Below are 50,027 nucleotides of genomic sequence, written 5' to 3'. Positions count from 1 at the left end.
TCGTAAAGATAAAATCCGTGCAGAACTTGGTTCCACACAGAACCGCCTTAGCGCTACCATTGAAAACGTGTCTATTCAGAAAGAAAACCTTCAGGCTTCTGAGTCCCGTATCTCCGACGTGGACGTAGCAACAGAAATGACTGAGTTCAACAGAACACAGATCATGACGAACGCTGCTGTTTCCATGCTCGCTCAGGCAAACTCACTGCCAAAGATGGCTCAGAAACTCCTTGACGCTCGCTAGAATAGATCACCCCTAATATACTCATAAGAGCTGGGGAACATTCTCCAGCTCTTTTTTCAACGCATCCGCACAACGCAATTGGCTCGCAACATTTTGCCATTGCTATAGATAGTTTTGTAGAACACGGAGGTTATACAATATGTCTTTGGCCATTAACCACAATATGCTGGCAATTAATGCTAGATACAGTCTCGATCAAAGCTATAAAAATATGGAGACGTCTACCGGTAGACTTTCTTCCGGTCTTCGCATCAACACCTCTGCGGATGATGCCGCTGGACTTGCTATTCGAGAAATTATGCGTGCGGATATTTCGACTATCCATCAGGGAATCCGTAATGCTAACGATGGCATTTCCATGATTCAGACTGCCGATGGCGCACTTGGACTTATTGATACCCAGCTGATTCGCATGAAAGAATTAGCGCAACAGGCTTCTACCGGAACATACAACGCTAGTCAGCGTGAATTTATCAACCAAGAGTATCAAAAGCTTGCAGCAGAAATCACTCGAATTTCAGAAGGCACAGAGTTCAACAACCTATTCCCGCTCAAGGGATATCAGCATAATTTTACTGTTCATAACGCAGCGCCAGTAACAGCTGGTACTGCAACAGTTGATACTGCAACAAAAACAGTAGATTCTATCGGCATTGGCGACACTATCGCTTTCGCCAATAAGAATAAAAACGGCTTCACAGTAACCACCACCGCAACATTTTCTGAAGCAGGCTCTGGCACAGCCGCGCCGGTAAAAGCGACATACGTTTACAATGAAGACGGTACAACATCAGTTACCCCAGAAAAACCTTCGGCTGGCGCAAAGACGTTAGTCAGCTCAGAAACATACAGTCTCAGTAAACAGTATGAGCCAAGTGAAGCTACAAGCGTTAGCTACGAAATTTCAAAAGACGGTGGAAAAAGCTGGGAATATCTTCCTGCTACAGGAAAAATTCAGACAAAAGCTGGTGAGCAGCTGCGTGTAACTGCATCATACCCTCGAGGACAAGTCACCGAAACATTTGTTGACCCTAGCAGCACAGATCCTGCACACTCCGGTGATGATGGAAACATTGTATTCGAGTTTGATTCTGATACCCATACTGTCAGCTACAAAACCGTACCTAAGCACACCGTCACTCCTCCTGCAACACTTACAGAAGAGCAGGTAAATGAAAACACTGCACAAGCAAAAAAAGATCTTGAATTAGCGCAGTTCAACATCAAAACAGATTCTGCTCTCAGTGTTAACTTTGCATTTGGTACTCAGAACGACTTCGGGGACAACTATTCAATTCATATCGGCAAAGTTTCAGCCCGCTCTCTTAACATCGGTGTAGAAACTGGCGACAACTTGCTGACAAAAGAAGGTGCCCTTGAATCTTTAGGAAGATTGAAAGAGGCAATGCTGAAGATTGAAAACATTCATGCGCATATTGGTGCGACTCAAAACCGCCTTTCTGCTTCAATCGACAATATTTCTATTCAACGTGAAAATGCACAAGCATCAGAATCTCGCATTTCCGATGTTGATGTTGCCAACGAAATGATGCTGTTCACAAGCAGACAGTTGCAAGCCAATGCAGCTATGGCAATGCTGGTTCAGGCAAACTCCTTGCCGGAAACCGCACGCAGATTACTTCAAGGCTCGTAACCTCTGCTGCTATACAATAAAAAAAGCCGGAGAAATTCTCCGGCTTTTTTTATTAGTTTTGTCCCGTCCTTAAATAAGCTCACAACAAAAAAATTTATTATGAAAAAGTAAGCAAGGACAAGAACTAAACGTATCAACGGGCTTAGTTAGGCTTCAAAGCGCTCCAATGCAATGCTTGCAGCGTATTGTTCAGCCCTTTTTACACTAGGACCTTCAGCAATAACAACTGTGCCATCCGGTAACCCAAGCTCCACCTCAAAAACTTTGGCGTGTTCAGGACCTTTACTACTCTTGAGAGTATAGGAAGGACGGTCTTTAAATTTCTTTTGCGTAAGTTCCTGCAAACGGCTTTTGTAGTCTTTTGCTTTTGTTGTTTCAGGCTCATTTGGCCACTTACTTTCAAAGACGTTATCAATATAAGCAAGCGCACTATCGTAGCCGCCATCAAGGAAAACTGCACCGAGCACCGCTTCAAAAGCATCACTCAATAAAGAGTGCCTGTCACGACCACCTTGTGCTTCTTCACCTTTTCCAAGCTTCAAATATTTGTCCAACTGCATTTCAATAGCTAGAGCAGCAAGAGAAGGCTTGCTCACCAACTTTGCACGCATACGGGTTAACACACCCTCTCTGGCTTTAGGAAACTTGGCAAATAGCCGTTCAGAAACGCAGATTTCAAGAACTGCATCTCCTAAAAATTCTAATCGTTCGTTATGTTCTATCGCCCCGCCATGTTCATTTGCAAAAGAACTATGCGTGAGAGCTGTTTCAAGCAAAGAAATTTGAGTAAATGTATAACGAATATGTTCTTGCAATCTTTCGAGCATACTATCCTTCTCGCACACAATGGTGCTTTTCTGCCAACAACCGCCTGAGTAAAAAAGACATGACTGCCTTTTGTACCCAAGTCTTGTCAACAGCATACTGTGACCGTATAAGTTTGCATTGGCGGTTATCTTTTTTTTGGCTGCATGTAAATACAGATGCCGCTTATTATGTCGATTATACCGAAAACTGTTTTGAAAAACACAGTTATACACTATACACTACACATACGCCGTTTTCACTCAATTAGATAAGCACCAAACACCCATACCTACTTTTCTCATAACCTGAAAACAATGAATATCTTTCTTGATTTTCTCTGGTATAATACGCAGAGTGGTTAGCGCACATCAGCTTACACAGCGGTATAGTATTCATTATACATTTTTAGTTTGCCTTCTATTCACGGCGGACTACTTTTTATGATATTGTTTTGACATCTGTGGTAGAATTTTTTGCAAATTTGCAACCTGCTAACACAGAGTTATTATATAGTTTTTTCGACAGGAGGACGCAATGGCTGCAGGAATCTACATTGGCTCTACTTCCGGATACTCCGGTAAAAACATGGTTGTTATGGGTATTGGCCTGCGTCTTCAAAAAGAAGGGTTTGATGTAGGCTACATGAAACCGGTTGGAGCAGTACCGGAAGAGCGCGATGGCATTCTCGGAGATCAGGATGCTTTCTTTGTTCAAGATATTCTTGGACAGGACGCGCCGCCCGAATTTGTCAGCCCAGTTGTTGTAACGCAAGACTTTAAAGTACGTGCCTTCAGCGGACAGTATGACGACCTTATGCCATCCATTAAGCATGGGTACGAACAGCTTGCTAAAGGCAAAGATGCCATGGTTGTTGCCGGTTCCGGCTCTATGTATTCAGGTCGTTACTGTAACATCGACGGCATGCGTGTTGCTAAAGAACTTGGCTTACAAATTGTTGTCATTGACCGCCTCGATAAAGAACTGAACTACGACTACCTTGTAGTACTTAAGGATGTTCTTGGGGACAGCCTTGCAGGTGTTATCTTGAATGACATTCCTTCCAGCTTTATGAATGAAGTAGAAGGACTCATTAAGCCATTCCTTGAGCGCAATGACATTAAAGTTCTGGGAGTCATTCCTAAAGACCCGCTCATGGGAGCCATCAGGGTTAGCGACCTTGCAGAACGGCTCGGCGGAAAAGTTATCTCCTGTGCTTCAAAGTCCGAAAAAGTTGTAGAAAACTTCCTTATCGGCACAATGCAGGTTGAAAACTTTATGACTCATTTCCGTAAGAATAAAAATTCTGCCGTTATTGTTGGTGGTGACCGTTCCGACGTACAACTTGTTGCCCTTGAAGGTAACTGCCCGTGCCTTGTGTTAACCGGTAACCTTTACCCTAATGACATTATTCTTACCCGTTCTGAAGTGTTAAATATTCCTATTGTTGTAGTGCGCGATGACACCTACACCGTAGCAAAGAAAATGGAAGCTATTCTTTCCAGACACAAGCTACGTGATGTTATAAAAATTCGTCAGGGTGCTCAGCTCGTCAGCTCCTCAATCGACTTTGAATACATCAAAGAACGCATGGGGCTAGTTAACAAGTAGTGATTACATAAGGCTGAGAAAAACTTGCTTACCAAAGTTTTTCTCAGCCTTTTTACTATAGCAATTGCTTAAACGACGCATTTCGGCTTCTCACATTCACGTTGTTGGTTCTCTCAAACTCATCCGCACACATTAACGCTCTTCACACAAAAATTCCATGCCTACAGACAAACACTACCAAGGCGTACTGCCATTTCGCACGGCTTTTCCATATCTTTGTCTCATTGCGCTTCTTTTCTATTTCAACTGCGTAGAACGCGCACTTCTTTCGCCGTTGCTCGTATCGATTCAGCAAGAATTTAACTTTTCCAACACTGTAACCACCAGTCTCCTTGTAGTCAGATCCGTTGGATTAAGTATCAGCTTGCTGGCAAACAGTTTTCTCGCCGTACATTGCAAACACAAGCACATTGTTACAGCATCCGTTTTTTTAGCTGGCACCAGCTTCACTATGTTGTCCATGACTACAACATATCTGCAATTACAGCTTGGCTTACTTCTATTCGGACTTTCTGCCGGATTATATTTCCCATCCGGCATGGCAACACTAAGTTCTCTGGTAGACAAAAAAAACCTGAGCAAGGCATTATCTATCCATGAGCTAGCCCCTAACCTTTCGTTTATTTCCGCGCCGTTTATTGTCGAATTAATGCTTTCTTTCACCGACTGGCGAGGAACAATGCAATGTGTAGGGGTAGCATCCATGCTGCTGGCAGTTTTTTTTGCATTCATGGGCAAGGGTGGGCACGGCAATGGCGCTGCACCGCGATTCTCCACACTCAAACGCCTTGCAACAAAGCGCAACACCCTAATATTTTTTGTGTTAGTAGGCATAGGACTGACACTTGAAACAGCTCCGTACTATGTGCTGCCACTCTTTTTAGTAAACCAACAGCACATGACTAGCGCCGAAGCCAATAGCCTACTGGCTATATCCAGACTGGCAACGCCTTTTATGGCACTCAGTGCAGGGTATATCTCATCCAAAACCGGCGCCAGACCTCTACTCCTTGCGGGGTTGTTTCTCAGTGCAATATGTCTTGCTCTTATGGCAACAACTCAGGGAACTCTCCTTACAACGGCAATAATTGCGCAACCACTATTTCCAGCTATGCTGTTCCCTGTAATCTTCAAGGTCTTTTCCGATTTTTTTCCAGCAGAAGAACAATCGCTTGTGCTGGCTGTTACTATGCCGTTTGTCGGCATCATCGGCTCAGGTATTATGCCGAATTTTTTGGGATACTGCGGAGATGTATTCTCCTTCCAAATCGGCTTTGCCATTTTCAGCATACTGACTGTTGCAAGCATGACCGTTCTTTTTATTACGCCATCTAAAGATTAGCACGCTGAACACCTTGACAGTTGCAGAACGAATACCTACCTAAAGCCGGAACTTACTTTAAGGAGCAGAACATGGCTTATGAAATTAAATTAGTTAAACTGGTGAGCGGAGACATGCTCATTGGCAAAGCAAACGTTGAAGATAATATGCTTACTGACGTGGCTGTTTTGCAGACTGTCCCTACTCAGCAAGGCGTTCAGATGATGCTCCTGCCTTTCGGTTACCCGTTTGAGCAAGATTTCGACGCTAAAATTTCTACCGAACACGTAATTTACGAATACAAAGAGTGTCCGGAAGATCTTAAAACAAAATACTTAGAAGCTACTTCCAACCTTACCGTTTCTACCGGTGGTCTTGGCAACCTTGACCTTCAGGGTGGCGCAGGCGGTAATGTTACTGACATCTCCCAGCTTCTGAAAAAATAATATTTTTTATTTTACTAGTTTTTATGAGAGGCGGCAGGTATGCCGCCTCTTCCCTATTTTGCACAACATAACTTTTTACGGAACCTCAGTCCGGTAGTTGACGCCAGTAATTTTTGGTGAGCTACCGTCGTGAAAAAAATATGAGGAAGCTTTTCCTGTCGTATTTTTCCAACCGACTGAAACCTCTGTATAAGGATACTCCATGCGTGAATTGCTGCAACTGGTTCCAAAGCCAAGCCGCTACCTCGGCACTGAAGAAGGAACCATTCATAAACAAGGTAAGGACATTTCTATCCATATCGCCCTTGCGTTTCCGGACATGTACGAAGTGGGCATGTCTTACCTTGGTCAAAAAATTCTTTACGGAATTCTTAACGAACGCGAAAACTGGTGGGCAGAACGTGTTTTCACCCCTTGTGTAGAGACTGCACAGGTACTGCGCGACCATAATGCATCGCTTGCAACGCTGGAGTCCGATACCCCGCTTGGCAAACTCGACATGGTAGGGTTCCACGTAACCCACGAGCTTTGCTACACCAACATTCTGTACATGCTGGATTTAAGCGGCATTCCATACCGCACCGCTGACCGCGGAAACTCTCTGGATACCCCTATCATCATGGCTGGTGGCGGATGTACGTTATCCGCTGAGCCACTTGCACCATTTATGGATCTTATGACTCTCGGTGAAGGCGAGTCCATGATGGTAGAGCTTCTTGACACCCTTGAGCAGTGTAAAAAAGAAAATACCTCACGCCATGAGTTCCTTCTCCGCGCAGCAAAAATTCCGGGCGTATACGTACCTTCTTTCTTTAAGCAGAAAGAAGACAATGCAACATTAGTTCCTACTGAAGACATTACAGCACGTCCTACCCGTCGTGTTGTGCCAGATATGAACGATGCAGAGTTTCCAACCAGCCAGCCAATTCCTTTTGGTGCAGTGCACAGCCGTCTCGCCCTTGAGATTGCACGCGGTTGTACCCGTGGATGCCGTTTTTGTCAGGCAGGTATGACCTACCGCCCTGCACGCGAGCGCTCCGTTACCAATGTTGAAAAGATTGTACAGGAAAGCCTCACAACCACAGGGTATGATGACCTTTCTTTCCTTTCGTTATCAACAGGCGACTTCTCTGCTCTTAAAGAGCTGTTCATGAATACGGTTGACCGTTGCTCACAGGAACAAGTTTCAGTTTCACTGCCATCGCTACGTGTAGGCTCCATTGATGATGACATCATGGAAAAAATGGCATCTATCCGCCGCACTGGTGCAACTCTCGCACCGGAAGCTGGCAGCCAGCGTATGCGAGATGTGATTAACAAAGGCATCACTGAAGAAGCCATTATCACCCATGTACGTAAACTGTTCCAGCATGGCTGGCAGCAGGTAAAACTGTACTTTATGATCGGTCTGCCGACTGAAACCTACGAAGACCTTGATGCCATCGTTGAGCTTTGCCGCAAAGTACGCGGTGCAGCAGGCAAACGAATTCAGGTTACCGCAGGCATTTCACCATTTGTTCCTAAACCGAACACACCGTTCCAGTGGGAACCACAAATTTCATATGACGAAATCCGCAACCGCATTCAGTACCTGCGCGACAAGTTCAAGCAGGAAAAAAATATGCGTATGCGCTGGCACGAGCCAGAATCCAGCATGCTGGAAGGCATTTTCTCCCGTGGTGACCGTCGCCTTGCTGATGTTGTAGAAACTGCCTACAACAAGGGTGCTGTATTCAGCAGCTGGGTAGAACATTTTTCTATCGATCCGTACCTTGAAGCTGTTGAAGAGCACGGCCTCACCGTTGATGAATACACTGGCAGCCGCGATGTTGACGCTGCTCTGCCATGGGATCACCTCAACAACGGCGTAACAAAAGAATTTCTTCTTCGTGAATTACAACGCGCAAAAGAAGAAAAAGTTACAGATGACTGTCGCTACGGAGCATGTCGGGTCTGCGGTGCATGTGATAAAGGGGCAAAAGAATCCAAACTTGAGCGCCTCACCGAAGACACCAAATATAAAAATGTTCTTAACAACGAAGCGCGAGATCAGCAGGCACATGAAATTGAGCTTGATGAGAAAGGTCGTATCGTTATCAAGTCCGCTGTGTCTAATAAGCCGCCGAAACTTGCCGAGCATCTTACCGTAAAAGCAGCGCACTTGCGAATTTGGTACAGTAAAGAAGATACTTCAGTATTTCTTTCACAGTTAGAACTTCAGTCTATTTTCGAGCGTATTTTTCGCCGTGTAGAACTGCCGCTCACCTTCTCGCAGGGCTTCCATCCATTGCCGCTTATCTCCTTTGGTCGTGCTTTACCAATTGGGGTTGCAAGTAAAAAAGAATGGGTAAACATATTCATCCGCGAACCATTCACACCGGAAGAAGTTTTCAAAAAGCTTATTTCTGCGTTTCCATCCGGCATGCATCCAGTTGCTGTTGAACGTCTTTCTATGGCGAAAAAGCAGGCACAACCATATGCAGAAACATTCAAAGTAGAATATGCAGGTAATGAAGAGCGCAAAGCAGACTTTATTCAAGCTTTTAAAGACATGCTCGAAGAAGAGTCTATCATGTGGACGCGTACCACCAAAAAAGGCGAACGCACTATGGACGTCCGCCCTGTCTTTGCAAAGGTTATCTTTAACGAAGACGACATTACCATCACTCTTGACTGGACAGACATTTATGTCTCACCAGTTAATATTGTTAAAGCAATTACACCGGGCTTTGACGTTCTCGACTTCAAGATGACTAAGCTTGAGCAACACATGCCCTAATCGCTTAAAACAATAGGTAGAAGTGTTGTGATATCCAAGCCGCTTCTCCAGCAATTGCAAAACATCATGCCGCCCACTGCTTCTAAAGCATTGGGCGGCATTTTTATTATTTTTTTCTAATAGACCTATCCATTAGTGCGGTATCGACTGCACCTTTAACAACTCTTGATCTAATGAATCTAATTTGTACTTTGTAAAGTCTCGCAAAAGAATAAGTATTTCTTTAGACTCGTCTTACCATTACTAACGTTAGTTACAGCACATCGACTTCAGCATTACGAATGCCCCACTACAGAAAAAGGGGAACCATTCCTGCCACCTTCTGGTAGTTCTGCCAAAAATTTTAACTGAGCGGCATGCTGCTGAAACTCAGAAAGTCCCGGCACATCGTATCCAGCAGCAGAAAGTCTCAACGCTGCTTCATACGCTTTTATACCAAGTCCTAATCCAGCAGAAACAAGTCTAACCGTGTCTTGTCCGTTCGACATATTGTTTCTCCTCATAAACAGTTATGTTTCATAGTAAGCAATTGGAGAATATGCGGCACGTTTCGAACCATGCACAGAAAAGGAACGGTACAGCCCTATTCAATCCTTTCATCCGGTCACACCAATGCACTTCCCCACCACAAGCTTATATAGCTAGGTTTCTATACAGAAACAAAAAAACGTCAAGCGGAACGCCAAGATATGACAAAATTAAAATATAAAAAGCGCTACCAGCCAATATTCATCAAACTTTGTTTCCATGTGTATACAAAATAAATAGAACAACTGATATCATAGCAGCGCCGGTTTTAGGCCAAAGAAACACAAAAATCCCCTGCCTAAAAAGACAAGGGATTCTTAATCCTAGCTGGTGTAGAGCACAGCTAGTTAGATCAGATGCGCACTGAACCTTTAAATCCATGCGAATTGTGCACCATCTATTCGCATACATTGTTGAACTCTTAATATCCCAATTTGGGATATTAGTAAATACAGCATACCTTAAATTCTTTCAAGATTACGCAAAGGATTCAGCATGAAATCAATCTATTTGAAAGAATATAAGGCTATCATCGACGCACTAGTCGCAGAGCGAAAAAAAGCAGGAATAACGCAAACAGAGCTTGCACATAAATTGGGAAAACCTCAGTCCTTTATTTCCAAGACAGAAAATAAAGAGCGGCGGCTCGACATTGTAGAGTTCTTCCATATTTGCAGAGCAATCGAGAAAAATGGCGTTGAAATCCTGCAAGCAGCAGGAATTTGCTAACCATGCGAACACGTTTTGCATCAACCGCAGAAAATGCACCGCGTTTCACCTCTCCTCACTCAACCCCCTAATTTTTATACCATCCCCATAGAGTTACTCTATCAAAATTTATTCTTTCAGTGCCTCCAGTTAATAGCACTTCTCGTTTTTTCATTTGACAAGCTTGTTAATGACATATCAGTATCATTTTTTTCAAAATAATCTTTAATCGGATTTCTTTGCATGAAAGAACAGCGCCCACTGCTTCCACTTTTTGGATTACTGGTTTTAACTATAGTTACGTTTGTCGTCACCCTTGTCTTTTTCCAATTCAAGTGGCTGGTTTTATTCCACTTCGTTTCACTTACTATTATTGTTGCTACAACCTACTATAAAGAAAAACGGGAACACGCGCTTAACCTTGTCCACTTAAGCAGCATTGTGGCAGGTATCATCTCTTTTGGCGTTTTTCTATGGAGCGCTGCCTGCTTTTTATTTGAACTGGAAACACTTTCCACCGCTGCCAAATGGCAAACAATGGGCACACTCGCCGCTAGTGGTATTACTGGCATGGCTGCGTTTGCAACCTTCGGCTCGCTGCTACGTATGTTTCAGACAAAAAAAGAAAGTAAAGACAACGAGTAGCGCATAAGCACACAGCCCACCCACTACAAATATCATTATCTCCACACCACCATGCTGCAAAAAGTGGTGGCAGCATACAGGATCGTGTCAAAGCAGCAGTTAGACCTTTTCTACATAGGCTTTGCTGGCAATAACAAGCCAATGCACAAGACATTTTTTATTGATTGAAGAGCGTAGCAGCCTTACAATCACCAAAAACAGTAAAGGAGACTTTCATGAAATACGTTCAAGTTTCTGATGAAATGTGTGCTCAAAAAGAAGACCAGCCATACCCAACAAAAGTAATCTGCGAAGCCTGCTTTACCCTTATTATGAGCGACCCAAACCAAAAACTCATTACAGCTGACGCTTCAGGCACACCTGCCCCAGATGCTGAATGTGAATTCAGAATTGCTCACAATTGCGAATCACTCTAGCAGCACCACAAAAAAACAAAAGCAACGCGAAGTCACTCCCGTTGCTTTTTTATTTAGGCTTTGTTGCCTGCATGTAATACATGTCTACAAATAATGCTTAGCCACTGTTACGATATCTCACCCTGCGCTTTGTGACTTTAACTCTTCCAAAAGGCGTATGTTCCCAATAGAAGCCTGTAATATTCGGACAATCAATGTAAATTGATTCACAATTATCTTGCGAATACACCAGCTTCCCATTTTTTTCATACGAGAAATACGCTGCCAGCCATATTCGATAATTACCGAGTGTAAATTCAACGCAGTTCGTTAATCCGCCAACATAACTTGCTTCTTTAGTCCCTGCTCGATCCATATAGCCTATGGAAGCAACCACACTGAGTTGATGCTTCATGTCTTTCCAAAAGGAATTATTGCAAGCAAACTCTTTTCTATCCCCCTGCGACAGATAAAATCCCTTTCGTTCATCCACCTCACTGTAGTGCCCATACGGATGAGTGTGAAAATCACCCAAATATTGATAACTCGGCCAAAATGAACGAACAATATCTCTTTTTAAACAAGCGGCATCTTTATTATACAATACACTGTCATTTTCTTGTTTTGATGATGTATCCGTATTTATAAATTCTACATGAAATATTTTTTGACCTTCACCAACTTCAACAACATGCCCAAAGAGATGTCCAAAGACTTCCAACCAACGCTGCTTATTTGCTTTCGGCTTATTTTTATGAACAATTGTATAAGCTTCGAGCGAGTTTAAAATAAGATTAATCAATGCAGGCTCAGAAAATCGAACTCCATATTCAATGTCATCATTATCTATCATCGTCACATCCACCTTCTATAAATGCACAAAAGCACAGACAGTTTGAGACATTCACCTAATGCGTATAGCTAATTAGATAGACAAGTTCTTTGGGCGCGACAAGCCAAAGTAATACTGATGATTATAACCACATTACGACAAGGATTTCTTCATCAACACTACCAGTTTTAGTTCAGTTTTTTTAACATATTACGAGGCTGGATTCTTTTTTGGCTTAGGACCTGGGGCTATATCACGGGCAGGAGGAATTAGCGGTTCTGGTATTCCAGCTTGAAGAAGCTGTTTATAGCGGTGTGTGGGCACTCTAGGAGCATGCAGTAAATTAAATGCTGTAGAACGAGTTGCTCCAATAGATTTTCCAATCGACGCGTAGCTGAGCCTCTTTCGTTTCATATAAAGTTCAAGCTTTTCAGTGCGCGTTAAATCATCTATAAGTTCCGGTATTAGGTCACGTTGTTTCATTAATTTACCCTCGCCAAATGAATTAATAAGTTCGGCAAAACATAGGTAAATATATTTTTAATTTAGGTCAATTTATTTTGAAAAAAAGAGACTGTTTTTTTCACACAAGACGATTTCGCTTTACGCTTAAAAAAAATCATGAAAGCCAAAAATCTTACCGGTTATGTTCTTGCAGAACGTGCAGGTATTACAAAGCAAACCTTTTCAGGATACTTAAATAAAGGTCGTACTCCTGTATGTTCCGTAATCGCAGAGTGGGTCGTCGAAATCGGAATAAATGCCAACTGGATTTTAACTGGAGTCGGCGAAATGTTTCTTGATGAAGGATCGAAAACAACACCTGCTGCCACGCTACAAACAGAGGGAACAATCGATCCCATTGCACAACGTATGGAAACAGCAGCTCGACTCCTTAGAGAGGCAGACGCCTCACCGGAGCTCATACAGCAAGCAATATTGGCAATCATAGAGTCAGAAAAACACGCAGAAAATCAGAGTAAAAATCCCCCGTTCCCACCGTCTCCTGACTGCTAGCTGCCATGAGCGCATAGCTTCTTACTCTTTTCCGCCAGGATGTGCTTTATCGTAGACTTCAACAAGCTTTGCGATTGTGAGGTGGGTATACCGTTGTGTTGTAGTAAGCCGTGCATGCCCCAACAACTCCTGCACGCTTCGCATGTCAGCTCCGGCTTCAAGTAGGTGTGTTGCAAAAGAATGACGCAGGCTATGCGGCGAAACAGATTGTGGCAATCCCACTCGTTTACATAAATCTTCGATAAGGCGTGCCGCCTGCCTTCGATTAAGCCTTCCGCCTCGTGCCCCAAGAAACAATGCAGTTTCCTGACCGCTGGCATCAAGCTTATCGCGTACAGACATCCATGCGTTCATAGCATCCTTTGCGGTATCAGAAAGAGGCACAACGCGCTCTTTATTCCCTTTACCCATAACACGCACAACACCGGAGTTAGCGTTAACATCATAAATATCGAGCCGTAGGGCTTCAGAAATACGAAGTCCAGAACCATACAAAAGCTCAGCAAGTGCAAGGTCGCGCAGCAACTGCTCTTCCCCGTATGCGCGTTTACGGGTAGATTCGGCAGCTAACTGTTTTTTCTTATTAAGTACTTCAAAAGTCTGATCTACGTTGAGCGCTGTTGGCGCTTTTTGCGGGGCTTTAGGGTTTCGAACCCCCTCAGTGGGGATGTGGTTAACCAACTTACGCTTTGCCATATATTTAAAAAAGCCACGTAATGCTGAGAGCTTGCGCCCCATTGAGGTCTTGCCTATTTCAACCCGATGCAGTTCTGCCAAAAAACCGCGAATATGCTCTCGTCGAATATTTTCTGGAGCATCAAGAGTATTCTTTGTTCGATGCAGGTATGTTTCAAATTGAAATAAATCGCGTGCGTATGCTTCAACCGTTGCGCTTGAGTACCCTTTTTCAATACTCAAATGCCCTATGTACATTTCTGCCATATCTGGCAATTCCGGCAGGTCACCGTCAAACGCGCTATCTGCTATCATTTTTTTCTCCATCTAAACCGAAAAGACACTACGAGGCAGCCTATTCTAAAAAAAGTACTTCACTATATTTTAGTGTACTTCATCCCCGGTAACTGACGCACCAGACCGGAAACCTCTAGCATTAACAACGCGGTACTAATCTGAGAAGCAGAAACATGGAGCATTCGGCTTAACACATCAATATGCACAGACTCTTCTCCTGCTAAAAGCAGTACTATTTGCTCTTCTAACGGTAAGGAAGAATCAACTACTTTTTCTTCAAGCGGCAAAATATCTGCATATACGCGCACAGATGGTGCAACTGGCGCACTCTCTTGCATTATTGTATGCCCCAACTGTCGGGATTCGGTACTGCTTATAGCCTCTGCCAAAAGCGAACTTCCTGCACTCTCTCCAGTACATCCAACCGAACAATCTGCATTCGGAGCCGTACCGCTCAAATGAGCCGTTATTGGAATCTCTATGACTTCTGGAATAGCTTGAAGCTGTTCTTCGATGCTTAACTCGCGCTCAACAGCGTCTGTAAAAGATTCCGGATTACCCTGCTCTTCTTCGCTACTAAAACCTTCAGAGTGAAGCTCTATTTCGGAAATAAGAGCTGATGCTTCACAGCTTTTATCTCCCTCACACTGTCGGGAAGAATTCGGCAGACCCAAGCTCTCTATTTCATTGCTTCCACCGTCTGAAGTGCACAAGACAGCTTCAGCGTTTGATGCTTGCGAAACAGAAGACACCTCCCCTACTGATACAACAGTTTCAGAGACTTTTTCAGCAGCAAGGACTGGCACAGGTTCAACAGCAGAAGGCTGAGCGGAAGAAGCAACTACCCCGATGTCCTTGGTTCTGTTCAAGCCATCAAGGGAGATTCCCAATAGCGGAGCGATAGACACCAGAATGTCATCACATGAAAACACAGCAGTCGCTCCCTGCCGTATTAAATCATGACAACCGGATGAGGTTCGGGACTGCATTCTACCCGGAACAGCAAAGACTTCACGCCCCTGCTCCAACGCATGGCGGGCAGTAATGAGACTGCCACTTTTAGGGGTAGCCTCCACCACGAGCACGCCTAACGATAATCCGCTAATAATTCTATTCCTCAGGGGGAAGTTGCGTCCTTCTGGAGGCATATTCGGTGGGAACTCAGTAACTATGATTCCGTTTTCTGCTACATCAAAAAACAGATCTCGGTTTTCCGGAGGATATACATGCGAAATGCCGGTTCCTAGTACTGCAACCGTGCTTCCCCATGCTGTCAGTGCGTTTGTGTGAGCAACAGAATCAATACCACGAGCAAGCCCAGAGACAGTCGTCACTCCTGATGCAGATAACGTCTTACTGAGAATCTTGGTTGTTTCTATCCCTTCCTGTGAACATCGACGAGACCCGACAACGCCTATTGAGGGATTCTTTAACAAGGAAGCATCACCCTTATAGTACAAAAACAAAGGTGGGTCTGGAATCTCTCGCAGCAAATCAGGGTAGGCAGAGTCAGACCACAGCAACACATCACAGGCAACCTGTGCAGCGTGATCCCATTCTTTCCGAGCTGTTTCGCGCCATCCATTGCCTAGGACAGCCTGTACTACTCTTGCTGAAACAGAAGCGCGGGAAGACCATCCTTTAATGTCTTTCATCGCCGCACTGGCAGAACCATATTCCACCAGCAGCCGTTTAGCTGTCCTGAACCCTATGCCTTTAGTATACCTAAGTGCCAACGATGCCCAAAAATCTTCGCGTCTTTCTTCTGATAGCGAAGTAAGACAACTTACAGGAGTTTCTTTCATAGAAATCTATTAGATACCGGAGAGCATTTTACGAGCAAGGCGCGCTTCATTGGATTTAGGGTACTTTTCTACAACCTTAAGGAGATAACGACGCGCTTCAGAAATTTTAAGCAATCGTTTGGAGGTATAGCCCATTTTTAACATGGCTGCTTTCGCCTTGTTGCTTTTAGGATACCTGCGCAAAACGTCACGAAACAAATCCTGCGCAACGTTGTATTCTTTCTGTGAGTAGTAGGACTCTCCAATCCAGTAAACAGCGTTAGGTGCAAGGCGGTCATGAGGGAATTCTGTTAGAAATTCTTCAAGTCGTTCACGCCCTTCAACGTGTCGCCCAATTTCCAGCAACTCCAACCCATGCTTATACATAGAAACCGAGCCTTTTTTCTTTAGCACTGGCTTCACAACTCTGGCTACAACAGGGGTACTTTTTGCAACAGGTGATTGCGCTTTAGATGGTGTACTTGATTCATGATGCGTTTCAACAACTGGTTTCGCTTTACCTTGACGCCCAGAGGTTGCTGCACTTTTTGATGCAGCAGGAATAAACATGGCAATAGCCGCCTGTTCGTCTGCATTTTTTTCTGAGGCATCCACAACATACGCTTTATCAGAAGCTGTTTTTTGCGGAGTTGGAACGTCTGTCCCCATTGCCGGAACAGCTGTTTCTTTCGCTACAATTTGCTCATCAGTACTAGCTTTTTCCGTTGCAGCGTCAGATATAGATGCAGGACTCATTGCATGTTGTTCTGCTACAGGAAGATCAAGCTTCTTCTCCAGCGTTGCAATTCTTGAAGAAAGCACTAATTCACGCGACTCTGCTTCTTCTCTGAAATTCTGAAAACGCTTCTCCAAGTTTTCCATACGCCACTTCGTACTGGCAATATCCGTATTCATGGCAGCAGTACTACAACCGCTACATACTAACATTACTAGAAATATTAACAAACGACCAAACATCACCACTCCTCTGCACCCCAAATTACGACCCGCAAATTTCTAATATACACAACAGGCTTGTTGCATCTACTACCCAACTATCATGGGCAGCATACCTGTATTCTGCTCTCAACTGAAGTTATTTTTTAAGGAAACAACAGTTGTTACGGCATCATTCGTGCATACTGATTGGTCTGGAAAACTTGCTTTTCATAGCTAAATGGTGCAAGAAACTGTTGCTCGGCACACAAGCCGTGCAAATGCATCCAAAGGAGTTCCTGTAGCATGAATTGGCTACTCAACGACCCTCAGTATATTGGACTGAGACTTGCGGCATTTCTCGTTATCTTAACATTGTTCGCAATACCGTCCCTTCCACTGATCTCTGCTTTCAGCCAGAGCCTCGCAAAATCTCACAAAAAGAGCTTTTACGATAAATTCGGCAAGCAGCTTACACGTATGTGCCTCATTTTCGGTGGCATTGCATTGGCAACCCTAGGTTTAGGCGTTGCCCGTTACTTGACAATTGATACAACGATGCTGCAAGGCCCGTATCAGTTACCTATCATCGTTACGGCTGGCGTTACCGTACTCGCCGCTGTGTTTGTTACGGTGTACTTCAAAGCTTGGAAAGCAATGCGCAAACAAAAAAGTGCGCATATTGCCCTTGGATTCTTCAGTTCATTTTTACTGTTTGCTGCAATCTGCTGCATAGCGATCTTAGCAAGCAGCTTAATGAACGCTCATCCTCTTCCATCTCTTGGTAATGCCACTGATATTTTTTGGGCTCTCTTTCTTACAGCTTACTCACCAACATTTATTACGTTTCTTACTATCGGGTTCGCCATGGGCTTTTGCCTTTGCGGTGCATTCTCACAGATGTACCTGCTTGCCCGTAGAGACAAGGACGACTTTGGTCGCGACTACTACAAATTCGCGATGCCATATGCAGCCAAGTGGGCTATCTTCGGTGCTGTGCTTCAAATAGTTGCTACAGTGACAAGATTAAATATATGGATTCTTTTCCAAATCATCAAAACAGGTACACCTGAAGCACTTATTCAGAACCCATTGGTATTAACTTGGGCTTCTGCTCTAGGCTTGCCTATTCTGGCATGTATCCTTTGGGCGCTCACGGCTGCCAGTGCAACACCTATGCGTAGAAAAGTGAGCGTATATTGTGCAGGTACACTTATACTTGTTGCTGATGTTTGCCTAATTACGCTAACCTACTTAGATTTTTTAGCGCTGTTTATGTAATCTGCAATACGCTTACATCAACTACAATACGTTTTTAAAGAGTCCGGCATCAATTACATGCCGGACTCTTTTTTTATAATGACATAACGCTCATCCATGAACAATTTTGTGCAAAAGTCGTTGACAAGCTATATCAAACTGTTCAACTATTCTTCATATTGAATGAATATTGGAGCCCCGCCAATATTGAATTATAAAACGGTATGCAACCGGAGAGAAAAGGATTCTGGAATGGATTTTAAACTTGATTTACTCCCTGAGGAAGAACGGAATCACGAGTGTTTATTAGAACTTGAAACACTCTCATTCGGTCAAATGCGCAGTGATCACATGTTCGTTATTGAATACGAAGATGGTGAGTGGAAAGACGGACGCATTGTTCCTTATCAGGATTTTTCCATAGCACCTGGCGCAATGGTTCTTCATTACGGTCAGGCTATTTTTGAAGGCGCTAAAGCATTCCAACGCGATAATGAAATTTACACATGGCGCTTTGACCAGAATGCAGCACGTCTTAACGAATCTGCACGTATCCTTTGCATGCCTGAAATCCCAGTTGATCTTCAGGTAGAAGCACTCAACCGCCTGCTTGACGTTGAACGTAACTGGTGTCCGGCTATTGACGAAGCATCATTGTACATTCGTCCTTTCATGTTCGCCACTCAGGACTCACTTGGCGTACACCCTAGTGCTAAGTACACATACTGCATTATTCTTTCACCAAGTGGTCCATACTACTCTGGTGGCTTTAGTAATACTGTTAGCTTGCTTGTCACAGAAAAGTTCCACCGTGCAACACCGGGCGGCACAGGCGCTGCTAAAGCATGTGGCAACTACGCGGCATCACTTCGCGCTCAAGAGTTTGCAAAGTCTAAAAATTGTGCTCAAGTACTGTACCTTGATACAACCAATACTTTCCTTGAAGAAGTTGGTGCAATGAACCACTTCCACATTATGAAAGACGGCTCAATCATCATTCCGGAATTTACCGACACCATTCTGAAATCAATCACCTCACAGTCAATTCTGGAATTATTCCCGAATGCTCGTCAGGAACGCATTAATATTAATGACTTCCTTGAGCAGATTGAAAAAGGTGAAATTATCGAAGCTGGTGGATTTGGTACAGCAGCTGTAATTACTCCTGTTGGTAAATACGTGACCGACGACGGTAAAGAATACGTTGTAGGCAACGGTGAAATTGGTGAACACACTCGCGCTATTTATGAAAAATATGTAAGCATGCAGCGTGGTGATGCTGAAGCCCCTGAAGGCTGGCTTGTGCAGGTTCCTCGCTACTAATACTATTTTCTATGCAATAAAAAAGGCGTCCAAATGGACGCCTTTTTTATTGCAACAACATAGAGCTCATTTTTGTAATTTTTTAACAGCTGAATGCCGAAAACAAGTAACAAGATGATCGTTTACCATTCCTACAGCCTGCATGTAGGCGTAGCAAATGGTTGGTCCCACAAATTTAAATCCCTTTTTCTTTAAGCTCTTGCTCATCTCAATGGATTCAGCAGAACTCGCAGGCAAGTCCGATACACTTTCCCACGCATTGTTAATTGAAGAACCACCAACAAACGACCAGATATAGGCATCAAAGCTGCCATACTCTTTTTGAACCGCTAAAAAACACCTCGCATTTACTATTGCAGCCTTAATTTTAAGCTTATGCCGAACTATCCCCGCATCTGCTGTCAGCTGCTCAATCTTTTCATCGGAATATTGAGCAATTTTTTTCGCGTCAAAATCATCAAAGGCACGCCTGTACGCTTCGCGTTTCTTTAAAATAGTCGTCCAACTTAACCCAGCCTGCGCTCCTTCCAGAATGAGCATTTCAAAAAGCAATCGGTCATCATGAACAGGGACACCCCACTCTTCATCATGATACCGCGTGTCCAAAGGGTTTGACTCTGCCCACCCGCACCTATTCATAGACTTCTCCTCTTATCGCTTCTAACACCACGCATAGTTAAAATAATGTGAAGAATTGTAGTGAGATAGTAACATTACTGTAACGTTTTGTACGCTATACTTAGCCAAAACAATCGAGTTAACAAGGAGAAAGGCTATGGAACGTTACATCATGCTTGCTATCCTAATTTTTTCGATCATTTTTAGTATTGTAACATATTCAGCGTAACAATCAGAAAACGCCTTATCTTTACAAGGCGTTTTCTGATTTCCAACACTTTCATTTCACATTGCAATAGATTCAGCACACGACAAATTGGCATAATGCGCAAATTGCCATCAGCCACAAAAAAAAGCGGAGGTGTACCCTCCGCTTTTCTAGTATCAAATTACTTTCGATTTCTACATTGCTGCTTCGTAAATTGCCATTACATCTTTATCAGTAGGGCAACGAGGGTTTGTGAGACCACAAGCGTCTTTCTGAGCATTAGCAGTCATGGTAGGAATATCTTTTGTGCTAACCTTCTTGCCGTAACGTTCGCCAAGAGCTTTCAAGCCTTTTGGAATACCGATGTCTGCTGAAAGTTCACGAATAGCTTTGAGGCATTTTTCAGCTGCTTCACGGACGCTCAAGCCGCTGATGTCTTCACCCATCCACACTGCCATTTCAGCAAAACGATCCATTTTCGCAATCATATTGAATTTTTCTACGTGTGGAAGAAGGATAGCGTTACATTCGCCATGAGGAAGATCATAGAAACCGCCAAGCTGGTGCGCCATAGCATGAACATGACCGAGGCTTGCGTTGTTAAATGCCATACCTGCAAGGTACTGAGCATAACACATACCGTCACGAGCTTCGATATCTTGTCCGTTTGCAACAGCAGCACGGAGATGTTTAGCAATGAGTTTAATGGCTTTTTCTGCACACGCATCTGTAAGTGGAGTCGCAGCAGTTGAAACATAGGCTTCTACTGCGTGTGTAAGAGCATCCATACCTGTAGCAGCTGTCAGTGCAGGCGGCATACCCAGCATAAGAAGAGGATCATCCAACGCAATGCCCGGTGTTACACGCCAGTCAACGATAGCCATTTTAACTTTGCGAGATGTATCTGTAATAATGCAGAAACGTGTCATTTCAGACGCAGTACCAGCAGTTGTGTTTACCGCAACGTATGGAGGCATTGGATTTGTAGATTTATCTACGCCTTCATAGTCATGAATTTTACCACCGTTAGCAATAACAAGACCGACACCTTTACCGCAGTCATGAGAACTACCGCCACCAAGAGTAATCAAGGAGTCGCAGCCCTCTTTACGGTAAATATCAACACCATCATGAACATTGGTATCGGTTGGGTTCGGGATAGTCTCGTCATAAACAACACAATCCATTTCTTCCGAGGCAAGCAAATCAACAATTTGCTGTGTCATACCGATCGCAGTAATCCCTTTATCTGTTACCAAAAGTGGCTTTTTGCCACCTAAGGCTCGAATTTTTGCTGGAATTTCTTTATGTGCGCCGATTCCTAATAAAGTAACACTTGGGATATAGAATCCATTCACTTCTTCACGTACAGCCATTTTGAAATCTCCGTAGTAAGTATCGTGTAAGAAAAAGTCATTACAATCACCTCGGTGTGTTGTATTAACTTGCCCCGTGATTTTAGGAATACACATACAAGCTTGCACTCACAAACAAAAAGGTTTTACTCACAATACGAAACAGAACACCCTTTTCTAAAAACGTGTGCATCTCATTAAATGTTCTTTTATTCACAAACTATTTTTTATAATTCTCAGTTCCTGTCCATTTCAAATAACACTGGTACAGCAAGCACTTGCCGTTTTTGTTAAAAAAGTCACAAACAACTTCAACTAACTACAGACATAAGCGTAGTTTCCACAAAAAGAAAAAATCCTTACGCAACCAGAAAACCTTGTTTACGCTCTTAGTCATAGTCTGACAGTTTTTTTGGGAGGCGACATGAAGGTTACAATCGATTCTTTTGGAACGACTCCTTCTGGAGAAATAGTTGAGCGCTATATTCTTGATAATGACCGCGGTATCACCGTTGAGTTGATAACATTCGGCGCAACAATTATGAAAATTTCTACCCCGGATTGCGGGGGGAATATTGGGGATATAACTATAGGATTCGATACTCTAGAAGAATATCTTACTAAAAATCATCACTTTGGTTCTATAGTTGGAAGATACGCAAATCGCATTGAACATGCGTCATTTAAGCTAGGCGGGACGACGTATCACTTAGATCAAAACAACGGCAAGAACCACATTCATGGTGGCTCCCACGGTTTTGATAAGTACGTATGGAGTGCTCATGTTGTGGAAGGAAAAGAAAGTGCTTCCGTCATTATGCAACATATTTCTCCAGATGGTGACATGGGATTCCCCGGTACACTTTCTGTTCAAGTTGCGTATACGCTGGACAGAATGGACACTCTCACCATTGACTACTCAGCATTTACAGATGCGCCAACAGTTCTCAATTTAACAAATCACACCTATTTCAATTTATCTGGTGAGCTTGGTTCTGACATTTCAGATCATGTTCTTACTGTCCATGCTGACGACTATATTCCGATCAAAGAAAATAGCATCCCGACAGAGGAAGCCCCGCTTCCCGTTGAGGGAAGTACCATGGATTTAACAATGCCGACGACCATCGGTGACATCATTCACAAAAAGGAACCACAAATACTCTACGCTGGCGGGCTAGATCACACCTATGTACTTTCGAAATCACATGATAATATAGTAAGGCTGGCAGCCATGCTTACGCACCCCGTTTCAGGGCGTAGCCTTTCGATAGCAACATCAGAGCCGGGAATACAAGTTTACACCGCTAACAATCTCGACAACATCACAACATACAGAAACAATGTGCATGTCCCTAAACACGGTGCTATAGCATTTGAGGCACAACATTTTCCTAATTCACCTAACAGACCGGACTTTCCATCCACCACGTTAACTCCCGAACATACGTATACCCAAAAAACCAAGTATACATTCAACAAGGTTATTACCAGCTGCAATGTTAAATAAAGAAAAGCCACAGTACGTACACTGTGGCTTTTCTACGGTTATCTACTAATACCTTCGTGTCAGTACCATAAATAATAGAACAAAGGGCAGAAGCCATAGCGCAACCAGCCCTGCAAAGAAAACAGCTGCTAAAAAGCATATCGTAGTCAGCACCCATAAAACATCACGTATCATTGCTGCGCCTCCATAATCTACTCTTAGCATACGCAACTTCATGCATTGTAACATGATTAGCATGTCACAATGGATGCTCTATTGCCACATACTTGCAACACTGAATACATAGTTTCGAATACATACATCTAGTATGACCCTTTCAGTAATCATTGTATCACTACATGCATGTAGAAATAAGGTGAGCGCCCGCACAATGGTGAACCAAAACTTTACTTTCAATAAGTGACCACCCGCAAACAAACAGTAACCAACTAAAATTATGTCTAAAAAATAAAGCAAACAATTACATACTTTTTTATATTCGTTTTCATAATCACCGATATTTTTGTGTGGCTGATACCAAATTTTGCTCTTTCCAGCCCTGCTGTTTCAGACAAAAGTAAACACCGCAAAGCACGATGACAGCAAATGGAACAAAAAAAACGCCTCAAGACTCAGTCCAGAACAAACTTTTCTTTTGAGAGACATCCATAAATTGGACTACAGAGAAACTTGTACTCAAAAAAATGACTTCAAAAAGAAATAATGCAACTTGTTTCAGTAACAATGTAAATAGCTACAACAACTAAAGGCAGTTGCGCGTACTACATTTCTCTTGTATCTTGTGTAACTGTTTTTGTAGATGTGCTTTCTCCTTCGTTGCTTGTTCTTTCATTTTAAGAACGTAAAAGCGTCGCTACTTGCATTGCCACTGCATTTAATTCCTAACCTATCTTACTTATATAAAAGAGAATCAAAACATTTGACTAATTGTCAAAATATTTTGATTACCTCTTTGCAACTACTTTTACAGTAGTCACCAGCCAATATTTATTACTGGTTAACGTTTAATGATGAAGCCTACCCTGCACTGCTGCACTGTTGGCTTTAACATACAGGTATAGGCATGCTACCGCTCTGCTGGGTGGATTCGTTCACACAAGCGGTATGCTCATTTTTTCTTTTTTGGGAGGTTTTACTATGCGTACAACACGCACTCTTGCTCTCGCTCTTGCTTTTGTTCTTATGGCTTCAAGCGCCTTTGCTTCTACATTAGAAGACGTAACAAAACGTGGCTACCTTAAGTGTGGTACTCACATTGAAAACCCGGGCTTCTCCTCATTGGATAACTCCGGTAAACGCATCGGCTTTGATGTTGACTTCTGCCGCGCTGTAGGTGCTGCAACCAACGTTGAAGTAAAGTACACACCGCTTACATCCAAAGAACGTCTTCCAGCCCTTCAGTCCGGCGAAATTGACCTTCTTTCCCGTACTACCACCCAGACTATGAGCCGCGATACCAACCTTGGTCTCGATTTTGCTGTTGTAACTTTGTACGACGGTCAGGGTCTCATGGTTCGTAAAGAACTCGGCATTACCAAAGCAAGCGAGCTTGACGGCGCAACTATCTGCCTTCAGACAGGTTCTACCACCGAGCTTAACGTTGCTGACTACTTCCGTAAGCACAATATGAAGTTTACTCCGGTTGTTTTTGATAAACAGCCAGACGTACGTAAAGCTTACGATACTGGTCGTTGTGATGTTCACACTACTGACATCTCCGGTCTTGCAGCTCAGCGTTCCCTCATGGAAAAACCTGAAGAACACCTCATTCTTCCAGAACTCATTTCTAAAGAACCTCTCGCTCCTGTAATCCGTCACGGTGACAACCAGTGGGGCGACATTGTTCGCTGGACAATCTGGCTCACTATGGCAGCAGAAGAAAAAGGCATCACTGCTGACAACGTAGAAAAAGTTGCAAAAGACACTAAAGACCCTGAAGTACAGCGTATGCTCGGCGTTACCGGCACTCTCTGGAAAGATCTTGGTCTTGATAAAGATGCACCAGTTCGCATCATCAAAACTGTTGGTAACTACGGCGACATTTTTGAACGCAACCTCGGTGTAAACACCCCGCTTCGTCTCGAGCGCGGTTACAACAACCAGTGGAACAACGGCGGTCTCATTTACGCACCTCCTTTCCGCTAGGCTACATTTTGTCATTACTCTGGAGCAGGCAGTGTAACCATGCTGCCTGCTCCGGTAGTTTTTTACCTGATACCGGATGCCACGCTTAAGCTCAGTATGCTTTGACGTGCTCCGCCAAAAACTGTTTCGCTCATGCAGTTTTTCCCCGACACACAAGCTAGTTAAAATATTATGTCACAACACGCACACGAACACGCACGCGTTCCTTTCTGGCGAAACCCGCAAATTCGAGCATGGATATACCAATTCATCATGCTTGGAGGTTTGTTGTGGGTTGCGTTCACCATGTACCAGAACACTCTGGCTAACTTGGAAAAACGCGGCATCGGTTCCGGCTTTGGTTTCTTGAAAAACGAAGCTGGATTCAACATCGGTGAGACCGCTCCGCTTCCTGTCTTACAGGGTGGATTTCTCTGGTTTCTTGCTGCTCTTATTTTCGGGTTATTTGCTTCCCGTGCAATTGCAGTCTGGCTCAAGAAAAAGGATACCACTATAACAGCTAGCGACAAAAGCGTGTTTGCTGTTATCGCATTAGTCGGCATTATCCCTGCTCTTGTTTTATACCTTGGAAGCGATTCCATCACCTTCACCCGTTATGCAGAATCATCAAGCTATGTAACCGCACTCATGACTGGTTTTGCAAATACTATTAAAGTAACAATCCTTGGCTGTGTTTTCTCAACTATTTTAGGACTTTTCATAGCACTTGGACGACTTTCCCCTAACTGGCTTATCAGTAAGCTCTGTAGCTGGTATGTTGAGTTGAACCGAAACCTTCCGGTATTGCTGCAACTCTTTTTCTGGTACTTTATTGTATTACAGCAGCTGCCATCAGTTCGACAGTCCATCGATATCGGTGGATGGTTCATCCTTAACAACCGCGGGCTCTTTTTACCCGCGCCGATCGCGCAATCCGGTGCATGGCCATTCTGCCTTGCTATCGGCGCTGCACTCATCGGAACATATTTCATCTACCGCCGCTCAATGCGTCTGCTGAATGAGCGTGGTACACCTGGTAAAATCCTTCTGCCATCACTTGCTTTGTTCATTGGTCTGCCAGCTCTTGCATGGCTTGTTGCAGGTACTCCTTTCACTTTGGAATATCCAGCACTTAAAGGCTTTAACTACCGTGGCGGCATTGACCTTACTCCAGAATTCACAGCGCTTGTTCTCGGTCTGACCGTATATGTTTCTGCGTTTAACGCTGAGATTATCCGTTCAGGTATCCAAGCTGTTTCAAATGGTCAGCGCGAAGCTGCCCGTGCTCTTGCTCTTAAAGAACGCCATGTAATGCGACTTGTTATTCTTCCACAGGCTATGCGTATTATTGTACCGCCAATGACCAGTGAATATCTCGCTATTGCTAAAAACAGCTCCTTGGCTGTTGCAATCGGCTATCCTGAATTTGTAAGTGTCGGCGGCACAATTCTTAACCAGTCCGGTCAGGCTGTAGAAATCGTAGGCATATGGATGGGTGTATACCTTACTGTATCGCTTGTAATTTCACTGGGCATGAACTGGTACAACGCTAAAATCAAACTCGTGGAGCGGTAAAATGGCAGACAAAATTCAAGATCGCCGCCCGCCAGTAACTAAAACCGGTGTTCTGGGCTGGATTCGTTCCAACCTGCTGTACCCGTGGTACAATGCACTACTCACAATAGTTGCAGGCTGGACAATTTACTCAGCCGTTAAGCCCTTTATTCAATGGGCAATTGTTAACGCAACCATAACTCTTGATCCTTCCGTTGCTAAAGAATATTCCGGTGCAGCATGGGGATTTGTCCGCGATATGTGGCCTGTCTTCATGGTAGGTATTTATCCGGAAGAGCATCGCTGGCGTCCAGCGGTTGCCTTGTTACTTATTCTTGCGCTCATCATGCTGACGCTTGTAGAAAGATTCCGCGGCACAAAGTGGCTCTACACACTATGGGGACTTTCTCCAGTAGCAGTATTCCTCATCATCCATGGTGGATTCTTCACCGGACTGGAAGTTGTAGATACACACTACTGGGGCGGGCTTATGCTCACCCTCATTCTTGCTTCAGTAGCTATGCTGTTTGCGTTCCCGATAAGTGTTTTGCTGGCACTCGGTCGTACTTCCAACATGCCAGTTATCAAATCTTTCTGTGTTGCTTACATCGAGCTGGTTCGCGGTGTTCCGCTTATTACCATTCTCTTTATGGCATCCGTAGTACTTCCGCTATTCCTGCCAACAAATGTTGAACTGGATAAAGTACTGCGTGCTATGGTAGGTATCACCATGTTCTTCTCTGCATACCTTGCAGAGAACATTCGTGGCGGATTACAAGGTCTTGGTAAAGGTCAGTATGAAGCAGCAGATGCCATTGGTATGAGCTACTGGCAAAAAACATTGCTTGTTGTTCTGCCGCAGGCATTACGCATTGTAATTCCACCGATGGTTAACAACTTCATCGGTATTCTTAAAGATACATCACTGGTTGGTATCGTAGGTCTGGTAGACCTGTTGCAGATTGCTTTTGCAACCACTTCCAACCCTAAATGGTTTGGTCGACTGGAAGAAGCTTACGTGTTTGTAGCGCTCTGGTATTGGATACTTTGCTACACACTTTCCCGCTACAGCCAGCACCTTGAAAAGAAATACGCGTCCAAGTAGACAGGTAAGGATATAATCATGAGTCAAATACATACAGCAACCCATCTTGCTGACAACCCGGTCATTATTGAAATGGACGGCGTAAATAAATGGTATGACCAGTTCCATGTACTTAAGGATATCAACTTGCAGGTTCGCCAGCAGGAAAAAGTGGTTATCTGTGGTCCTTCCGGCTCCGGTAAGTCCACTCTTATCCGCACATTGAACCGCCTCGAAGAACATCAGGAAGGCAATATTCTTGTTGATGGAACAACACTTACTAACGACACTAAAAACATTGAAGTTATCCGTCGTGAAGTAGGCATGGTATTCCAGCAGTTCAACTTGTTCCCTCACTTATCTATTCTGGATAACGTTACTATCGGTCCAGTTTGGGTACGTAAAATGCCTCGCAAACAGGCAGAAGAAATTGCATACACTTTCCTTGAACGCGTAGGCATTGCCGAACAGGCAAACAAATTCCCGGGTCAGCTTTCCGGTGGTCAGCAGCAGCGTGTAGCAATTGCGCGTGCTCTTGCTATGCAGCCAAAGATCATGCTGTTTGACGAACCTACATCAGCACTTGACCCAGAAATGATTAAAGAAGTTCTCGACGTTATGCGCGAACTTGCAGACCAAGGTATGACAATGATCTGTGTAACTCACGAAATGGGCTTTGCTCGCGAAGTTGCAGACACCATGGTATTTATGGATCGTGGTCAGATTGTAGAATATGCACCTGCAAAAGAATTCTTTACCAACCCGCGTGAAGAACGTTGTAAAGCATTCCTTGAACAGATTCTGAACCACTAATAGATCAGAACTGTACAGCGAAAAATCAAAAAAGAGGGAAGCCTAGCCGCTTCTCTCTTTTTTTTGCTGTCTCCGACGGGCAAGGGACTTGAAGCCCCTTGCATCCCCCATTAGGCGATATCATCCTTTTTTTAATACACATTTCGGCTTTGCGCGGGAGCTACGTTTATACTTTTACGTATGGATAGCTACTTAGCACAAGGAGCGACTACCTTAATAAGTTGTAATTTCACCTAATTTGAGCAGGCATCGCGCATAAAAAAAGCCTCTACGTTAAACGCAGAGGCTTTTACACACCGAAATTTATTAAACAAAAACTCTATCGGCGAGGCTCACGAGGCTTCGCTTCAGACAAACTTGCAGGACGTCCCATCAGGTTTTTACCGTTAAGAGTTTCAATTGCAGCGTCAGCTTCATCAGCATCCATGTCTACAAATGCAAACCCACGAGAACGACCTGTCTCTTGATCTTTCATAATGCGAACACGAATTACTGTACCGCATTCTCCAAAGAAGTTTCGTAAATCATCGTCTTCAGCGGACCATGCGAGATTGCCAACAAAAATACTTTTTACCATCTGGTTCTCCATAAAATTTCACGGTTGTCCCGTGGTTCTGCCGCAATATACCCAAACTGGAATTACCCGCAACGAAAATTTGCGCCTCTAAAATATCCCGCCGCAGCATGTCACTTAGCAACACTCACAAAAATTAGTCTGTGCAGCCATAAAAAAGGGGACAGCTACTGCTGTCCCCTCTTGAATTCAATAAAGCTTCGACTAGCTAAGCCAGCCGTTCAGCTCGGCAATCTGTGCCCGCACAGCATCAGGGCCTGTTCCGCCCTGAGTTTTGCGTCGTGCTACAGCATTTTTGTATGAAAGAACATCATACACATCACCTGTAATAAGATCAGAAACAGTGTTGAACTCTTCGATGCTAAGATCTTCGAGTCCTTTGTCTTTGTCTTCAGCAAGTGCCACCGCAGCACCTGTGATGTGATGAGCTTCGCGGAATGGAACCCCCTTGCCGACAAGGTAGTCAGCAAGTTCTGTTGCATTAAGGAAACCTTGTTTCAACACTTCTTCCATACGCTCTGTATTAAAGCGCAGTTCTGAAAGCATACCAGCCATGATGGCGAGTGACGCCGATACTGTTTTATCAGTATCAATAAACGGCTCTTTATCTTCCTGCATGTCACGGTTGTAGGTCATTGGAAGACCTTTGACCGTGGTCAACAGGTTCATAAGCGCCCCATATGTACGCCCTACTTTACCGCGCATAATTTCCGAAACGTCTGGATTTTTCTTCTGCGGCATAATGCTGGAACCAGTAGCATACGCATCTGGCAGATAGATGTATCCAAAGTTAGGGTTTGCCCAGTATACAAGCTCTTCATTAAGGCGTGAAAGATGCGTCATGATAAGAGAACCATCGAACATGGACTCCAGTACAAAATCTCTATCGGACACCGCATCCATAGAGTTTTTGAAGGTTCCATACATGCCGAGTTCTTCTGCAACAGAAGCAGGATCAAGCGGATATGTAGTCCCTGCCAATGCAGCAGCACCAAGCGGACAGACACGGGCACGCTTATCACAATCAACCAAACGCTCGCAATCACGTTGAAGCATCCATGCATACGCAAGCAGGTGATGGGCAAGTGATACCGGCTGGGCGGGTTGCATGTGAGTACACCCCGGAAGCAACGTATCGACATGTTCTTCTGCCTGCTTAACAAGCTCTGCAACAACGCCTTTGAGAAGGTCCTGCCATTCACGAATGGAGTCTGATACATAAAGGCGGAAATCAAGTGCTACCTGATCGTTTCTGGAACGACCTGTGTGCAAACGCTTGCCTGCATCACCAATAAGCTCGGAAAGACGGCTTTCAATGTTCATGTGAACATCTTCGTACTCAGTTTTCCACTGAAACTTACCATCTTCAATTTCTGCAAGAATTGTATCAAGACCAGATACAATAGAGTCAGCGTCATCCTGAGAAATAACCTGCTGACGAGCAAGCATACGCGCATGTGCTTTGGAACCTGCGATATCTTGCTTGTAGAGGTTTCTGTCATACGAAACAGACTCTGTGTATTCTTCTACGAGCGCAGCGGTCTTCTGACGAAACCGCCCGCCCCACATCTTTTTTTCTGCCATGATGAAACCTACTTTTTGTAGCCGAGCAGACGCAAGCCCTGAAGCTTGATAAAGCCTGCGGCGTCTGCCTGATCGTATACATCATCCTCTTCAAAAGTTGCGAGATCTTCGCGGTACAGAGAGTATGGAGACTTACGACCAACAGGAATAACGTTACCTTTGTACAATTTAATGCGCACAGTACCGGAAACGTTTTTCTGAGTTTCATCAATAAGCTTCTGCATTGCTTCACGCTCTGGTGCAAACCAGAAACCATTGTAAATGCATTCTGCATACTTAGGAATCATGGAATCACGCAGGTGCATTGTATCACGGTCAAGACAAATGCCTTCGAGATCGCGATGTGCAATGTGCATAATAGTTCCACCCGGTGTTTCGTACACGCCGCGAGACTTCATGCCAACAAAGCGGTTTTCCACCATGTCGAGACGACCTACGCCGTGCTTGCCGCCAACAGTGTTAAGCGCTTTTACCATTTCGGCAGGGCTTAATTTTTCACCGTTCAACGCAACAGGGTCACCGTTGATAAATTCAAGTTCAATGTATTCCGGTTCGTCTGGAGCCTGTTCAACAGGAACAGCCATGATATGAGAACCAGCACCAGGCTCAAGCCATGGATTTTCCAGTTCACCGCCTTCAAAAGAACAGTGAAGCATGTTTCTATCCATAGAATACAGCTTACGGGAAGCAGCAACAGGAAGCGGAATACCATGCTGTTCTGCGAAGTTGTTCAAATCTGTACGGGAACGGAAGTTCCATTCGCGCCAAGGAGCAATAACTTTGATAGACGGGTCAAGAGCCATTGAAGACAGCTCAAAGCGCACCTGATCGTTACCTTTGCCTGTAGCGCCATGTGCTACAGCCTGTGCGCCTTCCTCGTGTGCAATTTCGATAAGGCGTTTGGTAATAAGCGGACGAGCAATTGAAGTACCGAGCAGGTAGCGACCTTCGTAAATTGCATTCGCACGCATCATCGGGAAAATATAATCGCGTGCAAATTCTTCACGAAGATCTTCCACGTAAGCACGTGTAGCACCTGTTGCAAGTGCTTTTTCATCTACACCGTCAAGATCTTCTTCCTGACCTAAGTCAGCAGTAAGTGTAATAACTTCGCAGTTGTAAGTAAGAGCAATCCATTTAAGAATTACAGAAGTATCAAGCCCGCCAGAGTAAGCGAGCACAACTTTTTTGATATCATTAGCCATTTCGTACCTTCCATTCTTTTATTGAAAAACGGGACACATTACATGCCCCGCATCATATCTAGCTATATCTTTCGTGAACTACGCAACTACCATATGTGAATGCCCAGCATGATCTATCATACACTGCGACAATACACTGAAGTCACTATTCTGCTGTGAATATCCACTCAAGAATTGCTTTTTGCATATGCAAGCGGTTTTCTGCTTGATCCCATACAATTGAAGATGAACCTTCAAACACTTCTTCGCTCACTTCTTCCCCGCGATGCGCAGGCAGACAATGCATAAATTTTGCGTCTGGATGAGCCAGTGCCATCATTTTCTCATCAATCATGTATCCGGCAAATGCTTTTTCGCGTCGTTTTTGCTCTTCTTCCTGTCCCATAGATGCCCATACGTCTGTGTTTACGTAATGCGCACCATCCAAAGCTAATTCTGGATCGTGAGTACAGAAGATTTTAGCGCCAGCCTGAAGCGCGAAAGACAACAATTCTTTGTCCGGCTCGTAGCCTTCCGGAAACGCCATAAACAGCTCAAACGGAAAGTACATTGCAGCTTCAATCCATGAATTTGCCATGTTATTACCATCGCCAATCCATGCAACCCGTACTGCGTCAAAGTTAGGAGTACGCTCGTGAATAGTTAAGAGGTCACTCATAATCTGACATGGATGTCCCTGATCGGTCAGTGCGTTAACAACCGGAATATCACCGTAATACACCAGTTCATCAATATTCTTCTGACCAAAGGTTCGGACAATCATACAATCATTATATCGGGAGAGCACTCGAGCGGTATCTTTAAGCGGTTCACTACGACCCAACTGGCTTTCAGCCGGAGTCATAAATATTGTTTTACCACCCAGTTGGTAAACAGCGGTTTCAAAAGAGACGCGTGTACGTGTAGAAGCTTTTTCAAACAGCATAATCGCTGTTTTGCCAGCCAATAAATCACTGCGATAGTCAGTGTCTTTCATCTCTTTTGCACGGGCAATTAGGTCATACGCTGCCTGACAACCCAAATCTCTGATACGTGTAAAGTGCTTGGTCATCATGACCCCCTGTAATTATATGCTTTCCCAATAAAATCCTTACAAATGATTTCAACCGTCAGCAAGCCGTATGCCTGCTAAATAACCTGAAGCAGATGTTTTAGGCTGAATACACAAGCTTGTAAACCCACGCTGAACTACTTTCTCATGGAATATCCATATAGAACACCATTTTTAAAAAAGTGTTACACTCGTTTTCAAAGGCTTGACCTCATATTGATAAACTCCCCTGCTCATAAAAGAAATTTTAAATGCAAGCGGTTCCATTCGGTGAAGTATTGCAAAAGTGCGCAACCATCGGTATAGGTTCACAATGAGTACAAAAGCATACAGCAATCCATTACGACATTATCGGCAGCAGTATACTCGGCACGATGATGAACAGGCCTTTCAGGTTCTAGTCGAAGAGACAGATTTGCATGTAACTGCGCGTAAAAATTTGTCTCTGGAAATTGCCGCGTATGTAACAGAGTTACGCGGCACGCTAAAATCTTACATAACCTTTCATCCCGAGTTTGTAGAAAGCTACTCACCCGTTGCGGTACCGGAACACGCAGCACTCATCATTAAGCGCATGGCTGAAGCAGCCAGCATTGCTAATGTGGGACCTATGGCTGCGGTTGCTGGAACTATTTCGCAAATGGTGTGTGAAAAATTTGCATATCAAAGCCCTGAACTTATTGTTGAAAACGGTGGCGATGTGTACATGCTTTCATCTAAACCACGAATAGCAGGTCTGTTACCAGACCCTAACAGTGACGCCACTGTTGGTATTAAATTGGATGATACCGATTTCCCTGTAGGAATATGTGCGTCCTCTGCAACCATTGGTCACTCCATAAGCTTAGGATGCGGCGAACTGGTAGCAGTGCGTTCTAAAAACGGCAGTTTAGCTGATGCCTGTGCCACAGCGTTCTGCAACATGCTAAAGCTTCCTGGTGACGTTGAACGCGTTACTGAAGAGGCTGTACGCTTGCAGGAACATGGCATTGAAGGCGTATTTGCCCAGTGCGGTGACAAGGTCAGCGTATGGGGAAAAATGGAACTCGCCGTTGTGTAACCGCATACCGCGTCAATTGCATTGCTGAATCTCGCATATCAAACAACTTTCCGTGCACAATGGAGCATATGTAACACTACTACATAACTCTATTAAAGTTTTGATATGCGAGAAGCAGCAGTCGTTTTAACCTATTCACACCTGTACCTCGTTGCCAAATAAGCACCCATAACTTACCTATAACTATTCCATATTGCATACGCCAACAATGCATACCGCACACGTAATTTGTCACCTGTATAATTTGAGCACACAAATAAGTATACATCCCACTTCAACAATTACATTTCGCTATATTTCTTCCATTGCCGCATTGGGCTAACCAATTCACTGCAAAAAACGACTCTAGCCCAACATTCCTTCCTCACCTTTTTTCCCCATCAAAAAGAGTTAGCGGCACAACTAACGACGAGCCATTGCGGAACCTTGGTCAATAGCCCTGCTGAAACCTCTATAAAATTATTTTCATTATAGACAACTGCCAGATAGCTACTCTTTTGCATTGTATATTTAACAGTTAGTTACTTTACATTCTCACCCCATGTAAGTAGAAGATCCTCTAACATAACAACTTATCTAGAGGTTTCTCTATGCATTCCCTAACCGATTGTGAAAATACTATAAAAAGTGTCCTCGAAGACAGTCCATACAATCAAAATTATGTATGGAATAAGACAACCACTAGTAACTATAAGGAAAATGTACAGCTAGATCGTGCTGATGGTTTAGCATTAACCTTGTTCATCGCTGAAATCCTGCAAGACAATAATGCTCCGTGCGTCGAAGAAGTTATTGGGCTACTGGAAGAGTTTATCCAAGAATCTTCGGCAACAGAAAAAACAGCTTTACTGGACGAACTAAGCGCTGCCCTGAACGCCGCATGCTAGCATTGCATTAGCTGCTATCCGCTAATATTCAGATAACAGTCGTATTCGGAAGCCCCCTTCGCGCTATTCGTTATTTTTGTTTTATTTGACCATATCTCAACGAAAATACAGTTAGCTACCTAGATCAGCTTACACATAGGTTCTGCCAATTTTTTGTGCTGAACACATTTCTCTTTCCATAAAAAAACCCGTCTCATTTCTGGACGGGTTTTCTGTATTCAATGCTACGATTTCTTTTGATGTTCTTTACGCAAAATGGATAACGCCACTAGCGGGATTATACCTGCAACGACGCCCATTTTACTTATGACATCTGGCTTACATTCCCAATCAAAGGAAATAAACTGCATAGCAACTGCACCTAGAATAAAGTACGTGAACGTCAAAATAGACGACGCCGTACCCACATCCGAATCCACTGTTTCCAGAATCATATGGTTGCTCACGGGACGACTCACACCTATGGAAAAGGTCATACAGAACATTGTAATTGCAAAACCATAAGGGGTATCTCCAAAGAAGAATAGAGCAATACTCGCTATAACAATACCCACAAGAGATCCTCGCAAAATCTCGTGTGCAGTCATATCTACACAGAGTCGGGAGCACAGCAGTGACCCCATCATAAAACCAAGTGCGTTAAAACCGAAGAACAATGCATATTGCTGCTCAGTAAACCCATACGATAAAATATAGATATCAGCAGACCCCGCAAGAAAGGCAAAAAAGCCAATCCCCATAAACGAAAACGTAAAGCAGCTAAGCGAAAACTGAACATTAGATAGCACTGCTGTATAGCGCGATACTATCCGCCATATAGAGCCGTTTGTCTTATCAAAATCAGGCTCTGTAAAGCAGATAGTGCCATACATTGCAACAGACGCTAACACCGCCTGACAGACAAAAATCCAACTCCAGTCAGCATATTCCAATATAAGGCTGCCGAGTAGTGGAGCCAACATTGGGCAGAGGGGAATAATCACCCCGATATATGCCAACACCTTCTGTCGCTCTTTTCCTGTATACAAGTCTTTTGCCAGCGCCATCGAGAGTGCCGATGCAGAAGCCGCTCCCGCAGCTTGCACAATACGGGCAGCCACTAGTAGCCAGATATTTTGTGAAAAAGCACAGAGAATGCTGCCAATGATATATATTGTTATCCCACCGAGCAAAACAGGTCGTCTGCCCACACGGTCAGATAGTGGACCATAGATAAGTAATGAAAAACTGAAAAACACAAAAAACAGAACCAGCGACAAGTTAGCTGTAGCCAGCGGAATCCCCATCTGCTGCTGAATTATAGGCAATGCAGGAAGATACATATCCGTAGATAACGCAGGAAACGCTGCAAGCAACGTAATAAAAACAAAGTTAGACATATCTTTCCATATACCTGAGCTTACTGTAAGCAAAAAAGTCTATACACATGCGCCTGTTCCATATTTCATCTAATACAATGTTGATGAAGCAACATATATCGCTTCTTCTTGAACAGCGCGCTATTTTGTAACAATGCTGTGTGTTACAAACCATGCCTCACACAATACACAAAAAAGCCAACACCAATAGCAAGACCTGTTAGCATAATTATCCATGCCAGCCTTGAGTAAAACGGATCATTATCTTTCATAACTACTCGCAATTTATAAATAAAACTCGAATACAACTTCGAACAGTTATATATAGTCATTACCTTAATCAAGTTGCATACCTCATACTGCTCACAGCCCTGCATGTACACAATAAAGATGACCGCACATCAAAAAGCCCCCCTTCCCGGAAAATAAGAAGAGGGGCAATATGGCTGCATGAGAACGTTCACACAACCAGCACGGAACGTAACACAAGGAAATTTTTTCTGACGCGCGATCTAGAACACCAGACCCGCAATGTAGTCGATCACAAGCCAGCTGATGCCGAGTAACGCAAACAGTAACGCAATCTTACCGTATGCATTTTTTGCTGGAACAAGTTCCACACATTTTGCGGTATCTTTGACATCCTGAACTGAAAAATAACGCTGTTTTTCAGATTCTTTTTTCAGAACAACTACGCCGCCTTTTTTTATCTCTGATTTATCCAGCAATATATATTTTGCATTTAACATTTCTTTATTTTTCACATCGACAAACGAGTACGCAGCGTATTCTCTGTTGATTTCAGAATGCACTGTATCATCTGCACAAGCATCAGCGCTGCCTTCTTCAACATACTGTTCAACCGTATTAACACTCATTGCATCTACTCCTTTACAACCAGTACAGGACAAACACTACTGTACACGAGTTTATAGACAACACCGCCTATCAAAAGATGTGAAAGCTTGCTGCGCGAACCTGCTCCGACAACTATCAACCCTGCTTTTTTTCTTGCAGCTTCTTCCACCAATACCTCATGCGGAGGATTTCCATACCGCACAGCTACGTCAAACTTTCTGACATCAGCTTCGGACACTATTGCATTAATCGATGCCACTGCCATCTCTGTTTTTTCTAACACTTCACGTTCAACAACAGGCGAAAGGCTAAACGCCTCCATTTGCATTTCATATGCTATACCTGCTGTAAGCTCAGCACCGTACCGTTCCGATAAGGCGCTCGCCTGCTGCGCTGCTATGTCAGCTTCTGCACTTCCATCGTATGCAAGAAAAATGTTATCCAGCGAAAGTTCATTGCTCCCTGTAATTATGAGCAAATCACTATCCGTTTGACGAACCACGGTACTAGCTACGGAACCGACCACAACTGATTGTAACAGCTGTCTGGAGTGAGTGCCAAGTGCTACAATATCGCTGCCGAGTGCGCTAATCTGCTCAACAAGTGTTTCTGCCGGACGCCCTATGCAGAAATGCCCCCGAGCATGGATGCCGTGCTCTTCACACATCGTCACAGCATCACTTAAGGCGTTACGGATGGTTTCGTACATGTCGTACAAAACACTTGTATCTCCCTGTATCCGCAAATCTCCCTGGTACTCCGGACAGACAGTCACGATATCAACCGCGGAGTTTTCTGATCTGGCAAAGCGAGCAGCCTGCCGGACAATATCCATTGAAGTTTGTGCACCATCAAAAGCTACAAGCATTTTTTTATACATCCGCAACGCCCCTTATCATCGGGTTAGATTATATCTTACGCATTAGAACTGGCAGCCATCTCCATTTTACGTTCTTGTCTACGTCCCATAATCATGGCTTTCAGAATAATATATGCACCTACGCCTAATGCAAAACACATGAGACCAAAGCTAGCTTTGCTCATGCTGCTAATAAGTCCTGCATCCCAATCCAGCACAGAAAGCTGTTTGAGATATTTAGGCATAGCAAGACCACGGCTAAATGCAACGATAAGCATAATGGTCGCCATTACGTATTTAATAACGTAATCTTTAACGTATGTTGTACCAATAGCGCCAAGCTGAACACCGAAAAGAGAACCGGCAAGAATAATGAGAGTCAGGCGAATATCTACCATACCGTAGAACGCCCAGATAAGAGTACCGCCAAGTCCCATAACAAATGCAACAACAAGCTCTGTTGCTGATGCCATAAGGCTGGACATACCAATGATGTAGATCATACCCGGTACGCCTGCAAAACCACCCACAGCGATGGTAGCAGCAAGGAGACCAGCAGCAAGACCTACAGGAGCAGTGAACCAGAAAGAAATGCGAATGTTGCTGCCTTTAAAGTTCATCATTGGCCAGAGTTCTATGCTCTGCAACTTTTTCGCAAGGTTGGTTACTTTTTCTTCACCACCGTTGCGCTTGGTTGTAATGGCATCTTTCATAACAAAGCTGCCTACAGTAACCAGAACGAACACAAAGGCGAAAGAAACATACAGGTTAGAACCAGCTGCACCCCACATTTCCAGAATAAACTTTTGAACCTGAATACCGAGCTGCACGCCAATTTCCGCAGAAACACCAACAATCAGACCCATTTTAATATCAACCTGACCGTACTTGTAGCGTTTTAAAGCACCCACGAGAGCTTTAGGGAATTTATGGCACATGTTACTTGCAACAGCGACCGGACCCGGTACACCAAGACTCATCATGCCCGGAGTAAGTACAAACGCACCACCGGAGCCGATAAAACCACTTACCAAGCCACCTACAAAACCTACAAAGAAAAGGAACAGTACACCCGCTAAAGACAAATCTACAAAACGAGCGCCATCTAATAGTATATCATGCATGGAATATCTCCTGATTAATCGAGTCTGCTACGCTTTCATTGCAGCACGGCTACGGGTGTCTTTACGTTTGGTTGCCTCAGCTGCATCTGTTTTTCTTTCTGCAGAAGCAGATGCCTCAATACCAAGAGCTGTCCACACATTGCTTGCAAAATTACCATGCACATACGAGAATAAAAATACTGTAGAAACAGGTAACAAACAGTACGCTCCACCTTTTGCATACAAGGCTACCATTGGGTCTGCAAAGTGAAACACTGCTGCGTATAAACATATGCTTACAGCGCCGAACAACAATGCATTAATTTTTGCTTTTTTCTTTCTATCATGCGCGGTATTCATTCTTTCTCCTTCGGTACAACCTTCTTATACTATGTTACGCACGCAACTGCGGACGTTTATTCGCGGTTTTTGACTTTTGTCTATTAGACACTTTAGTATTTCGCTTATGCTCAGTGACAATGCTTTCTGCCATTTCACTATCACCACTTTCCGCATAAACAACCGCTACAAAAAGCCTTTCCAACGTTTTAAACAGATTCACAACGCCCTCCTTTTTCAAGCGTAGGTCTCTGTGCTACCCAGCATTTCCCCACGCTAGGCATTCGTCATAAAAAAATAGGGCACATCTATGTGCAATTGAGCCGGTTTACATGCATCACTCCGTAAAAGAACAAACTCTACTTCTCGTGTTTCATTACAAACCTTACGTACTGCCTCATTAAAGCTCTCAAACACAACAATCTGCCGGGCATGTATTTTGTCTGTAGAACTTGATAATTTCTCGACCTCCTCTGTGAAAATTCGTTTAAAGGAACGGTTCGATGATTCGAAAAATTTCTTCCCGAGCGTTTCGGCTTTCGCTCTGCCCTGCACACAGGCAAACAACAATTCGCACCCCAGCCGCGCCGCAACAGGTATAGCCGCCTGAATAACCTGCCGTTCCGCTGGCTCTCCATCATAAGCAACTATTATTTTTTTATTTTTTTCATCAATTTTCATTATTTCTAAAGCCGTATCCTGTTCGCCAGCTTCAGCAAAAGCAGCAGCAACAGAAACAGACTCCAACATATCCATTATCTTCATGAATCATCCCATCGTTCAGGTATTTTGTTTTCAGATAGCAGTATCCATGCCATTCTTTAATATACTATATTTACTGACTTTTATCTCAAGCGACTATTTTCACCCATGAAAAAACGTTACGATTTGCAGCAATTACAAATATGCCGATGCAATTTGCAGCATTCGCTTACGAACATGACATTAGATCGCACAAAAGGTGCTGCATATTGCAGCACCAGAATACATGGATTTACCTATATCAAGCTGATATACATAGAGAAACAAAAGGCGGAAACATGGGACTTTTTAGTAGACAGGAAACAATTGAAGCGGCACCGGAAACCACTCTGAGCACTCAGGAAGAATTAAGAAACTCCGTCGAGAAATCAAAACTGCCCGAAAACGTACGGCGCATTGCATTAGATGAAATAAGCAAGCTCGACAGAACAGACCCTTCTGTAGCCGAATTCAGCCTCGGCGTGACGTATATTGAGATGTTACTTTCGCTGCCATGGAACATTTCATCTCAAGACAATCTGGAGCTTGAAAACGCTGTTGCCGTGCTCAATCAGGAACATTTCGGGCTGGACGGAGTTAAGCAGCGCATTCTGGAATACCTTGCTTCCAATATTACCTGTCACATACGTAAAAGTACCGTACTGGTTGTCGATGATGAACAGATCTCCCGTGACAACATGGCGTATTCTCTCAGCAAGCTGTCTTGCGAAATTCTTGTAGCAGCAAACGGGCTGGAAGCCGTGCACATCTTGGAAGAAAGGAATGTGGACTGCATTGTAACCGACCTGAAAATGCAAAAGATGGACGGACTTGAGCTGCTCAACTATGTGCAGGAAGAATGGCCGGACACAAAGCTTATTATCGTTACAGGCTATGCCACTGTTGATAACGCGATAGGTGCACTCAAAAAAGGTGCGCTGCATTACCTTCCAAAGCCTATCAATCTTGAGATTCTCCGAAACACTGTGCAAGAAATTTTAGACCAACAAAAACAGGCATGCTCTGTTTCCGGTCCAATTTTATGCTTCACAGGCCCTCCAGGCACTGGCAAAACTTCCATCGGAAAATCCGTTGCAAACGCTCTTTCAAGAAAATTTATTCGACTTTCTCTGGCAGGCATGCGTGATGAAGCAGAACTTCGGGGACACAGGCGCACGTACGTAGGCGCAATGGCAGGTCGTATAATAAGCGAGCTGAATAAGTGCGGCGTTAATAACCCTGTATTTATGCTGGATGAAATTGATAAGATTGGTCAGGACTTCAGGGGAGATCCGGCATCTGTTTTGCTGGAAATTCTAGACCCAGAGCAAAACAGGCACTTCTTGGATTACTATCTGGATACTCCGTTCGATCTTTCCCGCGTTATGTTTATTACAACAGCCAACGTCGTGGAAAATCTTCCAGCACCATTACGGGACAGAATGGAAATAATTCCGTTCTCCTGCTACACACTCAATGAAAAAAAACAAATTGGACTGGACTACCTAGCCCCCCGTCAGCTGCGAACGCTAGGCTATTCACAGAACGAAATTTCATTTACGCCAGAAGCAATGGCTGCCCTTATTTCCGGCTATACCAGAGATGCCGGACTCCGTAGTGTAAACAGGGAAATCGGTAATATATGCCGAAAAATAAATTTACAGATATTGCAGCACACCAAAGAACCACCGATTTCGATATCAACCGAAGACATCCACAGTCTGCTGGGGTACGAACGGTTCTCATTTGAAGCAGCCACAGCACAGCCGCTTATCGGTGTAACAACAGGCTTAGTATGGAGCGAATACGGCGGGCAGCTTATCTATATTGAAACTGCAAGCATGAAGGGAACGGGGCAACTCTTGATGACAGGCTCCCTAGGAGACATCCTCAAAGAGTCAGCGCAAACTGCGCTCAGCTTTCTCCGAAGTAATGCCAAACAGTTCGCAATCGATGAAAACATCTTCGAACAAACAGATATTCATGTTCATATTCCTGCGGGAAATATATCAAAAGATGGTGCTTCAGCGGGGATAACCATTGCAATGGCATTGTTATCGCTGCTCACGAAGCGAGCAGCGCGACGGGATGTTGCATTAACAGGTGAGTTTACTCTGAGTGGACGCATATTACCTGTGGGTGGATTGCGTGAAAAAATACTCGCCGCGCAGCAAGCAGGGGTACGAAAAATACTTCTGCCAGAAAGTAACCGCCGCGAGGTTGAAATAATGAATGAAGACGTGCGAAATGCCGCAGAATTACACTTCATATCGTCAATCACCGAAGTCGTAGATCATGTGCTTTTGCCGCCCGCACAATCAAATCTGCAAGAAGAACAAGGTACAGAGCCAACGGAAGAACACATCCTCCGCGCGTAACCCCAGCCCTAGATAATCACAAAACAAGCACGGGCACATTAATCGTAGTATGTGTCCGTGCTACTCTGCCAAACCCAGCCGCTTCATTTTTCGCCATAGCGAACCACGGTTCAAACCAAGTAACTCTGCTGCCCTACTTTTATTGCCGTTAGTTTGCTCCAATACCCACCGTAAATAGCGACGCTCATTATCATCGAGGGATACAACCTTGTCGAACTCGCATCCAGAGTTAACAGCTGTTGCATGCAACAAATGCTCACTCCAAATATCTGGAGGAAGCTGTGCCATACGGATAACGCTTTCGTTGCAGAGCACCACTGCGCGCTCCATTAAATTTTCCAGCTCCCTGACATTTCCAGGGAATGGATATTCTTGAAGCAATTCCAGCACATCATCATCTATATCTGTAATAATTTTATTGAATGCCGTAGCGAACTTATTCACAAAAAAGCTAGCCAGCAGTGGAATGTCATCTTTTCGATCCCGAAGCGGTGGCACCTCTAATGTAATAACATTCAGTCTGTAATATAAATCTCTGCGGAACGTTCCGTTTTCAACCATGCTGACTAAGTCCCTATTAGTAGCCGCAATAATGCGCACATCAACAGGAACCTCAACAGTGCCGCCTACTCGCAATAATTTTCTGGTTTCAAGAACGCGCAGCAAGTTAGCTTGCATGCTCAAGGGCATATCGCCGACTTCATCTAAAAAGAATGTGCCATTATCCGCAGCTTCCAATAAACCTTTTTTAGCGCTGCCAGCCCCTGTAAAGGCTGCCTTTTCGTGTCCAAAAAGTTCGTTGGCTAATAACTCTTCATTAAATGAGGCACAGTTCACAGCAAAAAACAGATTCGAGCGCCTAGGACTTCCCATATGCAGAGCTTTTGCCACAAGCTCTTTCCCAGTACCTGTTTCACCTTGAACAAGAACCGTGCAGCCTACCGCCGCAACTTGATCTATCTGCCGTTTTAACGCTTTTACAGGCGCACTGTGACCAATAATTCTATCCGAACTGGACGTTTCCAGCTTGTGTTTAAGCATGGAAACTTCTTCTTTCAGCCGTTTTTTTTCCAAAGCTTTTTGCGTAAGAACAATCACTTCATCAAGCCGCACAGGTTTTGCTAAGTACTGAAACGCACCCTTTGCCATAGCCTGTACAGCATTATCTACCGTAGCGTACCCAGTTAAAACAATCACCTCGGTATCTGGAGCATTCGCCTTGATGACTTGAAGCAATTCCAGCCCGCTGATATCCGGCATACGCATATCTGTAAGCACAACATCGTACCCACTTTTTTCGACAGCTTTTTGTGCCTGCGCGCCATTTTCTACAGCAGTAACATCTGCGCCTTGCCGTGTAAGGACATGCACCAGATTCTCCCGCGCAATCAACTCGTCTTCAGCAATTAATATCTTAGCGTTTTTCATAGCGATTTACTTTTGCATTTAGTCCGATTGTTACCACATAAAGTAGCATGCACGCGAACTGCCCTGCGGTATATTTCAGGCAGCACTCTCATCACTCTGCATCCGTGGAAGATCAATAAAGAACTGTGACCCTACACCAAGTGTACTTTCAACTCGAATTTCTCCATCAAATTCTTCAATTATTCCATACGCAACTGATAAACCAAGCCCAGTACCCTCGCCCACTTCTTTACTTGTAAAAAATGGATCAAAAACTTTAGGCAAATCTTCTTCGCTTATCCCCTTGCCTGTGTCTGCCACCACAAGCGTTACAGGCGCATCAGGGTTTTCATCCAGAACCGATAGTACGATCTGCCCTGCCGGATTCTCTTTCATTGCTTGAATCGCATTGATAATAAGGTTGATGAGAACCTCACCCATTCGTTGAGGATCGATGCGCACAAAAATGTTCTCAGGCACATCCACATCCACACTGACTCCTGAAGGGATTTGGGAGGAAACAAGCTGTACGGCATTCTCGACAACATTTTTCAACGCGACTGTGCGCAATGACAAATCGGTACAACGTGCAAATTCAAGCAAACCACGAACAATATCCCGCGCGCGCGCAGTCTCTGTCTCAATGTTATCAAGTAATTTTTGCGGGAAGGGTTCTATCGAGTCTTTCAATTCTGTTTGTAAAATTTGTGCTGAGGTTGAAATGTTATTCAACGGGTTATTCACCTGATGTGCAATTCCAGCGCTCAACGTACCAATAGAAGACATTTTTTGCGCCTGAACCAGCTGAGCCTGCCTATGCCCTAATTCTGTTACCATTCTATTAAAGGCATGCTGCACCTGTGCGATGTCGTCCTGCATATCACTCACTTCAACAGTAGTGAAATTCCCCTGTGCAATCTTTGTTGTTGTCTCTTCTATAACTTTTAACGGGCTGATAATACGCCGTGAAATAAAATAAAGAGTGCACAAAAATAAAAATGTCACTGTCAGAATTGAAAAAAGCAACTGCTTTCGCAATTGCCTATTAATTTTAAGAATATTTTCACGTTCAAGAGTTGCAATACTCTGAGCTTTTGCAACTAATTTCTGACCGATTTCACGTAACTTTATTATTTCACCGTTTAAGTTATGCCCCTGTTTATTAGCTGCATCATACATAGAGACAATGCTGTCACGATATAAAATGATGGTCTTGTTTAAAGCTACAATGCTGTCAGTCATAAGTGGATCAAAATTCAACTCAGAGTGCCGCCCCAACAGATGCAACGTGTGTTCAATCTCACTTAATGTCAGCTCATAGCTCGACTCTTCCCCATACAGCAGATAGTTTTTTTCCTGCCGACGGAAATTAAGAATGGAACTTTCCACATCATCAATGAATTCAACTGAATACGTTTTGTCTTCCACAAGAAGCAATTGTTCATATGAAAACCATGTCTGTCCCCCAAGACACACAGACAGGATAAGAAAACCTGCAATAATCCGTTGTCGAACATTCATTTTCAGCATGCATCCTCCCGCACAGTACGCACAACACGTTGAATTTATTATACCTGAACACAAAAACACTATTGTGCATTTTGGCACAAAGTCAAGAACCCAGAAAATAATAGTGTTGCACTACGCGAGGCTAAACAAAGCAAACTGACATTACTCTCTATTCATTAAAAAAACCCGAAAACGAACAAAATTCGTTTTCGGGCACAACATACAATATACCGTAACGTATTCTAACTACGTGTAAAAAAACAATTCAGTATTATTTACAATTCTCCACCAAACACAAGAACATCATCTCGACGTTTTTCTTCACCCTGATAGGCTACAAAATCTTCAATCAATTCATTCTGCTGCTCAATCATTTGGTTGTGATTTTTGCTGATGACAGCCTTAAAGCGTTTGCGACCATACGGTAATCTGCGCTCACCGCCAACTTGATCTGTCAAACCATCTGTCAGCATATAAAACCGCATTCCCCTTTCCACAGGGATACTCTGATTTGTGAACTCAAACTCAAGAGGGGTTTTATTCATTCCCACACCTTTTTTATCCCCTTTATACTCGGAAAGAGAGCCTTCGGGAGTGCGTAAGATTAAATAATTTCGAGCACCAGCAAACACCATTTCTGTTTTCTCATTATCAATATACACAAAGGTGCAATCCATACCATCATCAGGACTGGCAGAGCTACCATTGCTGGAGAATGCTTTTTTAATAAGCTTATTCACAGCAGTTAAAACCCCAGCAGGATTTTTTTCGAATTTTGTCGCATCCAATCTATCAAGAAATGACTGAACAATAAGCGTCATAAAGGCTCCGGGAACCCCATGCCCCGTGCAATCAATAATGCCTAAAAAGAATCCATTCTCAGTTTGTTTAAACCAATAGGAGTCACCCCCTACACCATCACGCTGCCTCCATAAAAGAAATGAATCTTTGAACACAGCAGCAACATCACTTTGTGCCGGTAAAAATGCTTTCTGAATCAACTCTGCATAATCAATAGAACTTTGAATCTGCTTTTGCGCATCTTCCAATTGTTCCATAGCCGTACGAATTTCTTTCTGACGACAATCAATAACGTGCCCCATCCAAAACATATTATGGCGCAGCTTCTGCAATTCATCTTGCTTTGCCGGTTCTGGTGGTATCTCACTAAAAGGATTCAGATTGCCTTTCTGAATTTCAAGGCATAATCCATTGAGTTGTTGTATGGGAAACAAAACCAAAAGATACGTTAGTAACTTGGATAATGGGAACAACAAAATCAGTCCAACAATTGCCCATAATCCCAATTTATCGAGAAGCTCAGTACGGTTGAGCGTTTCTCCTGTTACAAGGATTGTTAACGGCGCACCTACCATAGTTAATGCAAGAAAAAAGCACATTTTAATTCTGACATTAAACCATCCGGCACCATCCATAAGTCTTCTTGCGACCGACATCAAAAACTCCTTAGCTGTTCAACACAATCTCACCCACACTCTTCACCACATAAGACGTATGGCATTATCTACGTAACGCGGGTTGAATCAATTTCTCCCTGATGCCGAAAGTCTTCAATAATGTTACACAGCGTCTGCGTATGTCCGGTCATAGAACCTACTGTATCCGAAGCCTGTGCAGAAATATCCGCAGTATGCTGCGAAACATCACTAATGCCATGCACAAGAACACCCATTTGCCCAGAAGCGGCTACTTGCTCCTCTACCGCCTCAGCAATAGTCATGTTTCTTTCCGAAGCACCTTTTGCAAGCCGCACAATTTCTTTCAATGAAGTTTGAGAATCACACGCAAGCTCATGAACGTTATCAAGTAGACCGCTAGTATGTTCAACGCACACAACATTTTCTTTAATAACATCACCGATGGAAAACATAATCTTTCGAACATCTGCCGTCGCAGTCACTGTACGCTCTGCAAGCTTCCGTACTTCATCAGCCACTACTGCAAATCCTCTGCCCGCATCTCCTGCCCGTGCTGCTTCAATAGCAGCATTGAGTGCCAGCAAGTTTGTTTGATCCGCCACATCTTCGATCAATTCAATGACATTCGAAATCTCACCAGCCTGAACGCTAAGTGCCTTCATATTTTCCTGAAGTTCTGCGTGTGAGCTTTTCATATGCTCTACTGCCTCTAGATTTTTATTCACAACACCAGCGCTTTGCTCCGCAACTGTCATGGCTCCTTTGGCATTTTCCGCAGTCCGGCTTGTTGTCGCTGAAATATCTCTCGCTACAGCAGTAATCTGCTCCATTGAGTGTGAAGCTACATCAAGGTCATCTTTTTGCTCCATAGCACCTTTGGTTACATCGTTCATGAGACCAAAAAGTTGTTGTGAATTATCAGTCAGTCCAGATGCCACTCCCTGCAACTGATCTGCTGCCATAGCAAAAGCTTCAGCACGGGATGCACTTGCTTTCTCAGCCGCTTTCTCTGCTTTGCGTAATGCACGCACAGTCTTACGCGACTCTTTAAAAGCTTCTTTTTTTATACTTTCAGTTTCGTCAATCTGTTCACGAATATAGTAAAAAACACGCTCCAACACACATGAAAACCTGCTAAAGAACACGTTTCCTGCAATAGTTTTAGTAAACATAAAACCATTCTGTGCCGCTTCTTCACATGTAGTAAAAAGTAGAACCAGTGGGTTACAAATAGTTATATTAACCCAAGCCCCCACCGCTAATGATAGTATCAAAAGAACAGCCACAACCATTGCTGCGAGCTTATATGGAGCAATATCCAACCCGCCTGCTCCAACGAGAAAACCGACACTGCCCCCTGCTGCCGCTGCAAGAATGCAAAAGCTGACGCAGCCAAAAACAATTTTTTTACCCAAATCAGAAGCAGTGCCACGCCAATATAAATATCTATTCACGACACAACGCCTCTTTGTATTAGCTATAACTTACTAAATTAAAGGAAACTGAAGAAACCTCTTCCATAAAATCTTCCCCGCACTCTAATGCAACTTCATTTTCTTCATGATAGCGCCAATCAACAATAATATTGGTACCGGAACTTGCAGCACCATCAAGCAATTCAAACAGCTCCATCAACGCTTTCGAACTTGAGCTGTTGAAGTACAGAATATCCATAGAGAATGTAACCTTACTGCCGTTTACACCTGCTAGGTACTCTTTAATCCAGCCAAATACGGGACCATAAAATTTTGAACAATTTTCAGGATATGATTCACCTGAAATTTCATGGGAATGCGTTACGGGATTTAAACTAATTTTCGGGGTAGATTTAGTTGCTGCAACTAGATATTTTTCCACTTTTTACCTCCTATGCCTTTACTTTCATCGCAAAAAACGAGCTTGTTTCATCAAGTGGCTCAATAGAAAAACTTAAAGGCGCTCGAGCCTTACGAGCCATTTCAATAAACCCTAACCCTGCGCCCTTTGAATCAGAATCCGGTCCCTTACGGCGCATTTCTTTATAATATTTTTTCAATTCTTCCGGTTCCATATGCTGAACATGCTCAATCTTTTTCTGAAGTTTCTGAGTATCTTTTGAATTAATTTTGTTCCCGCAGGAAACAAAATACCCACCCTCTTCATCAAGACCTACTATGATCTGTCCCCACGCGGTTTCAGCACCATTTTCATCCTCTGCAAGCCTATCTGTTGAATACCGGATAATATTCTGCATCTGCTCAACAAGAATCGTAAACACACGCTGCATCATACTTACGCCTGCCGCTTCGTGACGAAGCTTCGAGCGAACAGCCTCGCCCACGCCTTCAACTACATCCTGAGAGACAGGACCATTGAAATATAAGATAACGCCATTATCCTGCAAAAATTGTTGCTTCTGACTAAAAAAATCCACCGCACCCTCCTAACAAACACGGTTATCAACGGCATGTGCGACTGCTTGCGCGCAACGCCGTCTCAATTCAACTCTGATTGCAAACCGGAACATTTTATCAACCACTGCCTGATTCAGCATCCGAACATGGTGTCTCATACTTTCACACACGGGATAACTAACCAAAACAATGTGATGTTTTGACGTCTAATTATTGAAATCGATTATCAATGTCAACGCATTGCTCTTATTTTTTCACGAAAAGCAAATTCACATACACTATATAGATAGTGTGCTATTTCAAACAACTATCACCACTTTGCTTCCACATAACGAATACGTAAAAGCACGAGTTACAGCATTGCTATACCGCCCCATGATGCAGTGTTTCGCAACCGCAAAGCAAAATATGCGCATTGTCCGAACCGCAAAAAAAAAAGAAGGAAGTTGTCATCAACTTCCTTCCTCATACGTCCGCACACTAAGCAATATTGCATCGTTTATTGAAAAGCGCAGGCAAAAGCACTTTCATGTGGGTTTTGCTATATCCTGCAATCAATTGAAGCCTGCAAAAATAGTTTTGTGTTGTAATTTTTTTCCACACCTAAAGCGGAATATCGCAGATTGTCACGTCAAACTTAACAGTTGATATATTCCGAGTTCAGTTAAAAACTCGATGGTTGTCCTGAAACCTAGTTTCTTTTTGGGGCGGTTGTTTATTAAAGCAACCGCCTCTTTCACTTGGCTCAAAGTAATAT

46 protein-coding genes and 1 pseudogene are annotated in these 50,027 nt (G+C 43.7%); 21 read left to right on the top strand and 26 right to left on the bottom strand.

Annotated elements, in window-relative coordinates:
* The 3 genes and pseudogenes from N4A56_RS10145 to N4A56_RS10135 all read left to right on the top strand — a co-directional run.
* Positions 1 to 244 (top strand): flagellin (locus tag N4A56_RS10145; protein WP_295547013.1); only part of this gene is annotated, 244 nt, incomplete at its 5' end.
* A gap of 139 nt (positions 245 to 383) precedes the next feature.
* Positions 384 to 803 (top strand): annotated as a pseudogene (locus N4A56_RS10140) (flagellin); the annotation flags it as partial.
* An 846-nt stretch (positions 804 to 1,649) separates the two neighbouring features.
* Positions 1,650 to 1,898, top strand: a complete 249-nt coding sequence (locus tag N4A56_RS10135; protein ID WP_295547016.1) for a flagellin — start codon at positions 1,650 to 1,652, stop codon at positions 1,896 to 1,898.
* A 146-nt stretch (positions 1,899 to 2,044) separates the two neighbouring features.
* Here N4A56_RS10135 and rnc read toward each other — a convergent pair whose 3' ends face one another.
* On the bottom strand, positions 2,045 to 2,725 hold the full coding sequence (gene rnc / locus N4A56_RS10130; RefSeq protein WP_295547011.1) for a ribonuclease III: 681 nt from the start codon (positions 2,723 to 2,725) through the stop codon (positions 2,045 to 2,047).
* A gap of 514 nt (positions 2,726 to 3,239) precedes the next feature.
* On the opposite strand from rnc, the gene N4A56_RS10125 reads away from it, so the two are divergent.
* The 4 genes from N4A56_RS10125 to N4A56_RS10110 all read left to right on the top strand — a co-directional run bounded on the left by N4A56_RS10125 (position 3,240) and on the right by N4A56_RS10110 (position 8,859).
* Positions 3,240 to 4,313, top strand: coding sequence for a phosphotransacetylase family protein (locus tag N4A56_RS10125; RefSeq protein ID WP_293668127.1), 1,074 nt, complete (start codon positions 3,240 to 3,242; stop codon positions 4,311 to 4,313).
* A 157-nt stretch (positions 4,314 to 4,470) separates the two neighbouring features.
* On the top strand, positions 4,471 to 5,655 hold the full coding sequence (locus N4A56_RS10120; RefSeq protein ID WP_295547008.1) for an MFS transporter: 1,185 nt from the start codon (positions 4,471 to 4,473) through the stop codon (positions 5,653 to 5,655).
* Between the two features lie 71 nt (positions 5,656 to 5,726).
* Positions 5,727 to 6,080: a hypothetical protein gene (locus N4A56_RS10115; RefSeq protein WP_293668130.1), complete on the top strand. Its 354-nt coding sequence runs from the start codon at positions 5,727 to 5,729 to the stop codon at positions 6,078 to 6,080.
* 202 nt (positions 6,081 to 6,282) lie between these two features.
* Positions 6,283 to 8,859, top strand: a complete 2,577-nt coding sequence (locus N4A56_RS10110) for a TIGR03960 family B12-binding radical SAM protein (RefSeq protein WP_295547005.1) — start codon at positions 6,283 to 6,285, stop codon at positions 8,857 to 8,859.
* Between the two features lie 275 nt (positions 8,860 to 9,134).
* Here N4A56_RS10110 and N4A56_RS10105 read toward each other — a convergent pair whose 3' ends face one another.
* Entirely contained in the window at positions 9,135 to 9,347 is a 213-nt protein-coding gene (locus tag N4A56_RS10105; RefSeq protein ID WP_295547003.1) for a hypothetical protein, read from the bottom strand.
* Positions 9,348 to 9,882: 535 nt separating this feature from the next.
* Here N4A56_RS10105 and N4A56_RS10100 point away from each other — a divergent pair.
* From N4A56_RS10100 to N4A56_RS10090, 3 genes are all read left to right on the top strand, one after another.
* Complete coding sequence (locus tag N4A56_RS10100; protein ID WP_295547001.1) at positions 9,883 to 10,116, top strand: helix-turn-helix transcriptional regulator; 234 nt, start codon at positions 9,883 to 9,885, stop codon at positions 10,114 to 10,116.
* Between the two features lie 222 nt (positions 10,117 to 10,338).
* Positions 10,339 to 10,740 carry a hypothetical protein gene (locus N4A56_RS10095; protein WP_295546999.1) on the top strand — a complete coding sequence of 134 codons (402 nt, stop codon included), beginning with the start codon at positions 10,339 to 10,341 and terminating at the stop codon, positions 10,738 to 10,740.
* A gap of 215 nt (positions 10,741 to 10,955) precedes the next feature.
* On the top strand, positions 10,956 to 11,156 hold the full coding sequence (locus N4A56_RS10090; protein ID WP_293668554.1) for a hypothetical protein: 201 nt from the start codon (positions 10,956 to 10,958) through the stop codon (positions 11,154 to 11,156).
* A 97-nt stretch (positions 11,157 to 11,253) separates the two neighbouring features.
* On the opposite strand, the gene N4A56_RS10085 is transcribed toward N4A56_RS10090, so the two are convergent.
* Positions 11,254 to 11,988: a hypothetical protein gene (locus tag N4A56_RS10085; protein WP_293668552.1), complete on the bottom strand. Its 735-nt coding sequence runs from the start codon at positions 11,986 to 11,988 to the stop codon at positions 11,254 to 11,256.
* A gap of 189 nt (positions 11,989 to 12,177) precedes the next feature.
* On the bottom strand, positions 12,178 to 12,450 hold the full coding sequence (locus N4A56_RS10080; protein ID WP_293668551.1) for a hypothetical protein: 273 nt from the start codon (positions 12,448 to 12,450) through the stop codon (positions 12,178 to 12,180).
* 135 nt (positions 12,451 to 12,585) lie between these two features.
* Between N4A56_RS10080 and N4A56_RS10075 the strand changes: the two genes are divergently transcribed.
* Positions 12,586 to 12,984: a helix-turn-helix domain-containing protein gene (locus N4A56_RS10075; protein WP_366519913.1), complete on the top strand. Its 399-nt coding sequence runs from the start codon at positions 12,586 to 12,588 to the stop codon at positions 12,982 to 12,984.
* A 21-nt stretch (positions 12,985 to 13,005) separates the two neighbouring features.
* Here the strand turns inward: N4A56_RS10075 and N4A56_RS10070 are convergent, their stop codons facing one another.
* From N4A56_RS10070 to ybgF, 3 genes are all read right to left on the bottom strand, one after another.
* Positions 13,006 to 13,974: a tyrosine recombinase XerC gene (locus N4A56_RS10070; RefSeq protein WP_293668548.1), complete on the bottom strand. Its 969-nt coding sequence runs from the start codon at positions 13,972 to 13,974 to the stop codon at positions 13,006 to 13,008.
* Between the two features lie 62 nt (positions 13,975 to 14,036).
* Positions 14,037 to 15,761, bottom strand: coding sequence for a DNA-processing protein DprA (gene dprA / locus N4A56_RS10065; RefSeq protein WP_293668546.1), 1,725 nt, complete (start codon positions 15,759 to 15,761; stop codon positions 14,037 to 14,039).
* A 9-nt stretch (positions 15,762 to 15,770) separates the two neighbouring features.
* Complete coding sequence (gene ybgF, locus N4A56_RS10060; protein ID WP_293668544.1) at positions 15,771 to 16,622, bottom strand: tol-pal system protein YbgF; 852 nt, start codon at positions 16,620 to 16,622, stop codon at positions 15,771 to 15,773.
* Positions 16,623 to 16,982: 360 nt separating this feature from the next.
* Here ybgF and N4A56_RS10055 point away from each other — a divergent pair, with 360 nt between their 5' ends.
* Entirely contained in the window at positions 16,983 to 17,957 is a 975-nt protein-coding gene (locus tag N4A56_RS10055) for a hypothetical protein (RefSeq protein WP_295546992.1), read from the top strand.
* A 231-nt stretch (positions 17,958 to 18,188) separates the two neighbouring features.
* Positions 18,189 to 19,259: a branched-chain amino acid aminotransferase gene (locus tag N4A56_RS10050; RefSeq protein WP_295546990.1), complete on the top strand. Its 1,071-nt coding sequence runs from the start codon at positions 18,189 to 18,191 to the stop codon at positions 19,257 to 19,259.
* 66 nt (positions 19,260 to 19,325) lie between these two features.
* Here the strand turns inward: N4A56_RS10050 and N4A56_RS10045 are convergent, their stop codons facing one another.
* Both N4A56_RS10045 and N4A56_RS10040 read right to left on the bottom strand, forming a co-directional pair.
* Positions 19,326 to 19,898: a DNA-3-methyladenine glycosylase I gene (locus tag N4A56_RS10045; RefSeq protein ID WP_295546988.1), complete on the bottom strand. Its 573-nt coding sequence runs from the start codon at positions 19,896 to 19,898 to the stop codon at positions 19,326 to 19,328.
* Between the two features lie 381 nt (positions 19,899 to 20,279).
* The gene (locus N4A56_RS10040) at positions 20,280 to 21,461 is read right to left on the bottom strand and encodes an iron-containing alcohol dehydrogenase (protein ID WP_293668538.1); all 1,182 of its coding nucleotides are present in this window, start codon (positions 21,459 to 21,461) and stop codon (positions 20,280 to 20,282) included.
* A 403-nt stretch (positions 21,462 to 21,864) separates the two neighbouring features.
* Here N4A56_RS10040 and N4A56_RS10035 point away from each other — a divergent pair, with 403 nt between their 5' ends.
* The 5 genes from N4A56_RS10035 to N4A56_RS10015 all read left to right on the top strand — a co-directional run bounded on the left by N4A56_RS10035 (position 21,865) and on the right by N4A56_RS10015 (position 28,525).
* The gene (locus N4A56_RS10035; protein ID WP_295546986.1) at positions 21,865 to 22,950 is read left to right on the top strand and encodes an aldose epimerase family protein; all 1,086 of its coding nucleotides are present in this window, start codon (positions 21,865 to 21,867) and stop codon (positions 22,948 to 22,950) included.
* A 1,137-nt stretch (positions 22,951 to 24,087) separates the two neighbouring features.
* Positions 24,088 to 25,095: an amino acid ABC transporter substrate-binding protein gene (locus tag N4A56_RS10030; protein WP_293668535.1), complete on the top strand. Its 1,008-nt coding sequence runs from the start codon at positions 24,088 to 24,090 to the stop codon at positions 25,093 to 25,095.
* 171 nt (positions 25,096 to 25,266) lie between these two features.
* Complete coding sequence (locus N4A56_RS10025; protein WP_293668533.1) at positions 25,267 to 26,649, top strand: ABC transporter permease subunit; 1,383 nt, start codon at positions 25,267 to 25,269, stop codon at positions 26,647 to 26,649.
* Between the two features lies 1 nt (position 26,650).
* Complete coding sequence (locus tag N4A56_RS10020) at positions 26,651 to 27,733, top strand: amino acid ABC transporter permease (RefSeq protein WP_293668531.1); 1,083 nt, start codon at positions 26,651 to 26,653, stop codon at positions 27,731 to 27,733.
* 18 nt (positions 27,734 to 27,751) lie between these two features.
* On the top strand, positions 27,752 to 28,525 hold the full coding sequence (locus tag N4A56_RS10015) for an amino acid ABC transporter ATP-binding protein (RefSeq protein WP_293668529.1): 774 nt from the start codon (positions 27,752 to 27,754) through the stop codon (positions 28,523 to 28,525).
* Between the two features lie 319 nt (positions 28,526 to 28,844).
* Here N4A56_RS10015 and N4A56_RS10010 read toward each other — a convergent pair whose 3' ends face one another.
* From N4A56_RS10010 to argF, 4 genes are all read right to left on the bottom strand, one after another.
* Positions 28,845 to 29,102, bottom strand: coding sequence for an RNA-binding protein (locus tag N4A56_RS10010; RefSeq protein WP_293668528.1), 258 nt, complete (start codon positions 29,100 to 29,102; stop codon positions 28,845 to 28,847).
* A gap of 201 nt (positions 29,103 to 29,303) precedes the next feature.
* The gene (argH, locus tag N4A56_RS10005) at positions 29,304 to 30,683 is read right to left on the bottom strand and encodes an argininosuccinate lyase (RefSeq protein WP_295546981.1); all 1,380 of its coding nucleotides are present in this window, start codon (positions 30,681 to 30,683) and stop codon (positions 29,304 to 29,306) included.
* An 8-nt stretch (positions 30,684 to 30,691) separates the two neighbouring features.
* A complete protein-coding gene (locus N4A56_RS10000) occupies positions 30,692 to 31,888 on the bottom strand; it encodes an argininosuccinate synthase (RefSeq protein ID WP_293668524.1) in 1,197 nt (398 codons plus the stop codon).
* Between the two features lie 145 nt (positions 31,889 to 32,033).
* Positions 32,034 to 32,939, bottom strand: coding sequence for an ornithine carbamoyltransferase (argF, locus tag N4A56_RS09995; protein WP_293668522.1), 906 nt, complete (start codon positions 32,937 to 32,939; stop codon positions 32,034 to 32,036).
* Positions 32,940 to 33,252: 313 nt separating this feature from the next.
* On the opposite strand from argF, the gene N4A56_RS09990 reads away from it, so the two are divergent.
* Together N4A56_RS09990 and N4A56_RS09985 are read left to right on the top strand one after the other, a co-directional pair.
* The gene (locus tag N4A56_RS09990; RefSeq protein WP_293668521.1) at positions 33,253 to 33,999 is read left to right on the top strand and encodes a UPF0280 family protein; all 747 of its coding nucleotides are present in this window, start codon (positions 33,253 to 33,255) and stop codon (positions 33,997 to 33,999) included.
* Between the two features lie 590 nt (positions 34,000 to 34,589).
* Positions 34,590 to 34,886 carry a hypothetical protein gene (locus N4A56_RS09985; RefSeq protein WP_295546977.1) on the top strand — a complete coding sequence of 99 codons (297 nt, stop codon included), beginning with the start codon at positions 34,590 to 34,592 and terminating at the stop codon, positions 34,884 to 34,886.
* 224 nt (positions 34,887 to 35,110) lie between these two features.
* Here N4A56_RS09985 and N4A56_RS09980 read toward each other — a convergent pair whose 3' ends face one another.
* From N4A56_RS09980 to N4A56_RS09950, 7 genes are all read right to left on the bottom strand, one after another.
* Positions 35,111 to 36,265, bottom strand: a complete 1,155-nt coding sequence (locus N4A56_RS09980) for a multidrug effflux MFS transporter (protein WP_295546974.1) — start codon at positions 36,263 to 36,265, stop codon at positions 35,111 to 35,113.
* A gap of 491 nt (positions 36,266 to 36,756) precedes the next feature.
* On the bottom strand, positions 36,757 to 37,122 hold the full coding sequence (locus tag N4A56_RS09975; protein ID WP_295546971.1) for a hypothetical protein: 366 nt from the start codon (positions 37,120 to 37,122) through the stop codon (positions 36,757 to 36,759).
* A gap of 5 nt (positions 37,123 to 37,127) precedes the next feature.
* The gene (locus tag N4A56_RS09970) at positions 37,128 to 37,982 is read right to left on the bottom strand and encodes a universal stress protein (protein WP_295546968.1); all 855 of its coding nucleotides are present in this window, start codon (positions 37,980 to 37,982) and stop codon (positions 37,128 to 37,130) included.
* A 35-nt stretch (positions 37,983 to 38,017) separates the two neighbouring features.
* Complete coding sequence (locus N4A56_RS09965; protein WP_293668511.1) at positions 38,018 to 39,085, bottom strand: sulfite exporter TauE/SafE family protein; 1,068 nt, start codon at positions 39,083 to 39,085, stop codon at positions 38,018 to 38,020.
* Between the two features lie 27 nt (positions 39,086 to 39,112).
* Positions 39,113 to 39,424 (bottom strand): hypothetical protein, encoded by a 312-nt coding sequence (locus N4A56_RS09960; protein ID WP_293668510.1) that lies wholly within the window; start codon positions 39,422 to 39,424, stop codon positions 39,113 to 39,115.
* A gap of 34 nt (positions 39,425 to 39,458) precedes the next feature.
* A complete protein-coding gene (locus N4A56_RS09955) occupies positions 39,459 to 39,626 on the bottom strand; it encodes a hypothetical protein (protein WP_293668508.1) in 168 nt (55 codons plus the stop codon).
* A gap of 53 nt (positions 39,627 to 39,679) precedes the next feature.
* Positions 39,680 to 40,168 (bottom strand): hypothetical protein, encoded by a 489-nt coding sequence (locus N4A56_RS09950; protein ID WP_295546966.1) that lies wholly within the window; start codon positions 40,166 to 40,168, stop codon positions 39,680 to 39,682.
* 275 nt (positions 40,169 to 40,443) lie between these two features.
* Between N4A56_RS09950 and N4A56_RS09945 the strand changes: the two genes are divergently transcribed.
* Positions 40,444 to 42,522, top strand: coding sequence for a S16 family serine protease (locus N4A56_RS09945; RefSeq protein WP_295546965.1), 2,079 nt, complete (start codon positions 40,444 to 40,446; stop codon positions 42,520 to 42,522).
* A gap of 60 nt (positions 42,523 to 42,582) precedes the next feature.
* On the opposite strand, the gene N4A56_RS09940 is transcribed toward N4A56_RS09945, so the two are convergent.
* The 6 genes from N4A56_RS09940 to N4A56_RS09915 form a co-directional block, all read right to left on the bottom strand.
* Positions 42,583 to 43,950 carry a sigma-54 dependent transcriptional regulator gene (locus N4A56_RS09940; RefSeq protein WP_295546962.1) on the bottom strand — a complete coding sequence of 456 codons (1,368 nt, stop codon included), beginning with the start codon at positions 43,948 to 43,950 and terminating at the stop codon, positions 42,583 to 42,585.
* A 75-nt stretch (positions 43,951 to 44,025) separates the two neighbouring features.
* Positions 44,026 to 45,459 (bottom strand): HAMP domain-containing sensor histidine kinase, encoded by a 1,434-nt coding sequence (locus tag N4A56_RS09935; protein WP_295546960.1) that lies wholly within the window; start codon positions 45,457 to 45,459, stop codon positions 44,026 to 44,028.
* Positions 45,460 to 45,713: 254 nt separating this feature from the next.
* Entirely contained in the window at positions 45,714 to 46,895 is a 1,182-nt protein-coding gene (locus N4A56_RS09930; protein ID WP_295546959.1) for a SpoIIE family protein phosphatase, read from the bottom strand.
* A gap of 68 nt (positions 46,896 to 46,963) precedes the next feature.
* The gene (locus N4A56_RS09925) at positions 46,964 to 48,331 is read right to left on the bottom strand and encodes a methyl-accepting chemotaxis protein (RefSeq protein ID WP_295546957.1); all 1,368 of its coding nucleotides are present in this window, start codon (positions 48,329 to 48,331) and stop codon (positions 46,964 to 46,966) included.
* A gap of 19 nt (positions 48,332 to 48,350) precedes the next feature.
* On the bottom strand, positions 48,351 to 48,734 hold the full coding sequence (locus N4A56_RS09920) for a DUF1987 domain-containing protein (RefSeq protein ID WP_293668496.1): 384 nt from the start codon (positions 48,732 to 48,734) through the stop codon (positions 48,351 to 48,353).
* A 10-nt stretch (positions 48,735 to 48,744) separates the two neighbouring features.
* On the bottom strand, positions 48,745 to 49,290 hold the full coding sequence (locus tag N4A56_RS09915; protein ID WP_293668494.1) for a SiaB family protein kinase: 546 nt from the start codon (positions 49,288 to 49,290) through the stop codon (positions 48,745 to 48,747).
* Positions 49,291 to 50,027: the final 737 nt, after the last annotated feature.

The sequence above is a fragment of the Halodesulfovibrio sp. genome (genome assembly GCF_025210605.1).
GTDB lineage: Bacteria > Desulfobacterota > Desulfovibrionia > Desulfovibrionales > Desulfovibrionaceae > Halodesulfovibrio.
Note: the sequence above shows the minus strand (reverse complement) of the source record. Positions and strands in the feature narration are given on the sequence as shown.

Excerpts from the sequence above, each read along its gene's own strand:
- N4A56_RS10135 (WP_295547016.1), top strand. The coding sequence starts at position 1,650 with ATGCTGAAGATTGAAAACATTCATGCGCATATTGGTGCGACTCAAAAC.
- rnc (WP_295547011.1), bottom strand. The coding sequence starts at position 2,725 with ATGCTCGAAAGATTGCAAGAACATATTCGTTATACATTTACTCAAATT.
- N4A56_RS10125 (WP_293668127.1), top strand. The coding sequence starts at position 3,240 with ATGGCTGCAGGAATCTACATTGGCTCTACTTCCGGATACTCCGGTAAA.
- N4A56_RS10120 (WP_295547008.1), top strand. The coding sequence starts at position 4,471 with ATGCCTACAGACAAACACTACCAAGGCGTACTGCCATTTCGCACGGCT.
- N4A56_RS10115 (WP_293668130.1), top strand. The coding sequence starts at position 5,727 with ATGGCTTATGAAATTAAATTAGTTAAACTGGTGAGCGGAGACATGCTC.
- N4A56_RS10110 (WP_295547005.1), top strand. The coding sequence starts at position 6,283 with ATGCGTGAATTGCTGCAACTGGTTCCAAAGCCAAGCCGCTACCTCGGC.
- N4A56_RS10105 (WP_295547003.1), bottom strand. The coding sequence starts at position 9,347 with ATGTCGAACGGACAAGACACGGTTAGACTTGTTTCTGCTGGATTAGGA.
- N4A56_RS10100 (WP_295547001.1), top strand. The coding sequence starts at position 9,883 with ATGAAATCAATCTATTTGAAAGAATATAAGGCTATCATCGACGCACTA.
- N4A56_RS10095 (WP_295546999.1), top strand. The coding sequence starts at position 10,339 with ATGAAAGAACAGCGCCCACTGCTTCCACTTTTTGGATTACTGGTTTTA.
- N4A56_RS10090 (WP_293668554.1), top strand. The coding sequence starts at position 10,956 with ATGAAATACGTTCAAGTTTCTGATGAAATGTGTGCTCAAAAAGAAGAC.
- N4A56_RS10085 (WP_293668552.1), bottom strand. The coding sequence starts at position 11,988 with ATGATAGATAATGATGACATTGAATATGGAGTTCGATTTTCTGAGCCT.
- N4A56_RS10080 (WP_293668551.1), bottom strand. The coding sequence starts at position 12,450 with ATGAAACAACGTGACCTAATACCGGAACTTATAGATGATTTAACGCGC.
- N4A56_RS10070 (WP_293668548.1), bottom strand. The coding sequence starts at position 13,974 with ATGATAGCAGATAGCGCGTTTGACGGTGACCTGCCGGAATTGCCAGAT.
- dprA (WP_293668546.1), bottom strand. The coding sequence starts at position 15,761 with ATGAAAGAAACTCCTGTAAGTTGTCTTACTTCGCTATCAGAAGAAAGA.
- ybgF (WP_293668544.1), bottom strand. The coding sequence starts at position 16,622 with ATGGAAAACTTGGAGAAGCGTTTTCAGAATTTCAGAGAAGAAGCAGAG.
- N4A56_RS10055 (WP_295546992.1), top strand. The coding sequence starts at position 16,983 with ATGAATTGGCTACTCAACGACCCTCAGTATATTGGACTGAGACTTGCG.
- N4A56_RS10050 (WP_295546990.1), top strand. The coding sequence starts at position 18,189 with ATGGATTTTAAACTTGATTTACTCCCTGAGGAAGAACGGAATCACGAG.
- N4A56_RS10045 (WP_295546988.1), bottom strand. The coding sequence starts at position 19,898 with ATGAATAGGTGCGGGTGGGCAGAGTCAAACCCTTTGGACACGCGGTAT.
- N4A56_RS10040 (WP_293668538.1), bottom strand. The coding sequence starts at position 21,461 with ATGGCTGTACGTGAAGAAGTGAATGGATTCTATATCCCAAGTGTTACT.
- N4A56_RS10035 (WP_295546986.1), top strand. The coding sequence starts at position 21,865 with ATGAAGGTTACAATCGATTCTTTTGGAACGACTCCTTCTGGAGAAATA.
- N4A56_RS10030 (WP_293668535.1), top strand. The coding sequence starts at position 24,088 with ATGCGTACAACACGCACTCTTGCTCTCGCTCTTGCTTTTGTTCTTATG.
- N4A56_RS10025 (WP_293668533.1), top strand. The coding sequence starts at position 25,267 with ATGTCACAACACGCACACGAACACGCACGCGTTCCTTTCTGGCGAAAC.
- N4A56_RS10020 (WP_293668531.1), top strand. The coding sequence starts at position 26,651 with ATGGCAGACAAAATTCAAGATCGCCGCCCGCCAGTAACTAAAACCGGT.
- N4A56_RS10015 (WP_293668529.1), top strand. The coding sequence starts at position 27,752 with ATGAGTCAAATACATACAGCAACCCATCTTGCTGACAACCCGGTCATT.
- N4A56_RS10010 (WP_293668528.1), bottom strand. The coding sequence starts at position 29,102 with ATGGTAAAAAGTATTTTTGTTGGCAATCTCGCATGGTCCGCTGAAGAC.
- argH (WP_295546981.1), bottom strand. The coding sequence starts at position 30,683 with ATGGCAGAAAAAAAGATGTGGGGCGGGCGGTTTCGTCAGAAGACCGCT.
- N4A56_RS10000 (WP_293668524.1), bottom strand. The coding sequence starts at position 31,888 with ATGGCTAATGATATCAAAAAAGTTGTGCTCGCTTACTCTGGCGGGCTT.
- argF (WP_293668522.1), bottom strand. The coding sequence starts at position 32,939 with ATGACCAAGCACTTTACACGTATCAGAGATTTGGGTTGTCAGGCAGCG.
- N4A56_RS09990 (WP_293668521.1), top strand. The coding sequence starts at position 33,253 with ATGAGTACAAAAGCATACAGCAATCCATTACGACATTATCGGCAGCAG.
- N4A56_RS09985 (WP_295546977.1), top strand. The coding sequence starts at position 34,590 with ATGCATTCCCTAACCGATTGTGAAAATACTATAAAAAGTGTCCTCGAA.
- N4A56_RS09980 (WP_295546974.1), bottom strand. The coding sequence starts at position 36,265 with ATGTCTAACTTTGTTTTTATTACGTTGCTTGCAGCGTTTCCTGCGTTA.
- N4A56_RS09975 (WP_295546971.1), bottom strand. The coding sequence starts at position 37,122 with ATGAGTGTTAATACGGTTGAACAGTATGTTGAAGAAGGCAGCGCTGAT.
- N4A56_RS09970 (WP_295546968.1), bottom strand. The coding sequence starts at position 37,982 with ATGTATAAAAAAATGCTTGTAGCTTTTGATGGTGCACAAACTTCAATG.
- N4A56_RS09965 (WP_293668511.1), bottom strand. The coding sequence starts at position 39,085 with ATGCATGATATACTATTAGATGGCGCTCGTTTTGTAGATTTGTCTTTA.
- N4A56_RS09960 (WP_293668510.1), bottom strand. The coding sequence starts at position 39,424 with ATGAATACCGCGCATGATAGAAAGAAAAAAGCAAAAATTAATGCATTG.
- N4A56_RS09950 (WP_295546966.1), bottom strand. The coding sequence starts at position 40,168 with ATGAAGATAATGGATATGTTGGAGTCTGTTTCTGTTGCTGCTGCTTTT.
- N4A56_RS09945 (WP_295546965.1), top strand. The coding sequence starts at position 40,444 with ATGGGACTTTTTAGTAGACAGGAAACAATTGAAGCGGCACCGGAAACC.
- N4A56_RS09940 (WP_295546962.1), bottom strand. The coding sequence starts at position 43,950 with ATGAAAAACGCTAAGATATTAATTGCTGAAGACGAGTTGATTGCGCGG.
- N4A56_RS09935 (WP_295546960.1), bottom strand. The coding sequence starts at position 45,459 with ATGCTGAAAATGAATGTTCGACAACGGATTATTGCAGGTTTTCTTATC.
- N4A56_RS09930 (WP_295546959.1), bottom strand. The coding sequence starts at position 46,895 with ATGTCGGTCGCAAGAAGACTTATGGATGGTGCCGGATGGTTTAATGTC.